This window comes from Halobellus sp. (assembly GCF_042218505.1).
Taxonomy (GTDB): domain Archaea; phylum Halobacteriota; class Halobacteria; order Halobacteriales; family Haloferacaceae; genus Haloquadratum.
Map to the genome: position 1 here is coordinate 73,390 of NZ_JBDGQZ010000006.1, position 54,150 is coordinate 127,539.

The window sequence follows — 54,150 nt, forward strand, 5'->3', positions numbered from 1 at the left end:
CGCGACTTTCTCCGCGAGCGTTTCGGTGACGGCTTCGGTCCCGATCACCTCGTGGGCGGGTCTTCCGAGGGCCTCTTCGGCCGGGAGCCCGGTGAACTCGGTCTGCATCTCGTTCCAGTGTGTCAGTCGGCCGTCGTCGTCGACGGCGATTACCGGCTCTGGAATCCCTGCGGCGAGTTGGTTGAACAGGCTGCGCCAGTGGTCGCGTTCAGCACGGTAGCGTTCGGCATCGTCACGTATCTCAGAAAAGTCAGGGACGAGTGTTGCGTCCCGCGGTACCGGACTTTGCTTCGTCATCAACTCTGGATGACTGGTGGGGACACATTAACCTGTCCGGCTGGTTTTCAATAGTGATACTACGATGCGACACGCTGTCGCAGCGCGCGTCCCGGGAGCGTAATCTGCTCCTGGTTACTCGTCGTATTCGAGGGTTTTGACCAGCGCCGTCGTCTCGTACGTGACCACAGTGTCTCCGTGTTGGTCGCGCGCTTCGATACCACGGGTGATGAATCCGCTAATGTCGCGGTCCGAAGGCTGCTTTTCGATGACTTCGGTGTGGAGTTCGAGACGGAGCCCCGGCGTCACCGGCTTGTGCCACCGGATTTCGTCGGCACTGACGCCGGCAAGGACCGCCACCGGTTCGGGGTTCTGACTCACCATCCGCATACACATCGCCATCGTGTGCCATCCCGAGGCGACGAGTTCGCCGAACATCGACTCCGCGGCCGCCTCCTCGTCGATGTGAAACGGCTGCGGGTCGTACTGCGCTGCGAACGATTTGATCTCCTCGGCGGTGACTTCGTAGGACCCGAAGGACGCGGTCGATCCGACTTCGATGTCCTCGTAATATTGCATCACCTACATCTGGGGTGCCGGTGTGGAAAGTCCTTCGACAGTCACCTGATCCATATCGGTCGCAGTTCCTCGATCCGGGCGACGGGTCGGCGGCGTATGACAATTGCTGACGTGCGGACCAGAAAGGTTTATATACGGTAGACCAAATGCCCTGGTATGGCGTTACCGGACAATCTTAAACAGGCTGCTGAGGAAGCCGAGGACCTGCCGAACCCGCGGGACATCGTCGCAGAAGACGAGGAAGTACCCCTCGAAGAACTCTTCGACGAGGCATTTATGACCGCGCACACTGCGTTCGACACCTTCGACGAGATGGTGGCCGAAAGTCCCTCCTCGGCGTCCTCCGCGTCGGAACTCGAACTGATCCCCCGTGGCGAGTGGAACGAGTTCGTCGCGGAGACGACAGACTTCGACGACGAAGAGGAGCTCGTCTTCGCGGTCCGCGACCACTGGGTCGCCACGAAACTCGGCCTGAACTGAGGCACTTCCACCGACACGCAGTCGCACCGCCCGCCGATAGACTAGCCCCTGGTATGGCGGCCGTACTACTCGTTTTTGGCCGTCTCACCCCGGTCTGACCGCAATCATTATGTGCAGCCTGTCGTAATCATTTGGTGTAGACGATGAGTTCAACTGACTCCGACCAGCCAGTGTTGATCGCCGGTGCGGGACCGACGGGGATGGCGGCAGCTCTTGGGCTTCACGCCCGGGGTGTGGACGCAGCAATTGTCGAGGCAGACTCCGAGGACCGCGACCGCGACGGCAGCCGGGCCATCTACGTTCACGGTGCGACGCTCAGAACCCTCGAACGGATCCATCCGGGCCTCGGCAAGGACCTCGTCGAAGAGGGTCTCGTCTGGCCCACCCGTCACACGAAGTGGCGCGGCAAGACCGTCTTCCGACGAACCTACGACAACCCGGGCGGCGACAGCGAGATCCCGCACTTCTCGAGCCTCCCGCAGGTCGTCACCGAGCAGTATATGCACGAAGCGCTCGACGCAGCGGGCATCGATATTCACTGGGACGCCGGTGTGAAGACCGTCGAATCGACGCCGGACAGCGTCCACGTCGAGACCGCCGACGGTCAGGAGTGGGAGACGCCGTACCTCATCGGTGCCGACGGCGGCGGCTCGCAGGTCCGGAGCGAGATCGGCTCCGAGTTCGAGGGGACCCAGTCGGAGAACTCGTTCATCATCGTCGACGTCTCGACGCTGGACGACAACGCGATCGACGAGGAGCCGATTCCGTTCGAGCGGCTCTTCCACTACGACTCACCCAACGCCGACGGCCGGAACGTGATGCTCGTGCCGTTTACCGGCGGCTGGCGGCTCGACATCCAGTGCCTCGGCGACGACGACCCCGACGAGATTGCGAGCGACGAACGGATGCGAGAGTTCGTCCGCGACATTATGGGCGAGGAGTACGTCGACAACATCGAGTGGACCTCGACGTACAAGTTCCTCCAGGTGCAGGCTGACTCCTTCGTCGACGAGCACCGCCGCGTCCTGCTCGCTGGCGAGGCCGCACACCTGCTGGCGCCGTTCGGTGCCCGTGGAATGAACTCCTGTGTCGCCGACGCCGACGAAGCCGCCTCGGCGGTCGCCGTCGCGATGCGTTCGAACGACGCCGTCGCCCGTGACGAGGTCGAACTCTATGCGGCACGTCGGGAGCGTGCAGCCGATTACAACATCGATGCCGCAGGTGAGGCCCTCGATTATCTCCAGGGCGACAGCCCCGTGACGGTGCTCCGCAAGGAGGCCGCCGCGACGCTCGCCGACTACCTCGAACCGGCCGGCGAGTACCTCGACGACGCCCCGTACGGTCCGCACACGGCGCCGCCAATCGCCTCGACCGGACGCGCCAACTACTGAGCGCGCCCCGACGAGGTCGCTGGCGGCGCTTTTTACGGCACCGACGCGCCCGACTACGCCGCGGTGCTATCGTCACCGTCGCGACGGGATGTATTCGATTGAAGAGAATGTTGTGTCAGTTGATACGCGGCCCGGTGATCGGTTCTCAGAAGTTGCGGTAGATGAGATCCCGCTGGACCGCGCCGACGCCCTCGTAGGTCATCGGCATCCGAACGTCCCGGTAGACCCGGGTGACCCGCTCGTCGTCCAGCAGCGCGCGCCCGCCGTGGAGTTTCATCGCTGTCTCTGCGCACTCGGCGGCGACTTCGGTGGCTTTGGCTTTGGCCATCGCCGCCCAACGCTCGGCGTCGTCGCCGCGCATCACTTGGTCGACCGCTTGCCACACCAAGGCGCGGGCGCTCTCGAACTCCATCCGCATCTCCGCGAGGTCGTGTTGGACCGACTGGAAGTCGGCCACGTCCCGTCCGAACTCCTCTCTCTCGTGGACGAACTCCCAGGCCTCCTCAATCGCGGCGGCCGCGAGGCCGATGCCGTGCGCCGCCACCCGAACCCGTCCGGAGTTGAAGAACTCTGCGACCATCCGGAAGCCGGTACCCCGCTCGCCGAGGAGACTGTCCTCCGGGACCCGACAGTCGTCGAAGACGATGTGTGCCTGTTCTGAGGCGCGGTAGGCCATTTTCGCAGGGATCGACTCGGCCTCGTAGCCAGGTGCGTCGGTCGGCACGAGGAGCAACGAGTGGTTGCTGTGGCGGTCGTCGGTGTCTTCGGTCTTGGCGTAGACGGTGATGTAATCGCCCGAGATGCCGTTGCCGATCCAGTACTTTTCGCCGTTGAGCACCCACTCGTCACCGTCGAGTTTGGCGGTCGCCTCCATTCCCGCAAGGTCGCTTCCGGTGTCGGGTTCGCTGATCGCCATTCCGGTCCGCAGTTCGCCGTCTGCGACCGCGCGGAGGTACTCCCTCTTTTGTGCCTCAGTTCCGAACTCCTGAAGTATTTCAGTACCGAAACTCTGGCTGACAATTCCCAGGCCGAGTCCCGCGTCCGCCCGGAAGAACTCCTCGACGGTCGCGACGATTTCATCAAGCGACCGGCCGGGTCCGCCGTACGCCGCGTCAATTTCCTGTGCGACCAGACCGGCGTCGTATGCCGCTTCGACGACCTCGACCGGATACGCCGCCGATCGGAAGTACTCGCTTGCGCGGGGGCGCATTTCCGTCTCCGCAAAGTCTCGCGTGTGTGCCTTCAGATCCTGTGCGTTTTCGGGAACGACTGCGTCGGTGAGTAGTTCGGATTCCATAGTGTTCCTCGTTGATGTCCCGTGGTCGAAATGTTGTCCGTCGGTGCGTTACTCCGCCAGCGGGAGTTCGCCCTCCTCTTCGATGAACTGGTCTCGGAGGTCTTTCTTATCGAACTTCTGGGTGGTCGTCTTTGGGATCTCGTCGATGAACCGGAAGACGTCCGGGAGCCACCACTTCGGGAACGTCTCGAGCAGGTGCTCGCGGAGCGCCGGCTCGTCTACGGAGGGGTCCTCGGTGACGACGAACGCGACGGGCCGTTCTTGCCACTTCTCGTGGGGGGCCGCGATTACGGCCGCCTCGGCGACGCCATCGGCGTCGATGAGCGAGTTTTCCAGCTCCACTGAGGAGATCCACTCCCCGCCGCTTTTGATCGCGTCGTCGATCCGGTCGACAATGTCGAGGTAGCCGTACTCGTCGATCGTCCCGATGTCGCCGGTCTTGAACCACCCATCCTCGAAGGACTGCGCGTTGGCCTCCGGCCGCTTGAAGTAGCCGTCGGTGAGCCACGGCGAACGGGCGTGAATCTCACCCGGCGTCTCGCCGTCGTGCGGAACTGACTCGCCGTCCTGCGTTCGAAGGCGGATCTGCACACCGGGCGCGGGAATGCCGGCCTTCCGATTGAGTTCGTAGCGTTTCTCCTCGGGGAGGTTCTGCATCTCCGTTGTCTCGAAGGTGTTCGCCAGGTGTGGCGACGCCTCGGTCATCCCGTAGCCTTGGTATATCGGGGCCTCGTACACCTCCTCGTACTTCCGCATCAGCGACGCCGGGGGCGCGCTTCCGCCAGTCAACACACGGTCGAGCGTCTCGAGAGGGTCGCCCTCGCTGGATTCGAGATAACTGTCCATCTCGATCCAGACCGTCGGGACCGCCGTGGCGACGGTTACGTCCTCGGCCTCGACGAGGTCGGCGACGTCTTGCGGACTCGTGTGCTGTCCCGGCAGGACGAGTTTTGAGCCGTAAAACGTCCCCGAGTAGGGGAAGCCCCACCCGTTGACGTGGAACATCGGCACGACCGGCATCACGGTGTCGTTTTCGCTCACACCGAACACGTCCACGTGCCCGTGAACGAGCGTATGCAGGAACATCCGCCGATGACGGTACTGGACCCCCTTCGGGAGCCCTGTAGTCCCGGAAGTGTAACACAGCGCGAACTCGCACTCCTCGTCGAGTTCGGGCCAGTCGTACTCGGTGTCGTAGCCCGCAATGAACGACTCGTAGTCCACGACTGGCTCCAGCGACGTCTCGGGCAGTTCGTCGTCGAGAACGACGTACTGCTCGACCGTTTCGAGGTCGTCAGCGACGGCTTCGGCCGTCTCGACGAACTGCGGGTCGACGAACAGCATCCGGTCTTCGGCCTCGTTGATGATCTCAGTGAGGTGGTGCTCCGGCAGGCGGTGGTTCGTGGTGTGGATGCTCCGACCGCTGCAGGAGGGACCGAAGTACAGTTCGTAGTGTCGGTAGTGATTGACCGCCATCACCGACACCCGATCACCCATTTCGAGCCCGTAGTCGTCGAGGGCGTGGGCGAGTCGAGAGATCCGCTCGTAGGCGTCGGCGTACGTGTACCGATGGAGCGATCCGTCCGACAGTTTGGAGACGATCTCCTTGTGGCCGAAGGCGTCGACGGCTCGCCGGAGGAACTTCGTGATGGTGAGTTCGTAATCTTTCATATCAGGGTTCTTTGGGCTCAAAGCGATAAAATACCCGCTCGTGGTCGATCGGACCGTCGATCTCGACGATCTTGAGTTCGACGGGGTCGCCGATCGCAAGGTCGTCGTACGCTGCGTCGCTGAGGTGGGCCGAGAGCCTGACGTCGCCAAGATCGACGATACCGATGACGAACGGTACGTCGTCTTCCATCCCCATCGGCGCGCCGGCGCGGACCGTCGAGAATGCGAACAGTTCCCCTTCGTGTGGAAGATCAACGTACTCCAGGTCGTCGCTCTGGCACTCGGGACAGACGATCCGGGGCGGGAAGTGCAGTTCATCGCACTCCCGGCATTCGGTTGTCGTCAACTGCTCATCGCGGAGGTTGTCGTAGAACTCCGCGATCTGCGTCGTCTCTGCCGTCTGGAGTTCGTAGAAATCCAGCAGCCGCGGTAGTTCGACCCTGTCGGGTAGTTCGACGACGTCTCTGCCGCCGTCCGTCCGGATGGTCGGTCGCGCGTCCGAGTCGTCTGTGAGGTCGTTATTGTCAGTCATTGTCAGGGTCGCTCCCGTGAGAGAGTCATCACGCTGTGCACCGAGGCGCTCCCGCTGAGGTTGTGAATCAGTCCGGTCTCCGGGTCAGGGACCTGCCGGTCGCGCTCGACGGTCCCGCGGAACTGATTGAACACCTCCAGCGCCTGGGAGACGCCGGTCGCCCCCAGCGGGTGACCACAACCCAGCAGGCCACCGCGGGGGTTGACGGCGATGTCGCCGTCGAGTTCGCTTCGACCGTCTTCGATGAACTGACCGCCCTCGCCCTTCTCGACCCAGCCGAGGTCTTCGTACTCGACGATTTCGCTGATCGAGAAGCAGTCGTGGACCTCGGCGACGTCGAGACCGTCGAGCGGATCGTCGATCCCCGCTTGCTCGTAGGCCTGCTCGGCCGCGGTCGCCGCCTGCGGCCACGCCGACATCGACGGGAGATTGTTGATCGAGTTGCCCGAGAAACACGCCTGGCCGCTGCCGGTGATCCAGGCGGGGTCGTCGGTCACTTCCCGGGCTTTCCCCTCGCTCATCAGGATTAGGCCGGCCGCGCCGTCGGTCACCCCGCTGCAGTCGTACAGACACAGCGGCGGCGAGAGTTCGAATGAATCGACGACGTCGTCGACGGAGACCTCACTCTGGAACTGCGCGAACTCGTTGGAGGCGGCGTGTGACTTGTTTTTCGCCGCCACCTGCGCGAGTTGCTCTCGGGTGGTGTCATACTCGTGCATATGCCGCTGGGCGATCATCGCGAAGTACGGCGGCGCGTTAAAGCCGTTGACGCCGTCGAACTCCCGGTCCATCACGTTCGCCATACTGGCCTGCGCCTCCGCGGAGTACTCCCGCGGGAGGTTCATCTTCTCGACACCCAGCACGAGGGCGGTATCCAACTGACCCGCAGCGATGGCGAGCCACGCGTACCGGAGTGCCGCCTGTCCGCTGGCGCAGGCGAGCTCCGTCCGCGCGATCATACTGCCTACGTCGATGCCGAGCAACTCAGCGACCATCGGCGCGACGTGCGTCTGGAACGCGAATCGCTCCGGCTGGACGGTCCCGACGAAGAGCCCCTCGACGTCCTCGGGGCCGACGTTCGGCGTGTCGTCGAAGGTGGCCTTGCCGGCCTCCTGGATCAGATCCTTATAGCTGGCCTCTCTGGTCCCCCACTTGGTGTGACCGCCGCCGACGACGCCGACGTTTCGCGTCACGTCAGTCACCCCCGAAGTCGGGCTCTCGGTCCTGACTGAAGGCCGCGACTCCTTCGAGCATGTCGTCCGTCGTCGCCAGCAGACCGAAGCCCTGTGACTCCAGCGAGAGACCGGTTTCGAGGCTGGCGTCCTGGCCCTCCTGGATCACCTGCTTTGCGACTTCGAGCGCAGTCTGTGGACCGTTGACGAGGTCGTCGACCACGTCGTCGATCGTCTCCTCGAACTCGCTCTCGTCGACGGCGCGGTTGAGGATGCCCCACGCTTCGGCCCGTTCGGCCGACAACTCCATACCGCGGTAGATCATCTCTTTGGTCCGCGGTTCCCCGACGAGACGGACGAGGCGCTGGGTGCCACCGCCGCCGGGGATCAATCCGACATCAATCTCCGGGCTACCGAGTCGAGAGCCGGTGGTCGCATACCGGAGGTCACAGGCGAGCGTGACTTCGAGGCCCGCACCCAGACAGAAGCCATCGATCTTCGCGACGGTCGGCCGCGGGAACTCGTAGATCGTCTGGACCGTCTCGTCGACGCTCGCCAACTCCGTTGGATCGGCGGTCGTGAACCCGGTGATGTCCGCACCGGCGGAGAACGCCCGGTCACCGGCCCCCTCGAACACCACGCAGGCGACTTCTTCGTCGTCGACCGATTCGAGGAGTCGCTTGACCTCGTCGAACATATCCGTCGAGAACGCGTTCAGTCGCTCCTCGCGGTCGAAGAGGACGTGTAACTTGCCCGAGTTGGTCAGTTCGTGACTGATGTAGTGATAGGGCCCGCCGTCGCTGTAGTCGTAGAAACCCTGACCGGACTTTTCGCCAATGTGACCGTTTCCGACCAGTTGCACGAGGTATTCGGCGGGTTCGTACCGCTCGGCTCCGGTCCGGTCGTGGAGGTTTTCCAGTTTTTCGAGGACGTTGTCGAGACCGAGTTTGTCCCCGGTGCGGCAGGTCCCCTCAGGAAGCCCGCCACCGAGACGCATTCCAATATCGATGTCTTCGGGGTCAGCCACGTTGTCGCCGACGAGCTTTGCCGCCTCGTTGACCATTCGGGCTTCGATCCGGAGGGTGTCGATCCCCTCGCCGTCGGTGGGTTCGTAGTTGACCCCATCGCCGTCGTCGTAGTTGTAGAATCCCCTGCCGGTCTTTCGCCCGAGGTCGTCCGCTTCGACGCGGGAACTGATCGACTCCGGAATCGGGTCGTTCCACTGGTCGCGACTGTGATAGAAGATGTCGAGCCCGCCGAAGTCGTTGAGTTCGAACGGCCCCATCGGGTAGCCCCGCTGAAACACCATCGCGGCATCGACGTCCTGAATTTCCACCTCGCCCTCATCGTATATGAATCCCGCTTCACCCATATACGGCGTCAGGACGTTGTTGACGACGAACTGCGGGATGTCCTTTCTGACGCGGATCGGTGTCTTGTCGAGGGACTCGACGAACGCGACGCCAGCGTCGATGACTTCATCCGTCGTTTTCTTTCCGGCGGCGACCTCCACGAGGTCCATCTTCACCGGCGGGTTGAAAAAGTGCATTCCACAGACGTGCTCCGGTCGGTCGGTCGCGTCGGCGATGTCACCGACACAAAGACTGGAGGTGTTCGTCGCCATAATCGTCTCCTCGCCCGTCGCTGCGTCCACGTCTGCGAAGATGTCCCGCTTGATCTCCAGATCCTCTGGCGCGGCCTCGATCACGAGGTCGGCGTCCGCGACCGCCGCCTCGAGATCGACGGTCGTCGAGAGTCGCGAAAGTATATCATCGGGATCCTGTTCGATCTGGTTCTTTTCGGCGAGTTTCCCGAGACTCCACTCGATCTGTTCGTAGCCGTCCTCGACGAGGTCCTCCTCGATGTCGCGAAGGACGACATCGTAACCGGCGATTGCGGCCACCTCCGCGATACCGTGGCCCATACTGCCGGCTCCGAGGACTGCGAGGCTCCCGATTTCTGTGTCCATCGTCTCAACGTTTGGATCGTTCATATTTAATGTATCGGTGTTTATACCCGTCCGGTCGGCGCATTTAGCGGTTCACTCCATCGCGTGAATTTACCAGCACGCCGTCGAATAGCGGTTCAGCATCGTCACTCTGACTTGCCACGACCGAGGGCCGCACTGAGTGCCGGTGGTAACTCCCGGTTGTCCACCAGCGACTGCAGGGAGGGAACGATCCCGTCCCGGAAGTAGAGGAAGAGAATCGTCAGCAGGAGGCCGAACGCCACGGTCCGCCACTGACCGAAGTTACCGAGAACATCGTCGATATAGATCACCACGGCGGCGCCGACGAGCGGGCCGTACCGGGAGCGTAGTCCTCCGAGAACGAGCAGGATCAGCACGAGCACGTCGACGGCGTTGAAACTGTACAGAGACGGGATGATGATTCCGGTCGCCTGGCCGTAGAACGGTCCAACGAGCCCGATGACGAACGTCGCGATGAAGCCAGCGAACACTTTCAGCTTGACGACGTTCACGCCGGTGGCGCGGGCGGCGAACTCGTCCTGCCGGATGGCGGCGAACGCCAGCCCGTACTTCGAGCGGCGCAACCAGGTGTAGACGCCCAGCACGCCTGCGAAGATGGCGAGCAGAGCGTAGAACTGGACCGCGTACGACCCCAGCCCGGTCAGCCGTTCGACGACGGGTAGTTGAAGCCCGGAGAACGGGAATCCGGTGCTGCCGCCGGTGATGTCCCGCAGTCCGACAAGCACCTCGGAGATGATCATCTGGAACGCGAAGGTCACGATTGCGAGCACAATCACGGTGAACTGCCGGCGAGCGGCCACATAACAGACTACCGCACCCAGGAGGCCAGCAGTGAGCGCGCCCGGAAAGAGCGTGAGCCACGGTGAGATTCCGACCGCCTCGGCGGTCAGTGCGGTCGTATACGCACCGACTGCGGCGATCCCACCTATAAAGAGGATCAGTTGGTCGGTTTCGCCGAAGATAATGTTGAGGGCCATCGCGAAGATAGCGAAGATCATCACACGGACGAAGCGTCGGGAAATGTAAGTCGTCGAGGGTTCGAAGAACAGTGGCAATACAGCCAGAAGAGCGGCGAACATCGCAACGGTGACGACTCTGTCCCGAGTGTGGGTTATCTTTATCATATCTGCTCGGGTTTGTAGACCAGCACGGCGATTGCGGCACTCAAAACGAAAATAATCGACGCTACCCGATGGGGGCGGATCCCACAGAGGATCGATCCGGTTTTGTCCTGGATGACCGTTCGGCTCGCCACTTCTAAAGACGTACGATTGAAAAAGTAGTAGATCAGCCCAAACAGGGCCCCCGCTGGAGTAGATGATGAACGCCGTCTCGTCGGCGGCCGTCGACGCAGTCTCGAACTGCGTGTCGTGTTCCTCAATGGCGTTCCAGAAGTTCACTTCGCTCACGTCGTCGAAGGCGTCGTTCGTAATCACGAGGTTCAGTGAGTCCACGTCGTCGCGGGCCGACCGAATCGCTTCGATCGCGCTGCGGTCGGCGAGGAGGGTGGTCGCCTCACGGTCCGCGAGTCGGTACCGGAGGCCGTCCGTACACAGAAGGACAGTAAGCGGGACTGATGCGGCTCCGATCTTGAACACGGCCAGATGGCCGACCGGCGATTCGAGGCGCTGGGTTCCGGTAATCGCCACCCGATCACCCCGGCCGATTCCCTGTTCGACGAGGTAGTTCGCGAGTTGGTTCGCCCGCTGCTGTACCTGTCTGAATGTATATGCCGACTCGGTGTCTTTGGCACTCCGGTGATACAGCGCGACGCGGTGCTTTCGTACGGCCGCCCACCGGTCGCAGACGTACGCAGCGATATTGAACTCCTCGGGGACCTGCCATTCGAACCACTCGTCAATTTCGTCGATCGTTTCGAAGCCCTACTCGTAGTAGTAATACTTCCCCAGTTCACGTGGTTCGGCCATCGGTATCGGAGAAATATAATTAATTATATTAATTATTCTGTCGGGAGGATCCGAAAGGGCAGCCCCAGTCCACCACCGTTCGAGATACTCGCACTCCTGTTTCACTCGATCAGGGGGCGTACTGGTAGTTGACCGAGACGATATTGGCAGATTTCTGTACCTCCGCGGCGAGGGTCTCCCGGTAGTCGTCCTCAAGGAGACTGTCGCTCGGACAGACGACCCCGACAGAGCCGACCACCCGGTCTTCGACCTGGACCGGTGCGGCCACTGCGCCCATCCCGACGACCTGTTCGTTTCGGTCGATGCCGTAGCCCTGGTCCCGGAGCGTTGCGAGTTCGTCGACGAGGTCGTCCGGATCCGTGATCGTGTACTCCGTTGGCGCGTCCAGACCGCGCTCGGCGACGATCTGTTCGATCCGGTCCTCTGGAAGGTGTGCTAGGATTACTTTACCACCGGCGTGCGTGTGGATCGGCGTCCGGAGCCCGGGATAGATTCCAAGACGGAGAGCGTCTGCCCCGAACTCCGTATGGAGAATAACGAACTCGCCACGCTCCTCCACGTTGATGCTGGCCTGCTCACCGGTCTCATCGACTAAGCGTTCGAGTTGCGGTTTGGCGACATGAAAGAGTCGATTTCGGTACTTCACCTGTCCGCCGAGTTCGAGGATCTGCAGACTGAGTTGGTATCTCCCGCCGTCGTTGACGACGTATCCCATCGTGCGCAGGGTTCGAAGGTAGTCGTGGACAGTGCTCTTCGGCAAATCGAGTGTCTGTGCTAGTTCCGCGACGCCCAACTGTTTCTCTCTCTTGAGTAGGTCCAGAATTTCGAACGCGCGCTGGATCGTCTTCAGGGTGGATGGACCGTTCGTCATCCCTATCACCACAGTGTGTCCCCGACGACCTAAGTACTGCGGTTATCTCGAACGCGCTGGTTGAGCCGTTCGGCTGCCACTGAGCGAACTTGAATCCACTCTGAGCGGCACTGACAGAGAAATTCGCCGCATATAATCGATGATTCCACTGCCCCCAAAGAGAGAATCCGACGACGGCAGCGAGCGTCGGCCTGTCCGGCTACGTCCGAAATAAGCAGCATCCTGCGCGATCAAATCGGAGATACTGTGTTACAGGCCACCGACTCGTTTGGTGACCTTCGACTCCGCACAGCGGTGATTTGAATATCGGATCCGACTGGTCAGCGGTGGTTGTATCCACCACTGTTTATTTGTGTTTGATCCATAACGAAAGTACAACTGTTATCTCAGAACCGACACAGAGGAGCCGGCGATGCATTACTTACAGAGCGTTCACGTACTGTGTATGGTGTGATGCTCAGAAGCTGCCTCTTTCGGTATCGGTGGCTCCCCAATCGTTCCTCGCTCGGTACCCGGGGTTCGGACGAAACGGTAGTTGCTCGCACTCTGCGTCCGGTAGCTTCGAATACCGGGTGATAGTAAAGAGGTACTCAGTCCCGAGTAGTTACACAAAGTATATATATACATAGACAATTAACACTGGTATGGCTACATCCGGGCAACTGACTGAGGCTGCTCATTTCACCGTCGAGAACATCGGCGGGATCGATCAGACTGACGTAGAGATCCCTCGCGGCGTAACCGTCCTGACAGGGAAGAACGCGACAAATCGGACATCCTTCTTGCGCTCGATTATGTGTGCGATGGGAAGCGAGCGCGTCTCGCTCAAGGGCGACGCCGACCGGGGGAAAGTGGAACTAACACTCGGTGACACCACGTACGAACGGACGGTGAAACGTGTCGGCGACGGGGTCCAGTTCGAGGGCGAACCGTACCTCGAGGATCCGAAAGTCGCCGACCTCTTCGCCTTCCTGCTGGAAACGAACGACGCCCGACAGGCCGCTGCCCGAGAGGATCAACTCCGGGACGTGATTATGCGGCCCGTCGACGTGGAGGCGATTCGCGAGGAGATCCGTCGTCTCGAATCAGAGAAGGGCGACATCAACGACGAACTCGCGCAGATCGAATCGCGGAAGCGTGATCTCCCGGATCTCGAACGACAGCGCAACAATCTCCGAGAGCAGATCGAGGACAAGCGGGAGGAACTTGCTGAACTCGAAGCGGAGATCGACGATAGCAGCCGAGACGTCGAGCAGGGTCGCAAGGAGCAGGCAGAACTCGAATCGAAACTGCAGGATCTCCGAGAGACTCGTTCGGAACTCGAATCGGTTCGCCGGAAGATCGAACGGCAGAACGAGAGCATCTCCTCGCTCGAGCGCGAGCGTAGCGGGTTACAAGACGATCTCGACGAACTCCCGGAGACGCCGATGGGCGATCACCGGGACCTGGAGGCCGAGATCGATCGTCTCCGTAGCAAGCGTCAGGATTTGAACACCGAGATTAACGAGCTCCGGAGCCTGATCCAGTATAACGAAGAGCGCCTCGAAGCCGAGGACTACGAACTGCTTCAAGACGGCGGGGCTGCGGCGGCCGCCGGCGACAGTTCGGTGACGGACCAGTTGGTCGGCGACGACGACACCGTCGTTTGCTGGACGTGTGGTTCGTCCGTGGATCGCGGTCAGATCGAGTCTACAATCGAGCGGTTGAAAGACCTCCGAAGCGAGAAGGTCGAGACCCTCAACGAAGTCAAAAGCGATCTCGACGATCGTAAAGAAGAACAGCGGGAGGCGACGCAGAAACAGCGCCGCCGGACCGAGATCGAGCGGAAACTCGACGACATCGACGACGAACTCGACCGACGGAACGGTCAAGTCGACACGCTCAAGAAGACGCGCGAATCGCTGACTGACGATGTCGAAGCGCTTGAGTCGGAGGTCGACAGTCTCGAATCCGCCGACTTCGACGAGATTCTCTCGCTCCACAAAGAAGCGAACCAACTCGAGTTCGAGATCGACACCCTGGAGTCGGATCTCGACGAGATCACCGACGAGATCGAAGAAATCGAAGACGACGTCGATCGGGCCGAAGAACTGCGTGAGCGGCGTTCGGGGCTCGTCGACGAACTCACCGACCAACGGACGAAGATCGACCAGATCGAGGCCGAGGCGGTGGCCTCGTTCAACGATCATATGGAGTCGATTCTCGACCTGCTCGCCTACGAGAACATCGAGCGGATCTGGATCGAGCGGATCGAGGCTGGCGACGCCAGCGAAGCAGAGACGAAGTTCGAACTTCACATCGTGCGGACCACCGAGAACGGGGCAGCGTACGAGGACACCATCGACCACCTCTCGGAGAGCGAACGTGAGGTCACGGGACTGATTTTCGCGCTGGCAGGATACCTCGTCCACGACCTCCACGAGTCGGTGCCGTTTATGCTTCTGGACTCGCTGGAAGCCATCGACTCCGATCGAATCGCTGCGCTCGTCGAGTACTTCGCCGACTACGCGGACTTCCTCGTGGTGGCGCTGCTACCCGAGGACGCGCAGGCGCTTGACGACGACTTCACGCGCGTAACATCAATCTGATTATAGATTACGGGCGGATTCCAATTTATGGCCAACACGACCGACAACAGACCTTCGAGCAAGGTTGCGCGACTGATTGAAGAGTACGACCTCCGCGGCCTCGGCGACGAACTGGAAGTGCGCTGGACGGGCGACGGGGTCGAACGCACCAGTCTCCGTGATCTGGCGGACTACTTCAACAAACAGCTTCTGGAGCAGGCCCTCATCGATGCGGGGATGAGCGCCCTCGAGAGTGACGTGGACTCGACGTATCGAAACCTCACTGAAGACGACGTCAGTACCGGTGTTCGGACGGACACCCGAAACCGATTGGAGCAGAACGGTATCGACGTCGACGATCTGGAGTCAGATTTCGTCAGCTACCAGGCGATCCGATCGTTCCTGACGGAGTACCGGGACGCTGAGTACCGAAAGCTCTCGGATCAGGAGAAAGTCGACAAGGACCTCCAGAGCATCCAGCGGCTGATGACACGCACGCTCTCGGTCACCGAAGAGCGGATCGAGAAGCTCAGGCAGACCGAACGGATCGACGCGGGGGCGTTCGAGGTCTTGCTCGACCTGCAGGTGCTGTGTCAGGAGTGCGGGGAGCAGTACTCGGTGGCGGAGTTCCTCGACGAGCGCGGGTGTCAGTGCCAACGGGAGTGAGGCCACGGCCGCAGTCTCACGCCTGACTGAGTCTGAGTTCGAGTTCGTTCGCCGCACCCAGGACCCGATCGACGAGTCCGTTCTCCAGTTGTTGGTCGGTGAGCCGATTCGCTGGTCCGACCACGCTGATTGCGCCGACGACGTCGCCGTCGACGATGATGGCCTTCCCTATCGCGCGGGCGCCCCTGACGTTCTCCTGATCGTTGAGCGCGTAGTTGCGTTCCCGAGTGGCCTCCAGTTCCTCGAAGAGAGCCTCCCGGGAGTCGACGGTCCGTGAGGTCTGCTGTTGGAGTCCTCGGTGGTCGAGGATTTCCTCGACACGCTCTCTGGGGAGGTGCGCGAGGATACTCTTCCCAGAGGCGAGATAGTGCAGGTGAGACCGAGTGCCGATGCGAGCGTGCGTCTGAACCGCGTACTCGCCGAGCGCGTAATCCAGGTAGACGGCCTGTCCGTGTTCTTCGGTGACGAGCCAGACTGCCTCGCCCGTCGTATTCGCCAACTGTTCGATCGTCGATTTCCCTTCGCGCGCGATCGGATGCCGATTTCGCGCCCCGATGCCGTGATCCAACAGCCGCAGCCCGAGGTCGTACTTCCCGTCGACCTTGATCAGATATTCGAGGTCATACAGCGTCGAGAGGTAGTCGTGAGCGGTACTCGTCGGGACGTCCAGCGACTCTGTGATCTCGGTGGTTCCCATCGGACCGTGTTCCTGTAACAGTTCGATAATCTCGAAGACCCGCTGGATCGACCGCAACTTCACCGCATCGTTTGTCATTGTCTTACGTTCTGTTTGCCGCCCCGACTCCTTAGCTTTGCGATTAGATCGGGAGACGGAACGGTATTCCGACAGTTTCGGAACACAATCGCATAAATAGCTGTGCGTAATCCCGCATTTTCGATGGAAAACGGACCACGTCGTCGTGTGACGCGACTGAACACCCGTGCACGCGGTTCGCACTCTTCCGAAACTGTCGTATCGAGATCAGCCGCAGGTCTACCCCACGACGGGCCACGGGTGTCCACCGCTCGGACCTTCATATCACAAGTACATATGTTAGGACACCGCCGAAATCAGGTATTTACCACAATCATTCACATAAATAATTCCGAAACTGTCGGAAACGGTGCTACGGCGGACGGTGGAAGGTTCGAGAGAGTCGTGATCGCAGGCGGTCGCCCTCGAGGAGCAGCGATTCGACGGACCGGTGCGTCACTTATTCGCCCTTCCGTCGATCCGGCGAGTACGGGACTGTACCGACCGTCGCCGAGATCTCGGTCTGTTCGTGCCGCTCGACTTTCGGGTTCGGTGAGTCCTCGTCGCCCCACACGAGCGTGACCTCTGTGCCCGGGTCCGCGTGGTCGACGTCGATGCTGCACAGCGAGATGATGGTGCCGGCGTCGTACTCGTAGGACCGCGAGTGCGAGAGCCCGACCAACTCGCCGTCTTTCAGCACTTCGTCGTAGTTCGCGCGGCCCCACCCGATCCGTGGCAGTTCTATGAGCTTGTTACGGGGGGATGAAACAGCGGGTGGCCATCGCACGAGCGCTCGCGATCGAACCCGAGATCATCCTGATGGACGAACCGTTCAGTAGTCTCGACGAGATCACGGCCCGCGACCTCCGGCAGGAGTTACTCGACATCTGGCAGCGGGAGCAGAAGACGATCCTGTTCGTCACTCACGACATCAACGAGGCCGTGTTCCTCTCGGATTACCTCTATATGATGAACTCCAACGGAAAGATGTTCGCCCGGCGGAATATCGGAATCGAGCGGCCGCGCCAGTACGACGACCCCGAAATCGCCCAGCGCGAGGCGGAACTGTACAGAGAGTTCCACGAGCACGTGGTGGAGTGAGATGAACCGAACGCAGCGATTCGGGTACGGCGTGGCGTCGATCGCGACCCTTCTCGCCATCTGGTACGCCGGCGGGATCACCTACCCGGAGGTCCTCCCGGGACTTCCGGAGACGGTGGATTCGCTCGTTACGGTGTTGACAACGCCGGGACCGTACGATCATATGTTCTACTTCCACGTCTGGAAGACGATCGAGATGCTCTTTTCGTCACTGATCGTCTCGATGATCCTGGGAACACTTCTGGGGATCGCGCTCGGGCGGAGCGAAACGCTCGAGAGCACCATCTCGACGTGGATCTACGCCTGGCTCGCGATCCCATCGCTCGTGATCGTCTTCATCTCGGCCATCTGGATCGGATTCAACGCGAGCAGCGGGTTCTTCGCGGTCCCAGTCGTCATCACGCCCTTCGTCGCACTGAATATGTGGGAGGGCGCACGGAACCTCGATTCGGACCTCGCCGAGATGGCGGAATTCTTCGGCGCGGATCGGGTGCAGATGTTCACCGACATCATCGTCCCCCAACTCGCACCGTTCCTGTTCGCGAGCTTCCGCTCAGCCCTCTCGATCGGGTGGAAGATCACGCTACTCGTCGAGGCGTTCCTCCTCACCCGCGGTGTCGGATTTATGTTCCGACGGTACTTCGATCAGTACGACCTCCCGACGATGATGAGTTGGCTCATCATCTTCGTGGTCTTCCTGATCGTCGTCGAATACGGCGTCCTCGCACCCCTCCACGAGCGCGTGATGCGGTGGCGACCCGACGCCGAAGGCGTCCGCGTGACTGAGTGATCGGCCAGAGGGTGGGCCACCGATTGCAGCGTCCCGCATTTTCAAAACGAAAATGGACGGCTGCCAGCAGTGTCGCTCTCTCCCGATGATGGAAACGAACTGCCCCGACGTCCGGTGGAGCGTATCCATTTGCTAAGACTGACAGAGAGAACGGCCGAGAAACGCAATATACAACTACTTCATATATCATCTACAATTATCTAGTATTGTGTAGGATCACAGAATAAATCTTTATTTTAGGCTATAATAAACCGAGAGAAACAAGATACAATTATTCCTCGGGATTTTCAGAAGTAAAACGCGAGTCTCCGATCGTCAGGGCGCGGGGGACAGTGCCCCACGGAGACGGTGGGGAGCCGGACGGTCTGTCAGTCGAAGCGTACCGAGCGATGGGGGCAGCTTCAGAGTACACGCACTCTCGCTGCGCTCGTGCGAACGCCGCCATCGGCGCCGATCCACCCGTCGCCCGCTCCACAATCCGCCGCGCTGTCGGGTGAATGTGCGCTGCGGCGCCGTCTGCGAATAGTTTTTGTATCGGGTTATGCATACGTATAGTATGCTCCACGCGACAGGATCACTCTTGACCATCGACGTCGGCGACCGGGAGACGGAGACGACCACCATCGACGAGGAACTCGAGGAGTTCATCGGCGGACGGGGGATTTCGACGAAGTTGGCGCACGACCGGATCCCGTTCGACGCCGACCCGCTCGGCCCGGAGAACCGGGTCTATCTGGCCGCCGGACCGCTCCAGCAGTCCGATATGAGCTTCACCGGCCGGATGAATATGACGGGGCTCTCCCCACTGACCGACGGTATTCTCTCTTCGAACGCTGGCGGCTATCTCTCGCGGAACTTCGTCGGCACTGGTCACTCCGTAGTCGAACTCACCGGGGCGAGCGACGAGTTGTTGGCCGTCCACGTCACTGACGAGGGCATCGAGTTCGAGACGGTTTCAGCGCTCGAAGGCGCGACGGTTCCGGAAGTCACCGAGGAGATGAACGAGCGGCACGGACTCGAGAGCGAAAATCTCGTCACCATCGGGCCGGCAGGCGAGAACGAAGTCCGATTCGCCTCGGCGATGACCTACGACGAGCGCGCGTTCGGCCGCGGCGGCCTGGGTGCGATCCTCGGATCGAAGAACGTCAAGTGCATCTCCTTCGCGGGCGACTCCGCACCGGAGCTCGAAATGCCGAACGAGGACATCCAGATGGACGTCCACCGACAGGCGGCCACGAGTGACGACATCTTCCGTCGCCAGGGTACCACCCACCTGGTACAGGTTCTCAACGATAACTTCTCGCTTCCGTCGTACTACTTCACCGATCAGTCCTTCGAGGGGGTAGAGCAGATCAACGGCGACCGCGTCGAGGAGAAGAAGTACAAGAAGGCAGCCTGTTCGGTCTGCGCTTTCGCGTGTAAACTCCCGACTCGCGACGAAGCCACCGGATTCGAGACCGAGGGGCCGGAGTTCGAGACGATTATGGCGTTCGGCAGCAACTCTGGCGTCGACGACATCGTCGACATTATGAAATCAAACGATATGTGCGACGACCTGGGGATGGATACGATCTCCTGCGGCAACACGATTGCCGCGTACCTCGCGAGCGAGGAAGAGTTCGGCAACGTCGAACTCATCCACGAACTGGTCGAGAAGATCGCTCACCGCGAGGGGATCGGTGACCTGCTCGCGGAGGGTATCGGCCGCGCACACGAGCAACTCGGAGTCGACAACTGGACGGTCAAGGGGATGGACTTCGCTGCCCACGACGGCCGCGTCGTCCACGGGCAGGGCCTCTCGTACGCCGTCGCCAACCGTGGAGCGGATCATATGTATTCGACGCTGATGATTCCAGAGTATAACGACGTGATTTCCGCAGAGGGCACCAGCGGTAAAGCGGACGTCCTCATCGATCACGAGAACCGCAACGCTGTCCGCGACAGCGCTGTGCTCTGTCAGTTCGGTCTGGGTCGGGTCATCGAGGAGGAAGTCTTCGAGGCGCTGTTCGGCACGGACTACGAGGACCTGCTGGCTGTCGGTGCCCGCGTCGTGAACCTCGAACGGCACTTTGCGAACCAGCGCGGCAGAGACGCGGACGACGACCGTCTCCCGTACGACATCCCGAATCTCGACTCGTCCATTCAGGAGTACTACGAGGCCCGTGGCTGGACCGACGACGGTCTCGTTCCGGGTGACCTCGTCACGGACTTCGCGAGGGCGGCTGACGACTGACCGAGGCGTGGGTTTCGCTCCGCAAGCGTTTTGACTATCTTCTGAACGCGGACGTCGCTTTGTGTCGCCTCAGTGCTGGTAATATCGAAAATGAAAAGCGACCGCACAAGAGGCGAGACGGTAGTTCGATATTTGCCGGACTGCTCCCTGTGGAGCCAGAGCGGAATCTGACATCACGTCACGAGCGCTTGGCGGTCACCGAACCGCGATCCGCTACTCACTCAACCGTGCGTTCACGGTGCCGATCGACGTGAACTCGACGGAGATCACGTCACCCGGTGCGAGATCCACCGCAGGGGTCAGCGACCCGCTGAGGACCAGGTGCCCGGCCTCGATGGTTTCGTCGAGATCCGCGAGCGTGTTCGCGAGCCACGCCACCGATCGCGCGGGATGATCGAGGACGGCCGCCCCGACGCCAGAGGATTCGAGCGTCCCGTTCTTGTACAGTTTCACGCCTTCAAGCGAGAGATCGTTCTTCGGAACGCTTGTTCGCTCCCCGGCGACGTACAGCGCCGAGGAAGCGTTGTCAGCGATGGTATCCTCAATGCGGATGTCCCAGTCGCGAACGCGGCTATCGATAACTTCGACGACAGGAAGCACCGATCCCGTCGCGTCGAGCACGTCGAGATAGGTCACCGGAGGATCGAGCGGTTCGTCGATGACGAAGCCGATCTCGGGTTCGACCCGCGGTTGAAGCAGTTCTTCGCCCGGGACCTCACGCCCGTCGACGAACATCGTATCGAGCAGGCGGCCGAAGTCCGGCTCGTTCACGCCTAACTGCTCCTGGATGCCGTCGCTGGTGAGTCCGACTTTGTGGCCGACGATGTCCGCTCCGTCAGCCAAGCGCCGCTCGATCAGTCGCGTCTGGATGTCGTAGGCGTCCGAGATCGAGAGGTCGTACTCGGCGGTCGGCCGATCGATCGGCGACTGGTCGCGCAACGCTGCGTACAGCGACTCGGCCAACTCCTCGCGGACGTCTGCAGTGACCATACAACTGCTTGCCAGCGGGTCGATAAATAGATTGGTGTCCCGCATCCGGGTGTCGCCAGGCGGTGACCGCGCCCATCCACGGTCGGTTCGTCGCCGTGCCGCCGTCGATCCCCGAGATTTATATCCGCGCCTCGCGCCGTTCTGGTATGGACGTTATCCACAGCGCAATCTGGGTATCGGACGTCGAAGCGACGCTGGAGTTTTACCTCGGTGCGCTCGGACTCGAGAAGACGAACGAGTTCGTGGGCGGCGACGGCGCGACGAATGTCTATGTGCGCGGCGAGAGCGAGACGGAAATTCAGTTCAAGTACAAGGAAGATCACGACCTCGGCGAACCGCAGACCGCGCGGTTCGACCACCTCGCGATCGAAGTTGAAGACACCGACGCGGAGGTCGAACGGCTTCACGAAGAGACGGACACCGAACTGGTCCGCGGCCCGCTCGATTCGACCGGCGCGAGCGCCCGCGTGGCGTTCATTACCGACCCCGACGGCCACGTGATCGAACTGGTCGAACCCCGCGACGACCTGTAGCGACGCAGTAGACGCCGTTCAGTCGTCGGAGGCCGCTTCCGTGGTGGTTTCGGCGTCACGTTCCTCTGCGAGACGCGCGGCGACATCGGTGATCAGATCTTCCTGGCCGCCGACGACTTCCATCTCGCCTAGTGCCACCAAGATTTCGCGAGGGTCGAGGTCGTACTTCTCGCTCACGCGACGGGTGTGCCGCAGGAACGACGAGTAGACGCCCGCATAGCCCAGCATCAGCGAATCGTTGTCGAGTTCCGGCATCTCGTCGTCCGAGATCATCGGGACCAGAACGTCTTCGGCAGCGTCCATCACGCCGAAGAAGTCGGGATTGACGTCGTACCCGGCTTTGTCGAGGACGCCGACGAGCACCTCGATCTGTGCGTTGCCCGACCCGGCACCAAGACCGCGGAGACAGCCGTCGACCGTCGTCGCACCGGCGTCCAGCGCAGCCAGCGTGTTCCCGATACCGAGGCCGAGATTGTTGTGGGCGTGGTAGCCGACCTCGATATCGAGTTCGTCGGCGAGCAGGCCCACGCGGTCGCGCACGTCGCTCGGCAGGAGGGCACCCGCAGAGTCCATCACGTACACGGCGTCAGCGCCGTACTCCTGCATCAACTCGGCCTCGTGGAGGATCCGCTCGGGCTCGGCCATATGAGAGAGCATCAGGAGCCCATTGGCTTCCAGTCCGCGATCCTTCACGTAGGTGAAGTGATCCTCCGAGATGTCGGCCTCCGTGACGTGGGTCGCGACCCGACAGATGTCGGCCCCGCGATCGATCGCCATATCGATCTCTTCGACCGTCCCGATGCCGGGCAAGAGCAGCACCGACAGTTCCGTGTCGTTCAGTTCGGGGACTACGGCGTCGAGGTACTCCTCGGTGTCGGCCGCGGCGAAGCCGTAGTTGATCGACGAGCCGCCCATCCCGTCGCCGTGGGAGACTTCGAGCACGTCCATCTCCGCGGCGTCGAGGGCGGCCGCGACCTCGCCCATCTCCTCGGGCGTGAACTGGTGGTCGACCGCGTGCATTCCGTCCCGGAGGGTCATATCGACCAGCCGGACGTCGGCGTCAGTCATCGCTGACACCTCCGGCGACGTCCGCCTCTGTTGCCCGTGCTGCGACCCGTTCCGCCGTTCCGAGTGCTGCGCTCGTCATAATATCCAGGTTGCCCGCGTACGGCGGGAGATGTTGACCCTCACCCTCGACCTCGATCATCGTCGTGAGAATAATCGAATCGCCGAGGTCGAAGGCGACGTCATCTTGTTCGTTGACTTCCGGTTCCAGCGTGATCTCATAGCCGGGAACGTCCGTCTGTACCTCTGCGGCAATGTCGTCGACCGACTGGCGAACCTCCGCGACGTCGGTGGACTCGTCGACCATCGTGTACACCGTGTTCCGCATCATAATCGGCGGTTCGGCTGGGTTCAGCGTGATGATCGCCTTGCCGTCCTCGGCCCCACCGACCACTTCGAGTCCCGCCGCCGTCGTCTGGGTGAACTTGTCGATGTTCTGGCGCGTCCCCGGGCCGGCGCTCTTCGAGGCGATGTGCGAAGTCATCTCCGCGTACTCGACGCTCGAAACGCGGTCGACCGCGTGCACGATCGGAATCGTCGCCTGTCCGCCGCAAGTGACCATATTCACGTTCTCGTGACCCTCCTCAACGACCTCGTCTGCGTTGACTACGGGGACAGTGTAGGGACCGATTGCCGCAGGCGTGAGGTCGACTGCAAACAGGTCGAGGTCGTCGTACACGGGCGCGTGCTGTTCGTGGATGCCCGCGCTCGTCGCCTCGAAGACGAGATCGAACTCGTCGGCGTGTGCTTCGATGCTGTCGATTCCCTCCGTTCCGACGTCGACGCCTTCGTCGACGGCGGCCTGGAGACCCTCGCTTTCTTCGACTGGAAAGATCCCCACCATCCGCTGGAGATCGATGTTCTCCCCCCGGTCGAGGATCTTGTACATCAGGTCGGTTCCGATGTTACCCGGACCGACGATGGCTGCGTCTACCGACATATGAAACTGTACGAAAGTACCGTACAAATAACTTCGCCTACGGCGCCGCTAACGGCCAGCAGTCGGCGCTATCGGTCTACAGCGCCGGGCGCAGTTCACCGAATCAATCGATCGGTAGCGGAACGATGGATGGGGATCCGGCGCCTCCCCGGTCGCTCAGAAGGGGTAGTCGCGGGGCTCTCGCTGCACCGACGTCCACTTCGTCTCGGTGAACTCGTCGATGATCCACTTGCCGTTGTACCGACCCATCCCTGAGTTCTTCATCCCGCCGAAGGGCACGTGTGGTTCGACGTTCACCGTCTGATCGTTCACGTGGACCATTCCCGCGTCGATCTGGTCGGCAACATCTCGGGCGCGGCCGCGGTCCTCAGAGTGAACGGACGCTGCGAGTCCATACTCCGTGGCGTTCGCAAGTTCCACCGCCGTCTCGTCGTCCCCGAAGGGGATCACGGGCGCGAAGGGGCCGAAGTGCTCGTTGCAGGCGGCCGCCATCTCGTTCGTGACGTCTGAGAGGACGGTCGGCTCCACGAATAGGCCGTCGGCCTCACCGCCGGTTTCGAGCGTGGCCCCCTGTTCGAGGGTCGCTTCGAGATACCCCATCATCTCGTCGCGCTGCTCCTCGTTGATGATAGGCCCGATGACCACGTCGTCGTCGGCAGGGTCACCCATCTTCAGTTCTGCGGCGCGTGCTGTGAGGCGCTCGACGTACTCGTCGTAGATGGACTCGTGGACGAGATGTCGGTTGATCGAGATACACACCTGTCCCTGATTCCAGAAGGATCCGAAGGTTCCCGCGGCGACCGCTTGGTCGAGATCGGCGTCTTCCAGCACCACGTGGGGGTTGTTGCCGCCGAGTTCCAGGGCCGGGAAGGCGAAGTGATCGACCGCGTTCTGGCCGACGAGTTGGCCGACCGGCGTCGATCCGGTGAAGGCGATCACGTCGCTGTCGGGATGTGCAGCGGTCCGATCGCCGGCCTCGCTGCCCTTGCCGGGGACGACGTTGAGGACGCCGTCAGGGAGACCCGCCTTCTCGAAGAGTCGCGCGAGGAGGAGGCCGCCCGAGATCGACGTCTCTTCGGCCGGTTTGAGCACCACGCTGTTCCCGAGCGCAATCGCCGGTGCAACCGCGCGAATCGAGAGTTTCAGCGGGACGTTCCACGGGGAGATGACGCCGACGACACCGGCGGGTTCCTTCTGGACGATGTTCTCCTTGCCCGGGATCTTCGATTGACTGTGTCCGCCTGCGGCCCGGAACGCGAAGGACGCGGCGTCGTGGACGAACGTGACCGTCCCGCCGTGTTCGATGTCCTGCCGAGGCTTCGCCGCACCGCTCTCGACCGCCAGGATCTCACGGATCGCTGTCTCGTGCTCGTCAATCAGGTCTGCCGTCCGGCGGACGACTGCGGCGCGTTCGTCGGGGGTCGTCTCGGCCCACTGCGTCTGTGCCTCGACCGCCGCCTCGTAGGCGTCATCGACATCCTCGGCCGTCGCGGCGGGGACCTGCGAGATAGTCTCGCCGTTGGTCGGGTTCGTTACGTCCAGCGTGTCTCGATCCCCCGGAGTCACCCACTCGCCATCGATGTAGAGGGCGTTCCAGAACGCGTCTATGGAGATGTCCTGGGATACCTCGGCTTCTGACATACGAAGAGATATATGAGGTATGAGAGTAAAACCGTGTCGCCACCGGAACCAGTTACTGCTGTGCAGTTATCGGGAGTGATGCAATTAGTTACAGTTACGTTTCGCCGGGCGACGCCAGGAGACCTCATAGAACAGGGCGGTCCGTAGCGTCCGTTGTCGAAAGTATAATCAGGACACCACCGGTTGTTGCGGGTGTATGCCACTCAGCCAGGACGAGATCGACGACCTCGCGACGCGCCTCTATGAAGCCTACGACGGGAAGGAACCGATTCCCCCGTTGAGCGACGACGTCGAACTCACCACCGAGGAAGCGTATCAGATCCAGTTCGAGGTATTCGACCGACTCAGCGCAGGCGGTCGCGACGACATCGTCGGCCACAAACTCGGTCTCGTCAGCGAGGCGAAGCAGGAACAACTCGGCATTCCGGAACCGATCTTCGGCTACGTGGCTCACGAGACCGTCCTGGACAACGAGCCCATCCCGACCGAGGAGATGATCGCGCCCCGTATCGAGGCCGAAATCGGCATTATCCTCGACGACGACCTCGAACCACCGGTCTCGACGACGGACGTGCTCACCGCGACGCGGGCGGTCGTCCCCGTCGTCGAAATCCTCGAAAGCCGTTTCCAGGGGTGGGCGATCCCCTCCGCGCAGGACGTCATCGCGGATCTGACGTCTGCGGGGAAGGTCATCGTCGGCGAACAGCACCGCGACGTCACCGACCTGGATCTCAAGATGGAGGGCATCGCCGTCTCAGTCGACGGCGAGGTCGAGGCCACGGGCCTCGGGGCCGACGTTATGAGCAACCCGGCGCGCCCGGTGGCCTGGCTTGCAGAACGCCTCGACGACGTCGACGACCACCTCCGCGAGGGCGAACTCGTGATGACAGGCGGAATCTCTGCTGCAATCGACATCGAACCAGGCGACGTCTACCACGTGGAGTTCTCCAGCCTCGGATCGATGGAGATCCGCGCCGAGTAACGGTCTGTTTTCATATACGAAACCCACTCCGCGGATTTCGCAGCCATACGTTGCTCGTTGGGACAGATTGAAATCGGAATTTTGTGCGCTTTCACAACCTAACATCCGTACGTCTGTTTGTTTCTTATACTCTGTCCGCCTGACATTTTTGAGTGCGAAAACGAACTACCCGATGAGTTCGTAGAGGTTGCCGGCGAAGATGTCCTCGCGCGCATCATCGTCGACGTTCATTTCATTGACGGCGTCGATGGTGACTTCGACTGTACGGCGGCCGCGCTCGGGACTGAAGGGGTAGTCGGTGCCGAAGACGAGATTACCGTCGTCGAAGAAGGACTCTGCGCACTCGAGTGCGGGCGTCGATCCCGACACCGCGGCGTCGGCGTAGAATTTCTGGAAGTACTTCTCGGCGGGTCGAGAGAGGTCGGCCGCGTTCTCGTGGAACTCCGGATAGTTCTCGGGGTACGCCTGTCGCTGTTGATAGAACATTTCGATGCGGCTCCCGTAGTAGGGAACCATTCCACCGCCGTGATGCGAAACGATCTTTAGATCCGGGTACTCCTCCATCACGCCCCCGAACACGAGTCGGGAGAGCGCGAGCGTCGTATCGAACGGCCACCCGAAGAGGCGGTGCTCCATATATTCGGAGGCCCAGTCGTACCACTCCCAGAGTTGCGGGTGGATCCAAAGCGGCGTATCCGTCGCTTCGGCGTCCTCGAAGAGCGGCCAGAAACTCTCGTGGTCGAGTGGCTTGCCATCGACGTTCGAGAAGATCTGCACCCCCTGCATATCGAGGTCATTCACGCAACGATCGAACTCCGCGAGGAACTCCTCGCTCACTTTCGGCAGCGTCGCAACCGGGACGAAGTCGTCGGGATGCTCGTCGGCGAGTCGTCGGACCTCGTCGTTCGCGAGTTTCGTGATCTCTAGTGCGAGGTCGTGGTCCATCCCCTGAAACAGCGTCGGAAGCGCGAGGGTAATGATCTGTTTATCGACGCCGTAGTCTGCCATATCCTCCCTGCGGCCCTCGACGTCCCAGAGGAATTCGGGACGCCCGGAGAGCCCTTGAAAACCGAACCGATCGGTCAGTTCCTCGAAGAAGTGCTCCGTCAACACGTGAGTGTATCCGTCGACGATTTCCGGCATACGTGAGTACTACGCCGGACCGTGTCCATAATTGTTCTCACTGTCGGACTCTCGACGACTCAGCGGCAGCGCTTGACTCCGCGAGTTACTCCCGAGCGTATTTGATGTCGAGTGCGAGTTCGTGGGCGGTACTCTCGACTTCGGCGGTGATATTATCGTCGAATCCCGAGTTCCCCAGTCGTTTCGTCGGCGCCGAAATGCTGATCGCCCCGAGCACCTCGCCGCCGAGATTGACCGGCGCACCGATACACGTGAGGCCCTCGGTGCGCTCCTCGTCATCGGTTGCGAATCCCCGCTCTTCGATCCGATCTAACTCCTCGAACAGTTCCTCGCGGTCGGTAATCGTATTCGCAGTCGCCTCCGGCAGCCCCCATTGGTCGACGATCCCCTCGACGCGGTCGCGTGGAAGCGACGCGAGGATGGCCTTCCCGATCCCGATGTTGTGCAGTGGAAGTCGGAACCCGACGTGGGTGTCCAGATTAACGGCGTACTGCCCCCGGGACTGGTACAGGTACACCGCTCGCCCATTTTCCTCGGTCGCGAGGTTAGCTAGCATTCCGGTGTCGTCGGCCAACTGGTCGATCTTCGACCGTCCGTGGCGGTACAGCGACGACCGACTCCGGACGTGGCCGCCGAGTGAGAGAAACTTGAGATTCAACGCGTATAGATCGCCGTTCTTCTCGACGTACCCGTGTTCGCGCAGCGTGCTGAGGTGGTTGTGAATCCCGCTCTTGCTCATCTCCAATTGCTCCTCAAGTTCGCTGAGGCGGGACCCGTCGCCAGTATCCAGCGTCTCGATGAGTTCGAGGGTCTTCTCTGTCGTCTTGACAGGGTGGTTCGCCTTTTTTGTCATACGTAGCAAAAGCCCAGGAGACACTTAGATTTTCGGTGTGAAAATCAAACTGATACTGCCCGGCAAAAAGAAACTTATAAGCAATTTATTCTGTCTATTCCATATTTGATCCACAATTTCATCGTTTAGAAGGCTATATGATGTAAGTACATACCAAAATTTAAAACTATATAGTAGTTTCAAACGGTTTTTATAGCATACCCATCGGCTCGTCGTTCGTGGCGCTGCTGTGACATATGGCGATAACAGACACCAGTTATTAAATTCTCACCGTACAGAGTAGGTGTATGGCCGACGTGAATCCCTTCGAGAGTCTCCAGGAGCAGGTCGACGACGCCGCGGCATTTCTCGACGTCGACGACGACATCGTCGAGCGATTGCAGCACCCCGAGCGTGTCCTGGAGCTGAATCTCTCGGTGACGATGGACAACGGAACGCTCAAGCGGTTCAAAGCGTTCCGGTCGCAGTTCAACGGCGATCGTGGCCCGTATAAAGGCGGCATCCGGTATCACCCGGGCGTCACCCGCGACGAGGTGAAGGCGCTCTCCGGGTGGATGGCCTACAAGTGCGCGATCGTGGATATTCCGTACGGTGGCGGAAAAGGGGGAATCGTCGTCGATCCCAGCGAGCACTCGGCAGACGAACTCGAACGCCTGACACGGTCGTTCGCCGCTGAACTCCGGCCGCTCATCGGGCCCGATCGTGACATCCCTGCGCCGGACGTGAACACGGGACAGCGCGAGATGAACTGGTTCAAAGACACCTACGAGACGCTAGAGCGGACCACCGCACCAGGTGTCATCACCGGGAAGGCGATCTCCTCCGGCGGTAGTGCCGGGCGCGTCGAAGCGACCGGCCGGTCGGTGATGCTGAGCGCCCGCGAAGTGTTCGATTACCTGGACCGCAGTATCGAGGGGGCTACCGTCGCCGTGCAGGGGTTCGGAAACGCCGGTTCCGTCGCCGCGAAACTCATCGACGACCTCGGAGCCACCGTCGTCGCTGTCTCGGACTCTTCGGGTGCGATTTACGACTCGGAGGGACTCGACCCTCGCGACGTGAAGTCGTACAAGAGCGAAACCAGTTCGGTCACGGGGTACAACTCGGCAGAAACACTAACTAACGAGGGACTGCTCACGCTCGACATCGACCTCCTCGTGCCGGCAGCACTCGAGAACGCCATCGATCGCGAGATCGCAACGAGCGTGCGGGCCGACGTGATCGTCGAAGCGGCCAACGGGCCGCTGACTCCCGGCGCCGACGACGTGCTCGCCGACAGCGACGTCCTCGTCGTGCCCGATATCCTCGCAAATGCCGGTGGGGTGACCGTCTCGTACTTCGAGTGGGTCCAGAACCGCCAGCGGTTCCCCTGGACCGAGTCCCGCGTGATCGACGAACTCGAATCGGTCATCACCGACGCGTTCGACGAACTCGTGACCACGTTCGACGCGTTCGACGTGCCGAATCTCCGGACGGCCGCGTACGTCGTCGCGAGTCGGCGGATCATCGAATCGTACAGAGAGGGCGGCAACTGGCCATAATCGGCGTCTGCGGATCGACTTCAGTCACTGCGCTCGGCGAGTTCACCGACGCCGACCCGAGCCATTCAAGTTCGTTCCCCCCGGGGAGGTACACGATGCGTCAGGACCACCTCATCTCCGCGACCCAACTCTCGCGGGCCGACATCGAGGCGGTGCTCGACCGCGCGGCGGAGATCGACGCCGACACCGAAGCCTGGCACGGACGCCGGCGCGGCGAGATCCTCGGTCTCTGTTTCTTCGAACCGAGCACCCGCACGCGGATGAGTTTCGACACCGCGATGAAGCGTCTGGGGGGCCGCACGATCGATATGGGCTCGGTCGAATCCTCGTCGGTGAAGAAGGGGGAAACGCTCGCCGACACGGTTCGTGTCGTCGAGGGGTACGCCGACGCCCTCGTTCTCAGACACCCGCTCGAGGGCTCCGCAAAGATGGCAACCGAGTTCGTCGACGTTCCGCTCGTCAACGCGGGTGACGGAGCGGGACAGCACCCGACACAGACGCTCTTGGACCTCTACACGATGCGGGAGAACGCGGGACTCGACGACGTCACCGTCGGCATTATGGGTGATCTGAAGTACGGTCGGACGGTCCACTCGCTGGCGTCGGCGCTGACGAACTTCGACGTCCGGCAACACTTCGTCAGCCCAGAGAGCCTGCGACTGCCACGGAGCGTCCGCTACGACCTGCACGAGTCGGGCGCACAGGTCCGCGAACACACCGATCTCCACGACGTCCTCGGAGACCTCGATGTCCTCTACGTGACCCGCATCCAGCGGGAGCGCTTCCCCGACGAGAACGAGTACCTGAAAGTCGCCGGTGAGTACCAGATCGATACCGACGACCTCGACGCGGCGAAGGACTCGCTGACCGTAATGCATCCGCTGCCACGAGTCGACGAGATCGCCCCTGAGGTCGATGGGACCACGCACGCGAAGTACTTCCAGCAGGCGCACAACGGCGTCCCCGTCCGGATGGCGCTGCTGGATATGCTCCTCGAGAACGCTCGGACGGACACGACGGGGGAAACAAATGAGTAACACAGATCGCGAACTTCGCGTCTCGAAGATCCGCAACGGCACTGTCATCGACCACCTCGCGGCGGGTCAGGCGCTGAATGTGCTTGCGATTCTGGGGATCGACGGGTCCGGTGGCGAGAGCGTCTCGGTTGGGATGAACGTCCCGTCGGACAAACTCGCGAAGAAAGACATCGTGAAGGTCGAAGACCGCGAACTGAGTGAGTCGGAGGTCGACGTCCTCTCGGTCATCGCCCCGGAAGCGACGATCAATATCATCCGTGAGTACGACGTCGTCGAAAAGACGCGAATCGATCGCCCCGACGCCGTCGCCGGTGTCCTCTCCTGTCCGAACCGAAACTGCATCACGAACGTGGACGAACCGGTGGCGACTCGCTTCGTCGTGCTCTCGGACGGACTCCGATGCGACTACTGCGGAGAGATCGTCCGCGAAGCGGAAGTGGCCAACCACCTCAACGTCACCTGAGGCGACCCGGTCTGATCCGCCTTCCCCGGCCGCGACGCGTACGTTGTTTATCCATCTGGTTTGACTCCCGAACCGTTGCTCTGTATACGGGCAGGATGTGGCAGGAATTCACCACAGCGGAGGGAAACCACTTTGTACCGAGACGGTGTACGCCCAGATATGTCCGGAAAATCCAAGTTCATCCTGGTACTGGCCCTCATCGCACTCGTCTACTTCGTCGTGTCCGGCGGCGAGGACACCGTCGAGGTCGAAGTCGACGACGAATAATCCCGGTTCGAACGGACGGAATCCACACGCGGGTTTGGGTGTGCTGCGGACGATTGTGGTGATCGACGCCCCGTCCGCAGCACGGCATCCATTTATTCTGTGCCCGATATCGGTCACTTACGATCCTTTCCATCTACTTCACACGCTGGCGAGCAGTACCCGTTCGTGGCGGCGTTGGCCCCCGGCATCGCTGTAAACGATTCGCCACAGACTGCACACTCGAAGTCCTCGAACTCCGACATACGTACGCGTATCGTGCCCCGAAAAAAAGAGCGTTCCCGAGCGTGACCGCTCCGAGCGAACGGTTGATACCACTCGGCGCGAAACGGCGGGTATGTACGGTGTAGTCACGCGAAACGCCGAAGAAGTCGACTGGAGCGAGTTCGACCTCGGGTTCTACGAAGTCAAAGACGTCACCGGGCGCGCGGCGGCGCCACTCTCGAACGCGGTGAATATGGTCTCCTGTTTCGGCGACAACGCGGCGGCGGAGTCGGATCCGGACCTCGTCCCCGTCGACGCCGACGGCGAACCGGCCACGCGAGACCGCCAGTACTTCGATTGGTCGTACATCTGCCCGACAAATCAGGAGTACCGGGCGGGACTGCTCGAAATCGTCGAAGATTGCGCAGCCGAGAACGACGACGTCAGACTCGATGACGTCGGATTTCCGCGCGAGGGGTTTTGTCACTGTGATCGGTGCGAACGCCGCTTCAGCGAGAGCGATCACGGCGAGTGGCTGTCCTGGCGCGCTGACGAGATTACGACGTTCGTCGCGGCCGCGGCGGATCGGATTCCGGGCGAGGTCCACCTCACGCTGTACCCGGATCCGTACGAGAGCCACCTCTACCGCCGGGCCGGACTCGACCTCCCGGCGCTGGCCGAACACGTCGACGAGTTCGTCATCCCCCTCTACGACACGTACTACGGAACAACGTACTGGCTCGAAACGATCGCCAAGGGATTTCAGAGCCGCCTGGCGTCGCTCGATGCGTCGTTCTCGGTCGAACTGTACGCCGTCGACGTCGATCTCGACGACCTCGTCGGCGCAGCGGACGTCGCCGAGGAGTACGGCGAGAACGTCTACTTCGGCTACGACGCGTCCACCGCCGCGGCGGCGATCCGTCGGAAGGGGGCCGACAGTCGCTCCGGCGTCACCCACCGCCCCGACTGAGTCACCGGTTCAAATCGCGCCAGCGAGGAAGGCGATGGCGACGATTCCACCAACGAATACGAGGCCCGCGAAGACGAACAGTCCAGTCAGCAAGCGTCGCTGCTCCGGCGTCGGGTCTGCCATAGCAGCCTTTCGCTCGGAGAGGATAATAATCTCGCGCCCGTTTCGAGTCCACCTCGAAAGGGAACTCAGGTCCGTCCGGCGTCGCCGCCGAACCGGAGCGAGTCGAACGCGCCACCGGCCAACCCGGCGCCGTCGGGAACGGTCATCTGTCCCCGTTCGACTGTGGCCGGATCCGGAGCCAGGTCATCGCCGAGGAAGTTCCCGGTCGCCAGTCCACAGGCCCGCGGCGTTGGGAGCGCGGCCGCGACGTGCAGCGCGGCCGTCCGCGCTACGACGGCGTCGATTGTCGTCGTCACGACGGTTTCAACACCGTTCTCGGCCGCTTTCGCGGCGACGTCAATGGTGCGGCGCGGTCCCCCGAGAACCATCGGTTTGCAGATCACCACGTCGGCCACGTCTCGTTCGAGCACCGCGTCGGGGCCGACAGCCGCGAGCGACTCGTCGAGCGCGACGTCGACGCCCCGGCCACGGAGTTCGGCGTGGTCGTCCACTCGCTCGGCGGGAAGCGGTTGTTCGACGTACGAGACGTCGAGTTCCGCAGCGACCTCAAGGAACCGACGGGCCTCGTCGAGATTCCACGCTCCGTTGGCGTCGACCCGGAGTTCGACGTCGTCGCCGGCGGCCGTACGCGCCGCTCTGAGCCGATTCAAATCCGTATCGATCGGGCGGGCGCCTACCTTCACTTTCACTGCCGGGTGGCCGGCCTCGACGGCCTCGCGCGTCGTGGTTTCTGTCTCGACTACAGCGCCGTCGCCCACTGTGGCGTTGACCGCGACGGTGTCTGCCGGAGCCGTCCGGTTCCCGCCGACGGCTTCGGCCAGCGCATCAGCCAGGACCGATGCGAGTGACACGTTCTCGCTTCGGGCGGCGGCGTCGACTCGTGCGAGTTCGACTCCGTGATGTGCAGCCGGCGTCGCTGGCGTGACCGTATCTGGGGTGCCGCCCTCGAGTGCGCCCCTGCAGTCGGTCTCGGTCTCGGTCCACCCCGGGAGCGGCGTCGCCTCACCGAGTCCGACTGCGCCGTCCCCTTCGATTCTGAGGAGAAACCCGCGCCGACGGTCGATTGATCCCGCCGCGGTTTCGAGCGGCGACGACAGGTCGAGAGCGAATGATTCGATGTCCATCGGCTTAGAATGGGATCTCCGTAACGGAAAGTCCCACTGCGAACAGGACCGAGTAGGCCGCGAGCAACCGTCCCATCCGTTCGAGCGTCGGGTTCAGTACTTCACCAGACGTCTCTGCGAGCAACGTCCGGGTGATCTTGGCCGCGTACGGGAGCGTCGCAAGCGGGAGCAGGACGAGCGGGGTGAACGTCGGGCGTCGCAGGAACCACACCGGTGCCGCGTATGCGAGCGCCAACATCAGGAGAAATTGCGCGCGCGCGAAGCCGTAGCCAAATCTGACTGCCAACGTGCGCTTCCCCGTCGTGGCGTCTTCCTCCTTGTCACGGACGTTGTTGACGACCAGGATGTTTGTCGAGAGCGCGGCCACTGGTAGCGCCGCGAGGACGGCCACCACCGGAATGGTTCCCGACGGGATCCCCACGGTGAACGGCGCGGCGAGTGAAGATGCGGCCTGCACGTAGTACGTTCCGACGACCGCTACGAGGCCGAAGAAAACGAAGACGAAGACGTCGCCCAGTCCGTGGTAGCCCAGCGGGTACGGGCCGCCGGTGTACGCGATGCCGGAGGCGACAGAGAGCAGTCCGATCACGAGGATCGGAACGCCGCCGACGTAGACGAGGTATGTCCCCAGGAGAATCGAGGCGGCAAAGGTGAGATACATCGCTCGCTTGACCGACTCGGGATCGATGAGCCCCCCCGCAGTGACGCGGGTGAACCCCTCGCGATCTTCAGTGTCTGCCCCCTGGACCGCGTCGTAGTAGTCGTTCGCGAAGTTGGTGCCGATCTGGATCAAGCCGGCCCCCACGAGCGCCGCCAGCGCGGGGAGCGCGGCGAAGACGCCGTCGTGGACGGCCAGTCCCGTCCCGACGACAACTGGCGACGCCGCAGCGGGCAGGGTCTGGGGGCGAGCCGCGATCACCCACGCCTCGCGCCGACTGAGGTCCTGCGTACTCATTAAGAGTCCCTCCGGGCGGGGACGGCGTGAAACTTCTCATTCACCTTTTTTACCCTCCGGCGGTGGCCCTGTCCGCCGCTTCCAACCCCAAGGAATGCCAGGTGAGACGGTGCCGACGGTCCGGTACCCTCTCGACAGAACCGGTTGCCCGGTGACCACGGAGGCAGTGGCAATTTCGATGCCTCGGTCCCGGTATCGATGTCGGCTTCACCGGTGCGAGTCACGGGAGAGTCCGGGTGGCCGAGTCGGACTCCAATCGTATAGTGCGTCGAACACCCGCAACGCGAATAGCTACTACTCACCCGGCGCAGTTTCTGAGATCTGCTGGACGAACTGATTCACCGGGAAATCCTCGTCGTAATCGAAGGAAGCGAACACCGCCTCGTGGCGTGTAGACGGAATAATGAATATGATAATATCGGTGAAATACAGCGTCTGCACTCGGCACGCCTGTTCTCCAATGAGTGATTTGAAGTCATCGCTCGCGACGAGATGGCGCATAATCATCTTATACGCCTCCTCGAAGTCAACGTCTGTGTAGCGGTCTCTGATGTCCTCTCGGACAAATCTGATCCCGAAATCCACGCTCCGTATGCCAGCGACCACACGAGGCGTGGCCTCCTCGAACTGCTGATAGAGATACGAGCGCATACCCCCGCCTTCTCGTGAGTGACGAGTGTTCCGACACGCCGTCGGAACCGAGGAGCGAACAGGCGGGGGTCAAGCGGACACTCCGTGGGAGAAAACCACCGGACTGTGGCCGGACTGGACGACCAACCGAACATTTTTGCTGTGGCCCGACGTGTCTAAAACCGCTATGGAAGCGGTGAGACGCCGGCCCTCAACAGACAAGGGGCGGTGACGAACGCGGTCTGTTCGTCACACGGCAATGACACGGATTCCGATGGGGCCTGCGTGACCGGGCCACAGCCCTATAGCGAGGGAGAAAACGAGAGTTTCGCCGGTATGCTGCCGGTTCCCTCTGAGTGCGGGTTGGAACCGAAATGCCGTGGTTCGGCACGGCAGTCATCCGGTGGGCGGATGCCACGGCCTTCAGGCCGTGAAAGAGGTCACACTGTCGGCAGTTTTTGACATACTACTATATCATCGGCGCTACTCAAAACCTGATCAGCCTCGAATAACTGCAGAAAAGACTGAGCAGGACGAATTCGAGGGGACCTCACGACGAGCGCCGCCGGGTTGACACGGCTCGATGCTCGGAACGTGTCCGAACCGGGGTGATTGGTGCACTGTCTCTCTCGTTGTTACTGAGCGAAATTAGTAGTGCCAGGGGAACTGCGAGAAGTTCGGATCCCGCTTCTCCAAGAACGCATCGCGGCCCTCCTGGGCCTCGTCGGTCATATACGCCAGTCGCGTCGCCTCCCCCGCGAACACCTGCTGTCCGACCATCCCGTCGTCGGTCATATTGAACGCGTACTTGAGCATCCGTATCGCCGTCGGCGATTTGTCGGTGATCTCGTCGGCCCACTCGAGGGCGACGTCCTCCAACTCCTCGTGGGGGATCGACTCGTTGGCCATCCCCATCTCGACGGCCTCCTCGGCCGAGTAGGTCTTCCCCCGGAAGAACACCTCTCGGGCCTTCTTCTGTCCGATCTGCTTCGCGAGGTACGCCGAGCCGAAGCCGCCGTCGAAGGAGGCGACGTCGGGGTCCGTCTGGAGGAACTTCGCGTGCTCGTCGCTGGCAAGCGTGAGGTCGCAGACGACGTGCAGCGAGTGACCGCCGCCGACGGCCCAACCGGGAACGACCGCGATGACGGGCTTCGGCATAAACCTGATGAGGCGCTGTACCTCTAAGATGTGAAGTCGCCCCGCTTTCGCTTCCCGCACGAGCGGGTCGTCGGCCGCGTCGGCATCGTCGTCGTCACGGTACTCGTAGCCCGACTCGCCACGAACGGACTGATCCCCACCGGCACAGAAGGCCCACCCGCCGTCATTCTCAGAAGGCCCGTTCCCCGTCAGGAGGACGCAGCCGACGTCGGCTTTCTTCCGCGCGTCGTCGAGGGCGGCGTACAGTTCGTCGACCGTCCCTGGACGGAAGGCGTTGCGTTTCTCCGGCCGGTCGAAGGCGATCCGGACCGCCGGGACGTCCCTCGCCCGGTGGTACGTGATGTCGTCGAAGGCGTCCGCGCCGTCGACCTGCTCCCAGCGCGTCGCCGTGAAGATCTCAGAGACCATACCTGAACGCCGGACGGAACTCGCAAAAAGATTCGTTTGGTTGAGCCTCAGCCCGCCGGTCACCGGCTACGTCGTCACGTCGAGAACTCGCTCGACGGATCGCTCGCGGAGGTCTTCGCGGACCCGGTGGCTGGCTTCCGCGTCGGTCGTCACTTCGATCACGTGTGAGCCGTCCTCCTCGGTCGCCGTCGCGTAGGCGTCGCGGAACGCCTCTCGCTCTCCGCCGTCGATACGGGCGAACGAGAGGTCATAAAGCCCATCTGTGGGCTCGAAGTCGAGCCCGTGCGGCGTCACGAACTGGGAAGTGAACGGCGGGTCGTACTGCTCAATCGGGAGCATATGGAAGATGCCGCCGCCGTCGTTATTGACGAGGACGATCGTCGCTTCCACGTCACAGCGGCCGAGTGCCAGCAGCCCGTTCATATCGTGGTAGTACGCCAGATCGCCCGTGACGAGCGTCAGATCGTCGGTCGTCGCCGAACCGGCACCGAGCGCGGTCGAGACGATGCCGTCGATGCCGGATGCGCCGCGGTTGCCGAGCGCGGTCAGCGACGTCGTCGCTGGGGTCCCGAACCGGTCCAGGTCGCGGACGGGCATCGAGTTCGAGACGAACAGCGTCGTCGGGTCCGGCGCGAGATCGACCACGTCTCCGAGGATCTGTCCCTCGTAGAACGTGTCACTGGCGTCGTTGACGACCTCCCAGTGGGCGGCGTCGGCGTTGGTCCACCGCTCGCGCCAGTCTCCGCGACCAGGAGTGGCGAGAAGGCGCGAGAGTCGGCCCAGTAGCCGCGAGGGGTCGGCGACGAGCAGGTCTGTCGCGGTGAACTCGGCTTCCCGCCACTCGGCGGCGGGATCGACGACGTACTGTGAGGTGTCCGTCGACGCGAGAAACTTCCGGAGCGGTTTCGACGTCGGCGACGCCCCGATTCGGAGGACGACGTCCGGATCCGGCCACGCTTCCCGTACGCGCTCGCCGAGGAAGGCGTCGTAGCCACCGACGACAGGTGTCGTACGGACCAACCCACCGTATCGAACGCCCGAGAGCGGGTCCGCGAGAATCGGGAAGCCGCTGGCGTGTGCGAATGCCGCAACGGCCTCGGAATCGACGCCCGGGGCGTCGGTGGGACCGACGACGAGCAGTCCCCGCGGTTCGGACAGTTTCCCGGCGAGATTCCGGAGGGCGTCGTCGTCCAGTTCCGGCCGGCCGGATTCGACGTTCACGAACGCCCCCGCTCGACCCTCGACGGCGCGCTCCGGAAGATTGGGCGGCAGGTCACCCTCCACTGGCACTGGCTCAAGCGGTTTCCGGAACGGGAAGTTGAGGTGGACTGGACCTGCAGGCGTGCCACGGGCCGTTGCGAGACCCCGTGCGGCGGTCGTCCGGAGCGATCGGAGTTTGCGCGGTGTCGCCTCGGGCTCTGCGACGTCCCGGTACATCCGAACGGCGTCGCCGTAGAGTTTCTCCTGGTCGATCGTCTGATTCGCTCCGGAATCGCGGAGTTCTGGCGGCCGGTCCGCCGTCAGGAGGAGCATCGGAACGCGCGACTGCGACGCTTCGATGACCGCCGGATGATAGTTGGCTGCGGCCGTTCCGGAGGTGCAGACCAGCGGCGTCACGTCTCCGGTTCGGCGGGCCCGCCCCAGCGCGAAGTACGCCGCGGCGCGCTCGTCGAGGTGTGAGAACATATGGATGTCGTCGTGACGGTCGAACGCGACTGTCAGTGGCGTGGACCGACTCCCGGGCGAGAGGCAGACGGTATCGACGCCACCGGCGGCGAGTTCGTCGACGAACGCCCGCGCCCACAGCGCGTTCCGGTTCGGGTCGGTATCCCGATGCTCCGGGCTCCAGTCGGCGTCGCCGTCGTGATCCGGACCGCTCACTCCCCTTCTACCTCCAACTCGTCGAGGATCGGCCGGTACTTCAACTGTACCTCGTCCCACTCCCGGTCGGGATCGGAATCGGCGACGATGCCAACGCCTGCGAACAGCGTCGTGGTGTCCTCGCGGGTGACTGCCGAGCGGAGCGCGACGGCGAACGTCCCGTAGCCGGCAGCGTCGATCCAGCCCACCGGTGCGGCGTACCAGCCTCTGTCGAAGGGTTCGATCTCTCTAATCGTTTCGAGCGCCGTCTCCGGCGGGAGGCCCCCGACCGCCGGGGTCGGGTGCAGCGCCTCTGCCAGCGACAGCACGTGTTCGTCGCTGTCGAGTGTCGCCGTGATCGGGGTCCAGAGGTGCTGGACGGTGGCGAGTCGTTTGACACGGCGCGGTCCCGCCGAGACGGAGGCTGAAAACGGTGCGAGTTGTTCTTTGACCGTTTCCGCCACCAGATCGTGTTCGTGCGCGTTCTTCTCGTCTTGGGCGAGTTCCTGCGCCAACCACTCGTCCTCGGCAGGCGTCTCCCCGCGTCCTGTCGTCCCGGCCAACGCATCGGTCTCGACCGTCCGTCCGCGGACGGAGACAAGGCGTTCGGGAGTCGCACCGAAAAACGAGGTTTGCGGCCCGTCTTCGGCGGATTCGGGTTCGACCAGGAAGCGATAGCACTCCGGATACCGCTCACCGAGTCGGGAGAGCACGTCGGCGACCGAGAGGCCACCAGCGAGGTCCACTTCGAGCGCTTGCGCCAGCACGACCTTCCGGAGGTCCCCCGAACGGATCCGGTCCACCGCGGTTTCGACGCCGACGCGCCAATCCCCCAGCGCCGTCGTCCGGCGGCGATCGCCGACGCCCGGTGGCCCGCTGACGGGCCCCGGATCCGGGAGCGAGGCCAGCCGATCGCGTTCGGTTTCGAGTCGCGCTTCGACGTCCTCGACGCGCACATCCGGGCCGACTGCGTTGACCGTGAGCCACGCGCCGTCGTCTGCTCGTCCGTCGCGAACGGCCGGTCCCTCAGACTCCTCGGGGCCGGTCCAGGTCACCTGGACGCGCGGGAAGACGAACCGTGCCCCCGGAAAGTCCGCCCAGGGAGTCCCGTCGGCGCTGTCGGCGTGGAACTCGAACCCACCGAACAGCCGTGGCCGAGCGGCCTCGGTCCCCGCGTGGACGTCGCCGGAGGCGAAAAGCGACTGCGCTGCCTCCCGGATCTCGTCGAACCGCTCGGGCCCGTCGGCAGTCAACGTCGCTGCTGCACCGTTGCCGACGATGGTCGCCTCGTCGGGTGCACTCCAGACCGTCCGCGGCGCGTCGGCGGCGTCGAGAACCGCTCGAAACGACGGCGCCGAAATTGGGACCGATCGGCTGACGAGGTGGTAATCAGCCGCGTTGGTCCGCAACGATTCCATTGCCGAGTCTGCGTACGCCATACTCTTTTATTTGACTATTACCGTTACCCGTCCACCGGGTGCCAGTTTTTGATTCCATTCCTCGACGCTGATTCGTCCTCAACCGTAGCGTTCCTCATTCCAGGGGTTGGCAGAATCGGAGTACCCACGCTGTTCCCAGTATCCCGGTTCCGGTTCGATCAGGAACTCGACACCAGTGACCCACTTGGCTCCCTTGTAGGCGTACTTGTGCGGGGTTACGACCCGAAGCGGTCCGCCGTGTGGTTCCGCGAGGTCCTCGCCCCCGCGTCCGTACGCAAACAGTACTTCCTGACGCTGGCAGTCTTCGAGTGGAAGATCGGTGGTGTAGCCGTCGAGCGCGTGAAATAGCACGTGTACGGCGTTCCCGCGGACGCCGGCCCGCGCTGCGATCTCCGGGAAGGGAACGCCGGTGAACTTACACCCCAGTGCGCTCCAACCGGTTACGCAGTGGAAGTCCTGGCGCTGAGTCGTCGCCGGGAGGTCACGGAACTCCTCGTAGGAAAACGTCAACTCGTTCTCGACAGCCCCCCAGACCTCGAAGGACCACGACTCGGGATCCCACGACGGCGTGCCGCTTTTTGAGAGCACCGGGAACTCGTCGAACTCGCGTTGCCCCGGTGGGAGACGGTCGTCGCCGTACTCACGATACAGTTCGGTCGCGTCTTCGGCCATACCCCGAGTTGGAGTCGGGTCCGTATACACCGTTCGGCCGAGGCCGGCCCGGGTCGGTCGAGCGAGTCGAACCGGACGTCGAACGCCCCTGTTTTAGCTTATGGCATATTATGATAATAGCAGAAAAAGAGAGCTACGCAAATCAAAAAATTTTATTTTCCGAACCCTGAAAATACGCCGCAGAATTTAAATAACCCGGATCCAAAACCCCTCGTGTTCAGATGCCCAAGGTGAATATCAACGTCCCCGAACACCTCGAGATGCAGATCGCTCAACTCGTCGACCAGGGGGAGTTCGTCAATCGGGAGGAAGCCATAGAAGAACTGCTCTCCACGGGGATTCGGGCGTTCAAAACGAGCGGCCCAATGGACGAGGATGATCGCTTCGAAGACGACGGGATGATGGGTCACGAGGACGAGTACGTCTTCTGAAACGCCGGCCCCCGTCCGGTGAGGACTGCGTTGTCTCTCTCCGGTCTCACGACGCAGATGGACCGCCGTCTTTTTATATACGCGTGATAAGACCCACCAATAATCCTTAACACGGCCTCACACGTATCCACGTCTATGCACAAAGACGAACTCTTGGAACTGCACGAGCAGATGGTCATCATCAAGGATAACTTCGCCGCGCGGGAGAACGTCGACGGCAGCATTTTCGACAAGTACGAGAACCTCGACGTGGATCCCTCGCACGTCCACAAATCAAAGAGCGAGCACAAACACGCGGTGTTCGTCCTCGGCAACGCGCTGGCGACGGCGATGAGCGAGGACGAGTTCTCGAACGCCGGCCGCGTCGGCAAGCGGATGGAAGAACTCGCCAAGGACGCAGAGAGCAAGATCTGATTCGCTGCCGTCTCTCCCTGCCGATACTCGTCGCACGGACCCTATTCTCGACCGACGACTCGACGCGGTCCGGAGTCGCTCATCCGCGTTGATCCGGGCTTCAGGTGACGCCGTAGTTTCTTAACCGTCCGACGATTCCCCCCTCACGATGGACGTCCTTCCGATCGATCTCCTCTTCCGCCTCGCCGTCGTCGTCGCCTTCGCCGTCTCGCTGGGGGGTGTCCTCCTGCTTGGCCGCGGGAGAGCGCTCGGGGCAACACTCCGTCAACGATTCGTGCTCGGTGTCCCCTGGGGGACGGTCGTCTCGGCCGGACTCGTCCTCGCGGTCTATCTGTTCTTCCAGGGCGGCTACACGAACTGGTACTCGCCGGTGACGATTCCGTTTCGGGCGTGGTCGTATTTTTACCCGCTCGGGATCCTGACCGCCGCGTTCTCACACAACGGGCCCGGTCACCTCATCGGGAATCTCGTGGGGACGGTGACGCTCGCGCCGCTGGCGGAGTACGCCTGGTGCCACTTCCCCCGGAAACGCGGGTCTCACTCGTTCTCGTCGCTCCGGACGAACCCGCTCATCCGCGCGTTCCTCATCTTTCCTCTGGTCGTCTTCCTCGTGGGTCTACTCACCTCAGTGTTCGCGCTCGGTCCGATTATCGGGTTTTCGGGCGTCGTCTTCGCGTTTGCGGGCGCGGCGCTCGTCGCCTACCCGCTGGGGACTATCATCGCGCTCGCGGCCGGCGGCCTCCTGCGACTCGTCTACAACGCGCTCCGGTCGCCGGTCCTGACCGCCAGCGGCCGCCCGGGCTACATCTCTCCGTGGTGGGCCGATATCGCGATCCAGGGACACGCGCTGGGACTGCTGATCGGCGTCCTCATCGGTGTGGTCATCGTCCGCGCCGGCCCACGGGCAGACCGTCCAAGTGCGCGCCGACTCTGGCTCGGGACGTTGCTCTTCGGGGCCGAGCAGTCGCTGTGGGCGGTCTACTGGTATCGCGGCGGTGAGACGTACGTCCTCTACCGTGCCCTCGGAGTCGTCTTGATCGCACTCCTGGCGCTCGTGGTCGCTGCAGTCGTCGTCGGTCGCGACGACCCCCTGTTCTCGTGGGACCTTCGCCTCGACAGCGGCGTCATCGAGCGGTGGCACATCGCGGCCGGGATACTGTTACTCGTGACGGCCGCGCTCGCGGGACCCGCAGTGCCGGCGAATCTCTTCACCGCCGACACGGGTGATCTCCCCGGCGAGGAACAGACCGTCCGGGATTACGAGGTGACATACGCGGAGAACGTCCAGAACGGGCTCGTATCGGTCGTGGAGATTGAGGCGTTCGGTGAGACCACCGCTGTCAACACGTCGGGGGTGATCGTTCGCAGCGAAGACCGGGGGATCTGGACGACGGCGGTGACGAAAGGGCGGTTAGCGTTCGCCGGGCAGGCCCCGGTGCGACTCGGCGGTATCGGCTGGCGCCAGACGGTGTACGCACAGCGCGACGGGTGGAACGTACTCGGCAACGGGACGGCCTACCGGGTTGCACTCGGCGATGCCGACTCCGCAGAGATCGTCTACACCTCGAAGCCGGTTCGCGCGGGGCCGCAACTTGCGGGGCGGAATGTGACAGTAGTGCCCGAGACTGACCAGTACTACATCCGGGTCGAGCACCGGAATCAGACGCTGAGCGCGAGGCTCCCTGCAAAGAACGAATCGGTGACTGTTGGGGGACTGACGTTCCGACGCGATCGCTCCAAGGTCTACGTCTCCTACGGGCGAACGCGCCTGCAACTCCTCACGAAGGAAACCTATCGCTAGTCGGCGGCGACGGTCACTCGCTACCGGCCCACTCGATCCGGTAGACCTCGGTTTCGATCGCTTTGGACTCCGCTTCGTGGAAGTCGAACTGCCGATCCACGTCGAGCGTCGCGCGGAAGGCGTGCGTGACCGTTCCCCCCTCGTCGGCGGCGAATGATTCGATGAACGACTCTGAACCGGCGTTGTGGACCGAATAGGAGACGTCCGAGAGTTCCGCGGCCGACTTCAAGAACGCCCGATCGGCGTGTTCGTTTCCGTTCTGTGCGCCGAAAGGCGAGTTCATCAGGACCGTCGTCGGCTTCTCGGTCCGGAGCGGCGCGCGGGTCGCGTCCCCGAGAACCCAGTCGATTGCTGTCGTGGTACCGACCCGTTTGCGGTTCGCCATCGCCGTCTGCAATGCCGAGCGGTCGATGTCGATGCCCACCACTTGCGACGGCCCGCGGAGTGCGGCCCCGAGCGCCAGCATCCCCGTTCCGGTCCCGAGGTCGACCACTGTCCGGTTCTCGATGTCACCGTTCAGATCCGCGACGTGGACGACGTGCGCGGCCAGTTCCGGCGGCGTGGGGTACTGTTCGAGGTCGGGGCGCGGTTCCTCGAATCCCGCGACGACGGCCAGTTGCGTCTCCAGCGCTGATTTCGTCGCCATCACCGCCACCTCCCGCGCGACGCGGCACGTGCCCTGTGTGTCAGCGGCGTGACGATCGGTTCCATCGACGAGAGGTATCCCCCGATAATACAAAAAGCCTTCTCGAAAACGCTCGGTAATTCGGTGCCCCCGTCCAGTCAGTACGAGCGCCTGACGACGACCGCGCCGCTGGCGTTCCGAACGATGACCTCGTCGCCGCCGTTGTTCCAGATGGCACTCCCCGCGTTCCAGTAAAGTGTCGTCTCGGTATTTGTCCCGCTCCCGGTACGGAGCGTAAGTTCGGCCCCGGAGTCGAGGACGGTGCCGTCCGGAATCGTGTACGTGTGACCTGCGACGTCAGAAACGGTCCAACCCGATACGTCGAGCGGGACGTCGCCGGCGTTGCGGACCACTACGTACTCGTCGTGCAAGTTTTCGTTGTCGTTGCCTGAGGCGTCGGCGTGGACTGTCGCCACGCGGAACAGCCCGGTGCCGCCGTCGGCGATTGGGGTCGCCGTCTGGGAGGAGGCTTCGGTCTCCGTATCCGTTCCTGCGCCCGGATCGGCACAGGACCACAGTCCGCGGTGGGCCGCTCTCGCGTCGGACGCGGTCGCTTCGTAGCGTTCACGTTCGGTAAACGTGCTGTCGTAGACACGGGCGTGGCCCATCCGAAGCAACGCGCGATTGAACGACGTTCCGTTGACGATCACGTATCCGAGGAGGCGGCCGTAGTATCCGCGGCGGTCCGCCCGCTCGTCGAATCTGAGCGTCACTGTTTCGCCCGCCAACCGCTCTTTCGCGTATGTCGAGGCGGCTTCTCCCGCCTGTCGGAGACACTGCCGCCCGACGTCCGTATCGGGTACACCCTCGAACTCGTCGGGCGTGTTCTCGACGTGTACTTCGGGCGTATCGACCCCGAGGAGTCGGACGCTGTCGCGGCTTCCGTTGGCGTACGCAATCTTGATCGTGTCGCCGTCGACAACCTCGGTGACGGTCACACTGACGCCGCCCTCCTCCGGCAGCGACGACTCCGCCGTCGAGTCGGCCGTGGGACTGACCGTGGCAGTGTCATCCGACGCCGGTATCCCGGTCAGACATCCCGATAGGACGACGAGCGCGAGAAGCGCTGTGAGGCCGCGCATCGGTGCAGTGTGCGATGGCGACGCGTATACAGTTTTGGTCGCCGGGGCCCACGTATCTGAGACCTGTCACAAAGGTTTAAATACGACCTCCACCACAAACCTTATAATGGAACGTTCGCGTCGCCAGCGCCAGCGTGAGCAGGAATCCGAGGAGACGGAAACCGAACGGCTCGTCTGCCCGGAGTGCGAATCGTCGAACATCGTCACCGACGCCGACCAGGGCGAGTTGGTGTGTGACGACTGCGGGTTGGTGCTGGACGAACAACAGATCGACCGCGGCCCCGAGTGGCGGGCGTTCAACCACTCCGAGCGACAGTCGAAGTCTCGCGTCGGTGCCCCGATCACGGAGACGATGCACGACCGCGGGTTGACGACGACAATCGACTGGAAGGATAAAGACGCCTACGGACGCTCGCTCTCCTCGGAGAAGCGATCACAGATGCATCGACTGCGAAAGTGGCAGGAGCGAATCCGCACAAAGGACGCGGGCGAACGCAACCTGCAGTTCGCCCTCTCGGAGATCGATCGAATGGCCTCCGCCCTCGGCGTTCCGCGATCGGTACGAGAGGTCGCATCCGTGATCTACCGGCGCGCACTCAACGAGGACCTCATCCGTGGCCGCTCTATCGAGGGCGTCGCCACGTCCGCGCTGTATGCCGCCTGCCGTCAGGAAGGAATCCCCCGTTCGCTCGACGAGGTGGCGGAGGTCTCTCGCGTTCCACAGAAAGAGATCGGCCGGACGTACCGTTACATCTCCCAGGAACTCGGACTGGAACTGAGACCCGTCGATCCGAAACAGTTCGTTCCGCGGTTCGCCTCGTCGCTCGGACTGAGCGAGGAGGTCCAATCGAAGGCCACCGAGATCATCGACGTCTCCGCGGAACAGGGACTGCTCTCGGGGAAGTCGCCGACGGGTTTCGCGGCGGCAGCGATCTACGCCGCTTCGCTGCTCTGCAACGAGAAGAAGACCCAGCGCGAGGTCGCCGACGTCGCACAGGTGACTGAGGTCACCATCCGGAACCGCTATCAAGAGCAGATCGAAGCGATGGGCTTCCGCTAGCGCCGATCGGTCAGACTGCTTTCTCCCTCGGTTGCCTCGTCGTCTCCACGCCGACGAACTCGAACCGCTATCGCTCTCGACGGCGCCCCCGAAGCTGGAAAGTAGTGTCCGGAGACGGTTCTATCGATCGAGTCGTGGGCGCTCCGATGTGCTGTTTGCACGCTGTGCGACCGTTCGATCGACGAACACGACGATCTCGCGGTTCCACAGACCCACTCGAGGCGTCGTGGCCTCGTACTCGCTGCCGAGCGTCTCGGAGAGCGGAGAGCGGGACGCGGGGTCAGTGATGACGACCGGCGGCGGTCGCGCTTCGCGATACCGCGCCGCGAAGACCGAGGCGTTCACCGCGCTCGTCGTCTCACCGCCGGCCGATTCGACGTACCACGGCAACGGCAGCCGTTTCCCGAACGCGTCGCCGACCGGGGGCGATCTGAGCGCCTGCTCGTCAGGAACGCTGAACTCGGGCCCGACGTAGGCGACCGTCGGGGTCGAGGCGTCGGCGGCGGCAACTTCGACGGCCGACTCGACGTACTCGAGGTCGGCGGTCGGCTGTGCGTACTGGGCGAACTGATTCGACCGATCCGAGGGGCCGTACACGCCGCTCGCGGCCGCCGCGCCCGTCTGTGCTCCGACGGTGAGAACAACGAGGGCGACTGCAGCCACAGTCCCGGCGTCGATCGCGGAGTGTTCCGACTGTGAGGCGGCGGCGACGCCCCGCCTGATCAGCGCGGCGAATCCGACGCTCGCCGGAAGCGACAGCGGGACGACCACGTGAACGAGCACCCAGGGCGCGGAAACCTCCGTTATCGTGGGGAACACTCCAACCCCGAGGATGCCCCAGTAGCCGACACCCTCGACGAGCGGACGCCGGCTCCGCGCGTGCCGCGTCAGGAGCGTCACGATCACACCCACGATGAAAACCGGGAGCGCGACCGCACTCACCAACCCGATCGCGTCGCGGACGTACGGCAGAATAGCGTGGGCCCCCTCCGGTGATCGATGCACGATCCGGACCCCGACGAACCGCCAGAGTGCGCCGACGGTTCCCTCGTAGAGGACAACTGGAAGGTCTCCAGGATCGTACAGGCCGGCTCCGACGCCGGGCCCCTCACGGGGCGCAAAGAGGAACACCGTCGTGCCGACTGCGAGCAAGGAAGCGCGTGCGGCGGGAATTACGCCCCCAGTCAGCCGCTGTCGGAGCGTTCTGAGGGTCGCCCACACGGCACCACTGTTCCCGGTTGCGACAGGGCGCTGTTCGACGACCAGCAGCCAGGCTCCGAGCCAACAGAGCAGATACCCCGCGACAAATCCCGAGGCCGACGCGGCCAGTGGGAGCGTGATCGCCGCAGCGTAGGCGTCGCGGCGGCTCTCGCGATCCCAGGCCCGGAGCGCGAATCCGAGGGACGCGAGTCCGAACACCGCGAGCGGAACGTCGCCCCGGAGGAACCGAGAGTAGTAGAGCACCAGCGGCTGGACCCCGAGCACGAGCGCGAAGAGCATCGTTTCGCTGTCCCGAAGCCGGTCGCGAAAGAGGAGCGCCGAAAGCGGGAGCATCCCGCTCAGAAGCGCGATCGGGAACCGTGCCGCGAACTCGGACGGTCCGAGCGCGGTAATCGAGGCCTGCGCTAGTAGATGCACCAGCGGCCCGCCAGCGACGGGTCGGTACTGGTAGGCACCGGCGTCGAGTGACCGGAGGGCCCAGTAGCCGACGCGTGCCTCCTCCCAGTGAAACGGACGGGTCCCGAGCGCGACGAGTCTGAGCGCGAGGCCGACGAGGGCGATTCCGACGACCACCACGGCGACGCGATCGTGACGGAGCGCGATTCCCAGCACCGACACGTCTGTCGGTCTGGCGTCGGCCGAGGCCGGGGGCTCGGACGGCTCCTCACGTGGCATAGCGCTCCTTCGCTGGCGACACGATAGAAGCTTTGTGATCGGTGACGGTCACGGGGATGCCGGGGACAACCGGTCCCGTCACCGAATGAGCAGATTCGCAACGCACAAACGCCGGCCGCTCCCATCAATGGTATGTCTATCGTCGAATCGCTGCCCCCGCGTCCGCTCAGTCCCGAAGAACTGCTCCAACTCAACGCCGCGGAGGTGCTCGAGTTGGCCGTCCCCATCGAAGACGAGGGCCTCGTCTCCGGCGTGCTCGTGGCCACCGACGTGTGGGTCAAAGGACTCGCGCTCGACGCGGAAGAGCCGTCGTGGACTGTCTTGGAGACAGTTGCTCTGGACGACGAGACCGAACGGGTCGACGGGCTGCAGGCCTGTGAAGCGGTGATTCTCCGCGCCCGAGGCGAGGATCCAGAGACGATCTCACCCGCGGACGCTCCTGGGAGTTACGAACCGGCAGTTCCGGCAGGCGAAGACGACCCTGAAGCCTGAGGTCGACCGTGGGGATATTCTAAAACCCTTGCCGTCGTAGTGAGCGGTGAGATGTACGACCGGATCCTCGTGCCAACCGACGGAAGTGACGCCAGCCAGGGAGCGATCGACCACGCGATCGAACTGGCGGAACAGTACGACTCCACCGTATACGCCCTCTACGTCGTCGACACGGCAGCGTACTCGTCGCTGGAGATGGGATCGGAGATCGTCACAGAGGCCTTACAGGATGAGGGCAACGCGGCGGTCGAAGCGGTCGTCGAGGCGGGCGAGGTCGCCGGCGTCGAGGTAGAAACTGACATCAAGAACGGCGTCGCTCACCAGTCGATTCTGGGTCACGCCGAGGAGCACGACGTAGATCTGATCGTGATGGGCACGCACGGCCGGACCGGCGTCGGTCGAGTGCTCCTCGGAAGCGTCGCAGAGAAAGTCGTCCGAACCTCGAACGTCCCGGTGTTGACTGTCCAGTCAGACGCGAGCGAAGCGAAGTGATGAGACGCCCATCGTCTCTCGACCACACACGCTGGGACGAACCCGGACCGCTTCGCAAAGAGTTTTGCCGTGGTTTCCCGAACGACGCGGTATGACCAAGTACACCGTGGAGTTCGTCGGGACCAGCGAAACCCTCGAGATCTCCGATACGCAGACGATTCTCAAAGCCTGCCTCGAAGCCGGCATCGCGCAGGAGTACTCCTGTCGCGTCGGGATGTGTCTGGCCTGTACGGCGGAGATCATCGAGGGCGAGGTGACACAGCCAGCCGCCCGGGGCTTCACTGACGAAGAGCGGGAGAACTACGCGCTGACGTGTATGGCCCGTCCACAGAGCGATCTCAAAATCGAACGCGGCGTCTACCCACCCAGCATCGGCGAGGACCCATCGGACGCTCCCGCCGCAGCCGACGACTGAGCCACGTTGAGGCCTCCTGTCCCACAACAGATCTGTGCCCTTCGCGGTCCGTCGGCGCGATGAGTTTTCGCCGGTGCTCTCTCAGTTATTCGACCCGCCGTCCGTTTCAGCGAGTGGCCCGCGCGAGTTGCGTGCGTCGGGGGTATCTAGATTGCGGTTACTACTCCGGGGAGACGAACCGCTCCCGGGACCTTCGTCGCCGGCCACGAGGCGATCCACCGTCGCCTGAATCGACTCCATCCGATCGGTCTGTTCGCGACTCGCGTCGGCGACGTCGTCGACCCGGTGTGCGACGTCCTCTGCCTGCTCGCGGGCGGTTTCGACCATCGACGTTACTTCCTCGGCACTGACGGCCTGTTCGTCGGTCGCGACCGCCACCTCGGCGATCCCCTCGGTGGTCCGTTCGACCGCCTCGACGATCTCGTCGAGACTGTCCATCGCCTCCTCGCCGCGGTCGATCCCCTCGTGCAGCGTCTCGGTCGTCTCCGACAGACTCTCGATTGTATCGGCCGCGTTCTTCTGGACGCCCCCGACGGTCTCTTCGACCTCGCTGGCGCGCTGCCGCGATTCCGCGGCCAGTTGCTTCACCTCGTCGGCAACGACGGCGAATCCCTCGCCGGCCTCGCCCGCGCGTGCGGCCTCGATGGAGGCGTTGAGTGCGAGCAGATTCGTCTGCTCTGCGATGTCGTCGATCGCCTCGATCACCTCGTCGACCTCGTTGATCTGTTCGTGCAGTTGCTCGAGGTCGGCCGACGCCTCGACGGCCGCCTTGGCGACGTCCTCCATCACCTCGATGGCCTCGTCGGCCGCCTGTTCTCCCGTTCGGGCCCGCTCAGCCGCTTCGTCGCTCGTCGCCTCGACGTCCTCGGCCGTTGCAGCGATCTCCTCGACGGTCGCGCTCATCTGAGAGATCTCGGCGCTGACATCTTCCATATCGGCAGCCTGGTCGTCCGCAATCTCGCGGATCGTGGCCGAGTTGTCGGCGACCATCTCGGAGGCCTCGGAGACGTCGTCGATCGGGTCTCTGAGGTCCTTTTCGACCTCTTTGGCCAACTGTTCGCGGTGCTCGGCCTGCTCGCGAGCGGCCTCGCTGTAGGCGTGAACGTACGTATCCATCGCGACCTGCTGGTCGAGTGCGAGCACTTTCAGTAGCGACGAGGCCTGTTCGACGACCGCATCGACGGCGGCGTCGACGTCGTTCGAGCGGTCGAGTGTCGGCTGCTCTTCGGGGGCTCTCGAACCGCCGACTAATCCCGAGAAGACGCCGCCAGTGCCTGACAGTTCTTCCTCGGGTGATTCGAGCGACTCGGCCGGCTCTTGCTCTTCGAATTCGGCTTTCACTGACTCACCGATCGCCCCAAGCAGTCCCTCGTAGTAGATGCTGTACGCGCCGAGATAGAACTTGGGCCCCAGGTCGAGCATATCGTGGATCTTGCCGATCCTGGCGCGCCTGGCGAAGTACTCAGCGCCGTACTCGCCGTCGGTAAGCGAGCGCAGGTAACTCTGCTGGTCAGCCTTCAGTTGGTCCATCCGCTTGCTGGATCGCCCGAAGATCTCGTTTGCGGCGGCGTTACTCGTCAGATGCTCGTAGAACTCGTCGACGATCTCCGGGGCGACCTCGTCGAACGTCGAATCCAGCGCCCGCATTCGTTCTTTGTCGGTCTCGTCGAGTCGAACGAACGATTTCCGCCACTCCATCTCCTGACGGTCGATCCCCAGGTCGTCCAGAAGCGACTTCCCATCGACCATCCGACGCGTTTCGTCAGTAACCGTTGCGCTGTGACCTGTCATACTGGGGAGATACGTCAGGGCCATAAGAATTTTACCTGCTGAATATCAGGCCTGATATCCATCACGAAGGCCGCTGAGAAGGGTGATTCCTCAGCAGTAAGGGTGGCGCTCCCGTGTCGGCCTCGACGCAGTTTCATCTGGTTTCTTGCCGGTCTCCGCCCATCGACTCCTCCGGAGCGCGGCGGTCGTTCCAAACGGCTCTAAAGCCTCCAGAGAGAGAGAAACCGTATGGACGCCGAGACACTCAGAACGCGGCTTGAAGCCGATGAGTCCACGGCGCTGGCCCGACTCGGATCGCAGCAGTTCCTTCGCGCGCTGGCCGGCGGCGACCCACGGCCGGAACCGCTACTCAACGCCGCGGCAGAGAGCGAACACGCCGCCCGCGAGACGTTCACCCAGTGGGTTGACGACGAATCCAATTCCGAGGCCCGGGCCGTCTTCGAGTCGGTCGTCGAGCAGGAGGACGACCACCGCGAGCGCGTCAGCGACGAACTCGACGAATGGGACCCCGACGACGGCGGTCCGGGACCGATGCACGCGTACCTCCGCGCTCGGGAATCGACGTTCCAGCGGATCGCCGGCGGGTTGGTCGGCCGCCCGCTCGTCACGCTTCAGACCCACGCCAGATTGATCGACTTCTTTGATGTGCGGCAGGGACCAGTTGCGGCACGCCGCGCCAACCTCTTCGAGGACCTCCGCGGGGAGACTGCCGCGGTTCTCGACGAGGGACTCGCGCTCCTCGAAGAGCAATGTGCCTCTGATGCGGACTGGGAGCGTGCGAGAATGGTTGCGGGATACGTGATCCGGGTCGCTGGCGACGACGCGGCCGACGCGTTCAGCGCGCAGGGAATCGACCCGGCGTCGATCGATGAGTGAGGTCTGAGAACGCAGAAGCGACACACCGTTCGACTCGCTTACCCTCTGTAGCCGAGGTCTTGCAGCTTCTCAGCGACTGTCACGTCGTCTCCGGGTGGGTTCGTCGGCTCGCGGTCTCCGCTTCTCTGTGTTCGCCGACAGACCGCTCAGTCGAACAGTTCCTCGCCGTCGACCATCCGCGACCCGACGGTGTCCATATCCAACGTCACGCCGAGACCCGGCCGGTCGGGGACCTCGATGGAACCATCTTCGATGACGGTCTCCTCGACGAGTTCGTCCCACCAGCCCAGTTCGTATGAGTGATACTCGATGGCCAGTGCGTTCGGGATCGCCGCACCGACGTGTGCCGCGGCCATCGTCGCAACCGGCGAGGCGACGTTGTGCATTGCCACGGGAACGTAGTACTGATTCGCGACGTCGGCGATCTTCCGTGTCTCGCGCATTCCGCCCACCTTCGGAAGATCTGGGGCGACGATGTCGACAGCGCCGTTCTCAATCAGGCGGCGCTCCTCGGTGACTCGGTATCTATTCTCGCCGACGGCAATCGGCGTCGTCGTGGATTTCGTGACCGCTTCTTGGACTTCAAGATTCTCCGGCGGGACGGGGTCTTCGAGCCACCAGACGTCGTAGTCCTCGATGGCGGCCGCGAGCCGTTTCGCGGACCCACCCGAGAACGTCCAGTGGCAGTCGAACGCAACGTCTGCACGGTCTTTCACGCGCTCTGTGACCTGTTCGACGATCTCGGCTTTGTGGCGGATCTCGCCCGGTCGCAGGTGACGGTTCGCGCGGTCTTTCTCCAGACCGGAGGGCACGTCGAGATCGAATTTCAGGGCGTCGTACCCCAACTCCTCGACCACCCGCTCGGCCTCGTCGGCGCAGGCCTCAGGGTCGGCTTCCGCCTCGGTGTGGCAGTCGCAGTAGACCCGCATCTCGTCGCGGTACTTGCCGCCGAGGAGTTGGTACGCCGGGATTTCGAGGATCTTCCCCGTCAGGTCGTGCAGGGCGACCTCGATCCCCGAAATCGCGGTGACGGTCACGCCCTCGATCGAGCCCTCGCCGGACATCTTCTGGATCAAGTGTTCGTAGAGCCGATCGATGTCGAGGGGGTTCTCCCCAACGACCATCGGTTTCATTCGCTCGATGAGTTCGGGGACGCCCGCGCCCCAGTAGGCCTCACCGGTCCCGACGATGCCGGCGTCGGTGTACACCCGGACCAGCGTCCACGGGAAGTTACCGTCCACCATCGTGGTCTGGACGTCGGTGATCTCCACGTCGCGGCCGCCGCCCCGCTTGGCTGTCGCCCCCATCGTCTCCGCGGAGAGTTCCCGCATCGTGTACTCCGCGTTCGGGTCGTGCAAGTCGGCGTAGTCGATTCCCATACGAAGTAATTTACTCGATATGAGGTAAAACTTGGGAGACGGTCAC

Annotated in this window: 50 protein-coding genes (1 of these 50 only partly in view); 21 read left to right on the forward strand and 29 right to left on the reverse strand. The window is 62.7% G+C overall.

Translation table 11 applies throughout. The annotated features are described in order from the left end of the window. Together ABEI27_RS01725 and ABEI27_RS01730 are read right to left on the reverse strand one after the other, a co-directional pair. Positions 1-297: the 5' end (the start) of a methyl-accepting chemotaxis protein gene (locus tag ABEI27_RS01725; RefSeq protein ID WP_375797691.1), read on the reverse strand. The gene continues 1,062 nt to the left of window position 1, outside the view; the window shows 297 of its 1,359 coding nt (coding positions 1-297); its start codon is at positions 295-297; its stop codon lies off the left edge, out of view. Positions 298-411: 114 nt separating this feature from the next. Beyond that, positions 412-855: a MaoC family dehydratase gene (locus ABEI27_RS01730; protein WP_375797692.1), complete on the reverse strand. Its 444-nt coding sequence runs from the start codon at positions 853-855 to the stop codon at positions 412-414. 156 nt (positions 856-1,011) lie between these two features. On the opposite strand from ABEI27_RS01730, the gene ABEI27_RS01735 reads away from it, so the two are divergent. Then, entirely contained in the window at positions 1,012-1,335 is a 324-nt protein-coding gene (locus ABEI27_RS01735) for a hypothetical protein (RefSeq protein WP_375797693.1), read from the forward strand. Positions 1,336-1,478: 143 nt separating this feature from the next. Next, complete coding sequence (locus ABEI27_RS01740) at positions 1,479-2,726, forward strand: FAD-dependent monooxygenase (RefSeq protein WP_375797694.1); 1,248 nt, start codon at positions 1,479-1,481, stop codon at positions 2,724-2,726. Between the two features lie 145 nt (positions 2,727-2,871). Here the strand turns inward: ABEI27_RS01740 and ABEI27_RS01745 are convergent, their stop codons facing one another. The 7 genes from ABEI27_RS01745 to ABEI27_RS01775 all read right to left on the reverse strand — a co-directional run bounded on the left by ABEI27_RS01745 (position 2,872) and on the right by ABEI27_RS01775 (position 12,187). After that, positions 2,872-4,023, reverse strand: a complete 1,152-nt coding sequence (locus ABEI27_RS01745) for an acyl-CoA dehydrogenase family protein (protein ID WP_375797695.1) — start codon at positions 4,021-4,023, stop codon at positions 2,872-2,874. 48 nt (positions 4,024-4,071) lie between these two features. Beyond that, entirely contained in the window at positions 4,072-5,694 is a 1,623-nt protein-coding gene (locus ABEI27_RS01750) for a long-chain fatty acid--CoA ligase (protein WP_375797696.1), read from the reverse strand. Between the two features lies 1 nt (position 5,695). Continuing rightward, positions 5,696-6,226: a Zn-ribbon domain-containing OB-fold protein gene (locus ABEI27_RS01755; protein ID WP_375797697.1), complete on the reverse strand. Its 531-nt coding sequence runs from the start codon at positions 6,224-6,226 to the stop codon at positions 5,696-5,698. Between the two features lie 2 nt (positions 6,227-6,228). Continuing rightward, on the reverse strand, positions 6,229-7,419 hold the full coding sequence (locus ABEI27_RS01760) for a thiolase C-terminal domain-containing protein (RefSeq protein WP_375797739.1): 1,191 nt from the start codon (positions 7,417-7,419) through the stop codon (positions 6,229-6,231). Between the two features lies 1 nt (position 7,420). Beyond that, the gene (locus ABEI27_RS01765) at positions 7,421-9,367 is read right to left on the reverse strand and encodes a 3-hydroxyacyl-CoA dehydrogenase/enoyl-CoA hydratase family protein (protein WP_375797698.1); all 1,947 of its coding nucleotides are present in this window, start codon (positions 9,365-9,367) and stop codon (positions 7,421-7,423) included. 125 nt (positions 9,368-9,492) lie between these two features. Then, positions 9,493-11,259 (reverse strand): AMP-binding protein, encoded by a 1,767-nt coding sequence (locus tag ABEI27_RS01770; RefSeq protein WP_375797740.1) that lies wholly within the window; start codon positions 11,257-11,259, stop codon positions 9,493-9,495. A gap of 166 nt (positions 11,260-11,425) precedes the next feature. Further along, positions 11,426-12,187: an IclR family transcriptional regulator gene (locus ABEI27_RS01775; RefSeq protein WP_375797699.1), complete on the reverse strand. Its 762-nt coding sequence runs from the start codon at positions 12,185-12,187 to the stop codon at positions 11,426-11,428. A gap of 644 nt (positions 12,188-12,831) precedes the next feature. On the opposite strand from ABEI27_RS01775, the gene ABEI27_RS01780 reads away from it, so the two are divergent. Together ABEI27_RS01780 and rdfA are read left to right on the forward strand one after the other, a co-directional pair. Next, positions 12,832-14,775: an archaea-specific SMC-related protein gene (locus tag ABEI27_RS01780; RefSeq protein WP_375797700.1), complete on the forward strand. Its 1,944-nt coding sequence runs from the start codon at positions 12,832-12,834 to the stop codon at positions 14,773-14,775. A 27-nt stretch (positions 14,776-14,802) separates the two neighbouring features. Next, positions 14,803-15,420 carry a rod-determining factor RdfA gene (gene rdfA, locus ABEI27_RS01785; RefSeq protein WP_375797701.1) on the forward strand — a complete coding sequence of 206 codons (618 nt, stop codon included), beginning with the start codon at positions 14,803-14,805 and terminating at the stop codon, positions 15,418-15,420. Between the two features lie 16 nt (positions 15,421-15,436). Here rdfA and ABEI27_RS01790 read toward each other — a convergent pair whose 3' ends face one another. Both ABEI27_RS01790 and ABEI27_RS01795 read right to left on the reverse strand, forming a co-directional pair. After that, positions 15,437-16,195, reverse strand: coding sequence for an IclR family transcriptional regulator (locus ABEI27_RS01790; protein WP_375797702.1), 759 nt, complete (start codon positions 16,193-16,195; stop codon positions 15,437-15,439). Between the two features lie 439 nt (positions 16,196-16,634). After that, a complete protein-coding gene (locus tag ABEI27_RS01795) occupies positions 16,635-16,874 on the reverse strand; it encodes a hypothetical protein (RefSeq protein WP_375797703.1) in 240 nt (79 codons plus the stop codon). Positions 16,875-16,936: 62 nt separating this feature from the next. On the opposite strand from ABEI27_RS01795, the gene ABEI27_RS01800 reads away from it, so the two are divergent. The 3 genes from ABEI27_RS01800 (at position 16,937) to ABEI27_RS01810 (ending at position 20,298) form a co-directional block, all read left to right on the forward strand. Next, entirely contained in the window at positions 16,937-17,275 is a 339-nt protein-coding gene (locus ABEI27_RS01800) for a hypothetical protein (protein ID WP_375797704.1), read from the forward strand. A gap of 1 nt (position 17,276) precedes the next feature. Then, positions 17,277-18,065, forward strand: coding sequence for an ABC transporter permease (locus tag ABEI27_RS01805; protein ID WP_375797705.1), 789 nt, complete (start codon positions 17,277-17,279; stop codon positions 18,063-18,065). Between the two features lie 556 nt (positions 18,066-18,621). Next, entirely contained in the window at positions 18,622-20,298 is a 1,677-nt protein-coding gene (locus tag ABEI27_RS01810) for an aldehyde ferredoxin oxidoreductase C-terminal domain-containing protein (RefSeq protein WP_375797706.1), read from the forward strand. A 213-nt stretch (positions 20,299-20,511) separates the two neighbouring features. Here the strand turns inward: ABEI27_RS01810 and ABEI27_RS01815 are convergent, their stop codons facing one another. After that, the gene (locus ABEI27_RS01815) at positions 20,512-21,288 is read right to left on the reverse strand and encodes a 2-keto-4-pentenoate hydratase (RefSeq protein WP_375797707.1); all 777 of its coding nucleotides are present in this window, start codon (positions 21,286-21,288) and stop codon (positions 20,512-20,514) included. Between the two features lie 146 nt (positions 21,289-21,434). On the opposite strand from ABEI27_RS01815, the gene ABEI27_RS01820 reads away from it, so the two are divergent. Next, complete coding sequence (locus ABEI27_RS01820) at positions 21,435-21,821, forward strand: VOC family protein (protein ID WP_375797708.1); 387 nt, start codon at positions 21,435-21,437, stop codon at positions 21,819-21,821. A gap of 18 nt (positions 21,822-21,839) precedes the next feature. Here ABEI27_RS01820 and dmpG read toward each other — a convergent pair whose 3' ends face one another. The 3 genes from dmpG to ABEI27_RS01835 all read right to left on the reverse strand — a co-directional run bounded on the left by dmpG (position 21,840) and on the right by ABEI27_RS01835 (position 25,467). Next, positions 21,840-22,889 (reverse strand): 4-hydroxy-2-oxovalerate aldolase, encoded by a 1,050-nt coding sequence (gene dmpG / locus ABEI27_RS01825; protein WP_375797709.1) that lies wholly within the window; start codon positions 22,887-22,889, stop codon positions 21,840-21,842. Next, positions 22,882-23,826, reverse strand: coding sequence for an acetaldehyde dehydrogenase (acetylating) (locus ABEI27_RS01830; RefSeq protein ID WP_375797710.1), 945 nt, complete (start codon positions 23,824-23,826; stop codon positions 22,882-22,884). Before ABEI27_RS01830 ends, dmpG begins: the two co-directional genes overlap by 8 nt. A gap of 156 nt (positions 23,827-23,982) precedes the next feature. Beyond that, the gene (locus ABEI27_RS01835; protein WP_375797711.1) at positions 23,983-25,467 is read right to left on the reverse strand and encodes an aldehyde dehydrogenase family protein; all 1,485 of its coding nucleotides are present in this window, start codon (positions 25,465-25,467) and stop codon (positions 23,983-23,985) included. A 196-nt stretch (positions 25,468-25,663) separates the two neighbouring features. Between ABEI27_RS01835 and ABEI27_RS01840 the strand changes: the two genes are divergently transcribed. Continuing rightward, positions 25,664-26,449, forward strand: a complete 786-nt coding sequence (locus ABEI27_RS01840) for a 2-keto-4-pentenoate hydratase (RefSeq protein ID WP_375797712.1) — start codon at positions 25,664-25,666, stop codon at positions 26,447-26,449. 165 nt (positions 26,450-26,614) lie between these two features. Here the strand turns inward: ABEI27_RS01840 and ABEI27_RS01845 are convergent, their stop codons facing one another. Both ABEI27_RS01845 and ABEI27_RS01850 read right to left on the reverse strand, forming a co-directional pair. Beyond that, the gene (locus ABEI27_RS01845) at positions 26,615-27,592 is read right to left on the reverse strand and encodes an amidohydrolase family protein (RefSeq protein WP_375797713.1); all 978 of its coding nucleotides are present in this window, start codon (positions 27,590-27,592) and stop codon (positions 26,615-26,617) included. Between the two features lie 85 nt (positions 27,593-27,677). Beyond that, positions 27,678-28,445 carry an IclR family transcriptional regulator gene (locus tag ABEI27_RS01850; RefSeq protein ID WP_375797714.1) on the reverse strand — a complete coding sequence of 256 codons (768 nt, stop codon included), beginning with the start codon at positions 28,443-28,445 and terminating at the stop codon, positions 27,678-27,680. 287 nt (positions 28,446-28,732) lie between these two features. On the opposite strand from ABEI27_RS01850, the gene ABEI27_RS01855 reads away from it, so the two are divergent. From ABEI27_RS01855 to ABEI27_RS01870, 4 genes are all read left to right on the forward strand, one after another. Beyond that, a complete protein-coding gene (locus ABEI27_RS01855) occupies positions 28,733-29,983 on the forward strand; it encodes a Glu/Leu/Phe/Val dehydrogenase (protein ID WP_375797715.1) in 1,251 nt (416 codons plus the stop codon). A gap of 95 nt (positions 29,984-30,078) precedes the next feature. Then, positions 30,079-31,020 (forward strand): aspartate carbamoyltransferase, encoded by a 942-nt coding sequence (gene pyrB / locus ABEI27_RS01860; protein ID WP_375797716.1) that lies wholly within the window; start codon positions 30,079-30,081, stop codon positions 31,018-31,020. Continuing rightward, on the forward strand, positions 31,013-31,483 hold the full coding sequence (pyrI, locus tag ABEI27_RS01865; protein ID WP_375797717.1) for an aspartate carbamoyltransferase regulatory subunit: 471 nt from the start codon (positions 31,013-31,015) through the stop codon (positions 31,481-31,483). The genes pyrB and pyrI overlap by 8 nt, the downstream gene beginning before the upstream one ends. A gap of 601 nt (positions 31,484-32,084) precedes the next feature. Next, a complete protein-coding gene (locus ABEI27_RS01870; RefSeq protein WP_375797718.1) occupies positions 32,085-32,921 on the forward strand; it encodes a hypothetical protein in 837 nt (278 codons plus the stop codon). A 188-nt stretch (positions 32,922-33,109) separates the two neighbouring features. Here ABEI27_RS01870 and ABEI27_RS01875 read toward each other — a convergent pair whose 3' ends face one another. The 7 genes from ABEI27_RS01875 to ABEI27_RS01905 all read right to left on the reverse strand — a co-directional run bounded on the left by ABEI27_RS01875 (position 33,110) and on the right by ABEI27_RS01905 (position 41,290). Then, complete coding sequence (locus tag ABEI27_RS01875; RefSeq protein ID WP_375797719.1) at positions 33,110-34,168, reverse strand: mandelate racemase/muconate lactonizing enzyme family protein; 1,059 nt, start codon at positions 34,166-34,168, stop codon at positions 33,110-33,112. A 4-nt stretch (positions 34,169-34,172) separates the two neighbouring features. Next, entirely contained in the window at positions 34,173-35,123 is a 951-nt protein-coding gene (locus ABEI27_RS01880) for a 1,4-dihydroxy-2-naphthoate polyprenyltransferase (protein ID WP_375797720.1), read from the reverse strand. A 294-nt stretch (positions 35,124-35,417) separates the two neighbouring features. Further along, positions 35,418-35,774 carry a hypothetical protein gene (locus ABEI27_RS01885; protein WP_375797721.1) on the reverse strand — a complete coding sequence of 119 codons (357 nt, stop codon included), beginning with the start codon at positions 35,772-35,774 and terminating at the stop codon, positions 35,418-35,420. 627 nt (positions 35,775-36,401) lie between these two features. Beyond that, positions 36,402-37,319: a 1,4-dihydroxy-2-naphthoyl-CoA synthase gene (locus ABEI27_RS01890; protein ID WP_375797722.1), complete on the reverse strand. Its 918-nt coding sequence runs from the start codon at positions 37,317-37,319 to the stop codon at positions 36,402-36,404. 66 nt (positions 37,320-37,385) lie between these two features. Next, on the reverse strand, positions 37,386-39,200 hold the full coding sequence (menD, locus tag ABEI27_RS01895) for a 2-succinyl-5-enolpyruvyl-6-hydroxy-3-cyclohexene-1-carboxylic-acid synthase (RefSeq protein ID WP_375797723.1): 1,815 nt from the start codon (positions 39,198-39,200) through the stop codon (positions 37,386-37,388). Further along, positions 39,197-40,597 (reverse strand): isochorismate synthase MenF, encoded by a 1,401-nt coding sequence (locus tag ABEI27_RS01900; RefSeq protein WP_375797741.1) that lies wholly within the window; start codon positions 40,595-40,597, stop codon positions 39,197-39,199. Before ABEI27_RS01900 ends, menD begins: the two co-directional genes overlap by 4 nt. A gap of 99 nt (positions 40,598-40,696) precedes the next feature. Continuing rightward, complete coding sequence (locus ABEI27_RS01905; protein WP_375797724.1) at positions 40,697-41,290, reverse strand: molybdopterin-dependent oxidoreductase; 594 nt, start codon at positions 41,288-41,290, stop codon at positions 40,697-40,699. 221 nt (positions 41,291-41,511) lie between these two features. On the opposite strand from ABEI27_RS01905, the gene ABEI27_RS01910 reads away from it, so the two are divergent. From ABEI27_RS01910 to ABEI27_RS01920, 3 genes are all read left to right on the forward strand, one after another. Next, positions 41,512-41,721 (forward strand): ribbon-helix-helix domain-containing protein, encoded by a 210-nt coding sequence (locus ABEI27_RS01910; protein ID WP_089767237.1) that lies wholly within the window; start codon positions 41,512-41,514, stop codon positions 41,719-41,721. 135 nt (positions 41,722-41,856) lie between these two features. Then, positions 41,857-42,135 (forward strand): UPF0058 family protein, encoded by a 279-nt coding sequence (locus ABEI27_RS01915; protein ID WP_375797725.1) that lies wholly within the window; start codon positions 41,857-41,859, stop codon positions 42,133-42,135. A gap of 148 nt (positions 42,136-42,283) precedes the next feature. Then, entirely contained in the window at positions 42,284-43,936 is a 1,653-nt protein-coding gene (locus tag ABEI27_RS01920; RefSeq protein ID WP_375797726.1) for a rhomboid family intramembrane serine protease, read from the forward strand. Positions 43,937-43,949: 13 nt separating this feature from the next. Here ABEI27_RS01920 and ABEI27_RS01925 read toward each other — a convergent pair whose 3' ends face one another. After that, positions 43,950-44,582, reverse strand: a complete 633-nt coding sequence (locus ABEI27_RS01925; RefSeq protein ID WP_375797727.1) for an METTL5 family protein — start codon at positions 44,580-44,582, stop codon at positions 43,950-43,952. 137 nt (positions 44,583-44,719) lie between these two features. Then, entirely contained in the window at positions 44,720-45,703 is a 984-nt protein-coding gene (locus tag ABEI27_RS01930; RefSeq protein WP_375797728.1) for a lamin tail domain-containing protein, read from the reverse strand. A gap of 106 nt (positions 45,704-45,809) precedes the next feature. Here ABEI27_RS01930 and ABEI27_RS01935 point away from each other — a divergent pair, with 106 nt between their 5' ends. Then, a complete protein-coding gene (locus ABEI27_RS01935; protein ID WP_375797729.1) occupies positions 45,810-46,763 on the forward strand; it encodes a transcription initiation factor IIB family protein in 954 nt (317 codons plus the stop codon). A 120-nt stretch (positions 46,764-46,883) separates the two neighbouring features. Here ABEI27_RS01935 and ABEI27_RS01940 read toward each other — a convergent pair whose 3' ends face one another. After that, a complete protein-coding gene (locus ABEI27_RS01940) occupies positions 46,884-48,659 on the reverse strand; it encodes a flippase activity-associated protein Agl23 (protein ID WP_375797730.1) in 1,776 nt (591 codons plus the stop codon). Positions 48,660-48,791: 132 nt separating this feature from the next. Here ABEI27_RS01940 and ABEI27_RS01945 point away from each other — a divergent pair, with 132 nt between their 5' ends. From ABEI27_RS01945 to ABEI27_RS01955, 3 genes are all read left to right on the forward strand, one after another. Further along, the gene (locus tag ABEI27_RS01945) at positions 48,792-49,151 is read left to right on the forward strand and encodes a hypothetical protein (protein ID WP_375797731.1); all 360 of its coding nucleotides are present in this window, start codon (positions 48,792-48,794) and stop codon (positions 49,149-49,151) included. Positions 49,152-49,202: 51 nt separating this feature from the next. Further along, entirely contained in the window at positions 49,203-49,643 is a 441-nt protein-coding gene (locus ABEI27_RS01950; protein ID WP_375797732.1) for a universal stress protein, read from the forward strand. A gap of 91 nt (positions 49,644-49,734) precedes the next feature. Beyond that, positions 49,735-50,058 carry a 2Fe-2S iron-sulfur cluster-binding protein gene (locus tag ABEI27_RS01955; RefSeq protein ID WP_375797733.1) on the forward strand — a complete coding sequence of 108 codons (324 nt, stop codon included), beginning with the start codon at positions 49,735-49,737 and terminating at the stop codon, positions 50,056-50,058. 81 nt (positions 50,059-50,139) lie between these two features. Here ABEI27_RS01955 and ABEI27_RS01960 read toward each other — a convergent pair whose 3' ends face one another. Next, positions 50,140-51,849 carry a globin-coupled sensor protein gene (locus ABEI27_RS01960; RefSeq protein ID WP_375797734.1) on the reverse strand — a complete coding sequence of 570 codons (1,710 nt, stop codon included), beginning with the start codon at positions 51,847-51,849 and terminating at the stop codon, positions 50,140-50,142. A 228-nt stretch (positions 51,850-52,077) separates the two neighbouring features. Here ABEI27_RS01960 and ABEI27_RS01965 point away from each other — a divergent pair, with 228 nt between their 5' ends. Then, complete coding sequence (locus tag ABEI27_RS01965) at positions 52,078-52,725, forward strand: rubrerythrin family protein (protein ID WP_375797735.1); 648 nt, start codon at positions 52,078-52,080, stop codon at positions 52,723-52,725. Positions 52,726-52,871: 146 nt separating this feature from the next. On the opposite strand, the gene ABEI27_RS01970 is transcribed toward ABEI27_RS01965, so the two are convergent. Beyond that, positions 52,872-54,104: a mandelate racemase/muconate lactonizing enzyme family protein gene (locus ABEI27_RS01970; RefSeq protein ID WP_375797736.1), complete on the reverse strand. Its 1,233-nt coding sequence runs from the start codon at positions 54,102-54,104 to the stop codon at positions 52,872-52,874. Positions 54,105-54,150: the final 46 nt, after the last annotated feature.

Coding starts and splice junctions, on each gene's coding strand:
- ABEI27_RS01730 (WP_375797692.1), bottom strand. CDS start 855: ATGCAATATTACGAGGACATCGAAGTCGGATCGACCGCGTCCTTCGGG.
- ABEI27_RS01735 (WP_375797693.1), top strand. CDS start 1,012: ATGGCGTTACCGGACAATCTTAAACAGGCTGCTGAGGAAGCCGAGGAC.
- ABEI27_RS01740 (WP_375797694.1), top strand. CDS start 1,479: ATGAGTTCAACTGACTCCGACCAGCCAGTGTTGATCGCCGGTGCGGGA.
- ABEI27_RS01745 (WP_375797695.1), bottom strand. CDS start 4,023: ATGGAATCCGAACTACTCACCGACGCAGTCGTTCCCGAAAACGCACAG.
- ABEI27_RS01750 (WP_375797696.1), bottom strand. CDS start 5,694: ATGAAAGATTACGAACTCACCATCACGAAGTTCCTCCGGCGAGCCGTC.
- ABEI27_RS01755 (WP_375797697.1), bottom strand. CDS start 6,226: ATGACTGACAATAACGACCTCACAGACGACTCGGACGCGCGACCGACC.
- ABEI27_RS01765 (WP_375797698.1), bottom strand. CDS start 9,367: ATGGACACAGAAATCGGGAGCCTCGCAGTCCTCGGAGCCGGCAGTATG.
- ABEI27_RS01775 (WP_375797699.1), bottom strand. CDS start 12,187: ATGACGAACGGTCCATCCACCCTGAAGACGATCCAGCGCGCGTTCGAA.
- ABEI27_RS01780 (WP_375797700.1), top strand. CDS start 12,832: ATGGCTACATCCGGGCAACTGACTGAGGCTGCTCATTTCACCGTCGAG.
- rdfA (WP_375797701.1), top strand. CDS start 14,803: ATGGCCAACACGACCGACAACAGACCTTCGAGCAAGGTTGCGCGACTG.
- ABEI27_RS01790 (WP_375797702.1), bottom strand. CDS start 16,195: ATGACAAACGATGCGGTGAAGTTGCGGTCGATCCAGCGGGTCTTCGAG.
- ABEI27_RS01800 (WP_375797704.1), top strand. CDS start 16,937: ATGAAACAGCGGGTGGCCATCGCACGAGCGCTCGCGATCGAACCCGAG.
- ABEI27_RS01805 (WP_375797705.1), top strand. CDS start 17,277: ATGAACCGAACGCAGCGATTCGGGTACGGCGTGGCGTCGATCGCGACC.
- ABEI27_RS01810 (WP_375797706.1), top strand. CDS start 18,622: ATGCTCCACGCGACAGGATCACTCTTGACCATCGACGTCGGCGACCGG.
- ABEI27_RS01815 (WP_375797707.1), bottom strand. CDS start 21,288: ATGGTCACTGCAGACGTCCGCGAGGAGTTGGCCGAGTCGCTGTACGCA.
- ABEI27_RS01820 (WP_375797708.1), top strand. CDS start 21,435: ATGGACGTTATCCACAGCGCAATCTGGGTATCGGACGTCGAAGCGACG.
- dmpG (WP_375797709.1), bottom strand. CDS start 22,889: ATGACTGACGCCGACGTCCGGCTGGTCGATATGACCCTCCGGGACGGA.
- ABEI27_RS01830 (WP_375797710.1), bottom strand. CDS start 23,826: ATGTCGGTAGACGCAGCCATCGTCGGTCCGGGTAACATCGGAACCGAC.
- ABEI27_RS01835 (WP_375797711.1), bottom strand. CDS start 25,467: ATGTCAGAAGCCGAGGTATCCCAGGACATCTCCATAGACGCGTTCTGG.
- ABEI27_RS01840 (WP_375797712.1), top strand. CDS start 25,664: ATGCCACTCAGCCAGGACGAGATCGACGACCTCGCGACGCGCCTCTAT.
- ABEI27_RS01845 (WP_375797713.1), bottom strand. CDS start 27,592: ATGCCGGAAATCGTCGACGGATACACTCACGTGTTGACGGAGCACTTC.
- ABEI27_RS01850 (WP_375797714.1), bottom strand. CDS start 28,445: ATGACAAAAAAGGCGAACCACCCTGTCAAGACGACAGAGAAGACCCTC.
- ABEI27_RS01855 (WP_375797715.1), top strand. CDS start 28,733: ATGGCCGACGTGAATCCCTTCGAGAGTCTCCAGGAGCAGGTCGACGAC.
- pyrB (WP_375797716.1), top strand. CDS start 30,079: ATGCGTCAGGACCACCTCATCTCCGCGACCCAACTCTCGCGGGCCGAC.
- pyrI (WP_375797717.1), top strand. CDS start 31,013: ATGAGTAACACAGATCGCGAACTTCGCGTCTCGAAGATCCGCAACGGC.
- ABEI27_RS01870 (WP_375797718.1), top strand. CDS start 32,085: ATGTACGGTGTAGTCACGCGAAACGCCGAAGAAGTCGACTGGAGCGAG.
- ABEI27_RS01875 (WP_375797719.1), bottom strand. CDS start 34,168: ATGGACATCGAATCATTCGCTCTCGACCTGTCGTCGCCGCTCGAAACC.
- ABEI27_RS01880 (WP_375797720.1), bottom strand. CDS start 35,123: ATGAGTACGCAGGACCTCAGTCGGCGCGAGGCGTGGGTGATCGCGGCT.
- ABEI27_RS01885 (WP_375797721.1), bottom strand. CDS start 35,774: ATGCGCTCGTATCTCTATCAGCAGTTCGAGGAGGCCACGCCTCGTGTG.
- ABEI27_RS01890 (WP_375797722.1), bottom strand. CDS start 37,319: ATGGTCTCTGAGATCTTCACGGCGACGCGCTGGGAGCAGGTCGACGGC.
- ABEI27_RS01900 (WP_375797741.1), bottom strand. CDS start 40,597: ATGGAATCGTTGCGGACCAACGCGGCTGATTACCACCTCGTCAGCCGA.
- ABEI27_RS01905 (WP_375797724.1), bottom strand. CDS start 41,290: ATGGCCGAAGACGCGACCGAACTGTATCGTGAGTACGGCGACGACCGT.
- ABEI27_RS01910 (WP_089767237.1), top strand. CDS start 41,512: ATGCCCAAGGTGAATATCAACGTCCCCGAACACCTCGAGATGCAGATC.
- ABEI27_RS01915 (WP_375797725.1), top strand. CDS start 41,857: ATGCACAAAGACGAACTCTTGGAACTGCACGAGCAGATGGTCATCATC.
- ABEI27_RS01920 (WP_375797726.1), top strand. CDS start 42,284: ATGGACGTCCTTCCGATCGATCTCCTCTTCCGCCTCGCCGTCGTCGTC.
- ABEI27_RS01925 (WP_375797727.1), bottom strand. CDS start 44,582: ATGGCGACGAAATCAGCGCTGGAGACGCAACTGGCCGTCGTCGCGGGA.
- ABEI27_RS01930 (WP_375797728.1), bottom strand. CDS start 45,703: ATGCGCGGCCTCACAGCGCTTCTCGCGCTCGTCGTCCTATCGGGATGT.
- ABEI27_RS01935 (WP_375797729.1), top strand. CDS start 45,810: ATGGAACGTTCGCGTCGCCAGCGCCAGCGTGAGCAGGAATCCGAGGAG.
- ABEI27_RS01940 (WP_375797730.1), bottom strand. CDS start 48,659: ATGCCACGTGAGGAGCCGTCCGAGCCCCCGGCCTCGGCCGACGCCAGA.
- ABEI27_RS01945 (WP_375797731.1), top strand. CDS start 48,792: ATGTCTATCGTCGAATCGCTGCCCCCGCGTCCGCTCAGTCCCGAAGAA.
- ABEI27_RS01950 (WP_375797732.1), top strand. CDS start 49,203: ATGTACGACCGGATCCTCGTGCCAACCGACGGAAGTGACGCCAGCCAG.
- ABEI27_RS01955 (WP_375797733.1), top strand. CDS start 49,735: ATGACCAAGTACACCGTGGAGTTCGTCGGGACCAGCGAAACCCTCGAG.
- ABEI27_RS01960 (WP_375797734.1), bottom strand. CDS start 51,849: ATGACAGGTCACAGCGCAACGGTTACTGACGAAACGCGTCGGATGGTC.
- ABEI27_RS01965 (WP_375797735.1), top strand. CDS start 52,078: ATGGACGCCGAGACACTCAGAACGCGGCTTGAAGCCGATGAGTCCACG.
- ABEI27_RS01970 (WP_375797736.1), bottom strand. CDS start 54,104: ATGGGAATCGACTACGCCGACTTGCACGACCCGAACGCGGAGTACACG.